Raw genomic sequence first — 45,169 nt, 5'->3', positions numbered from 1 at the left:
CAGGCTCCACAGCTACAACAACTACCTGTCGCCAATAGCCATGGAGCAGCAGGCGGCTTGATCACCGTAATCGGTGTCCGGAAAAACTTGACCAGAACAGCATGCTCGCGATGGGCACAAGATCGCCGCGTTCATCCAGTAGACCCGCGTTATCGTTGACGACCATCGCGAGCTTGCTCGCTCCTACAGGTGGCGTTTCTTCGTTGGGCAACAGGCAACGAATAATTTGCGGTCCGTCTCATCCCTGCAACTAAAGTGAACAAGGCCATTGAAAAAAAACTCTGCAAGCTTTAAATGAAAAGCTTAATGGCATATTGCTAGCAAGCGGTAAGCGAGTTTCGGCAATTTTTGGCTCAGGGAGCGCTGATGAGTATTCGTACGTTGACCGGCTCCCGCCGGCATTCGAGCAATTGCGAAGTTGCCGCACTTCAACCCCGAGGGAACCCGGATACTGTCGGCATGGCTGACACTGGCGACGACACCATCGAACACTTGCTGGACTCAGCGCGTAACTGGGCCCATAGCACCGCGTGGGCCTTTTACCGCGCCGGTGAGCAGATGCATCGGGTTGGCCAGGGCGACTCGAGGGTGCAGTGGCCTTCAAGTGTTGCGAATGACGAGTTCGAAGTGTTTTGCCGCACACGCAACCTGCACCGCTGGCCAACCGGCAGGGGCGAAAGTGAGTTGGGTTGGCTGCTGGCGCCTATCGAAGATGCAGGTCAACCGGCGCTCGCGGAATTTGCCCAGCGCCTGGGCATCCGGCTACAGACCGATACCCTGGCCCGTGCGCAGATCACCCAGCGTGTGTTGTATGAAATCACCTACCTGGCCAGTTCCACCCGCGACCGGTCAGTGTTTCTGGTGGGGGTTCACCGCCTGTTGGCCAGCCTGATCGACGCCGAGAACTTCTATCTCGCGCTGTATGACCGACACACCGGCAAGATCGACTACCCCTATTACGTCGACATCATTGATCCGCAAGCCCCGGAGGCCGAGAACCACGAATACCTCGACCCGACGCACCTGTCGATGACCGGCTATGTATTGACCTCTGGCCAGCCATTGTTGATCGACGCCGTTGGCATTCTCGCGGCTCAAGCCCAGGGGCGTTTCCACTGTTTGGGCGAGCGTCCCGAGTTCTGGATGGGCGCGCCGTTGAAAAACGCCTCGGATGACGTGTTCGGCATGCTGGCGATGCAGGTCTACGACGTTTCCCGTACCTACAGTGCCGAAGACCGCGCGCTGTTCCTGGTGGTCGCTCGCCACGTGGCCATGGCACTGGACCGGATTCTGCACCGCGAGGATCTGGAAGAAACGGTGATGCGTCGCACCCTGGAGCTATCGGCACTCAACGATACATTGCGCCAGGAAGTGGCAGACCGCGAGCGCGCCGAACATCTGCAAAGCGCGCTGTTCCAGATTGCCGAATTGTCGAGTCAGCCGGGTGACATGGCCGAGTTGTTCCGGACCTTGCATGGCATCGTCGGCGATCTGCTGTTCGCGCAGAACTTCTACATCGCGCTGTTCGACGATGGGACCGGTGAAGTGACGTTTCCCTATTACGTGGACGAACGGCAAACGACCTGTCCGGCGGCACGCCGAGGGCGGCGGGGCTTGACCGAGTACGTGATTCGTCAGCGCCGGCCTTGCCTGATAGACGCCGACGAGGCGGCGCGACTGTCTGCGCAGGGTGAAATCGAGGAGGCCCATGAGTCCGTGCGCTCCCACTCCTGGCTGGGCATTCCCTTGTTCGAAGAGGACGTGGTGCGTGGCGTGCTGGCGGTGCAGAGCTACACCTCGCAGGTGCGCTATACCCTGCGTCACCAGGAACTGCTGACCTTTGTGTCACGGCACATTGATACCGCGTTGTCGCGACGCACGGCCGCCGAAGCGATCCATGCCGCCAACCTCAAGCTGGAAGCCCGGGTGCAGAGCCGCACCCGTGAACTCGATCACGCCAATGCCAAGTTGCAGTACGAAAACGCCCACGATGCGTTGACCGGGCTTCCGAATCGCACCTACCTGCAACAGCGTCTGAATCTGGCCTGGGCGCGGTTCGGTAGCGAAGGCGGGCATCTGGCGGTGATGTTCATCGATCTGGACCGCTTCAAGATGGTCAACGACAGCTTCGGCCACCACTTTGGTGATCTGCTGTTGGTGCAGGCGGCCCACCGTCTGCGTGGTTGCCTGCGCGACACCGACATGCTGGCGCGCCTGGGGGGCGACGAGTTTTCGGTACTGGCTCCGGACGCATCGCTGGAGGTGATGGTCGAAATTGCCGAGCGGATACTGGTCGCGTTCGACCTGCCGTTTTTCATCAATGGCTATGAAGTTTTCTCCTCTTGCAGTATCGGGATTGTCAGTGCCGACAGTCAGTTCCATCACGAGCCCGCCGACTTGCTGCGCGATGCCGATGCGGCGATGTACCGGGTCAAGAGTGCCGGGCGCGACAGCTTCGCGGTGTTCAATCAGGAATTGCGCCGTGAAGTCTCGGACCAGGTCGAGCGTGAGGGAGCCTTGCGCAATGCGCTCAAGCGTACTGACGAACTGCTGCCGTATTTCCAGCCGATCGTCAGCGTCGAAACCGGCGAGCTGTTGGCCCTTGAAGCACTGATCCGCTGGCATCAGCCCGGCGGCCGGGTGATCGCGCCGGGCGAGTTCCTGCCGGATGTCGAAGGCTTGCGCCTGATCGGTCGACTGGACCTGTACATGCTTGCCAGCATTGCCGCCATCCTCGCACAACCCGAGCATGCCAACTGGCCATCGGTGCACGTCAATTGTTCCAGCTACAGCATGACGCGTCCCGACTTCGCCAGTGAGGTGCTGGAGCTGTTGGCGCAGCACCGGGTTTCGCCGTCGCGAATCTGCCTGGAACTCACCGAAGGGGCACTGGTCGCCGAGCCGGCGATTGCCCGACAGACCATGCAGCAACTGGCGGACAACGGCATGTCGGTGGTGCTTGATGACTTCGGTGCAGGGTTTTCATCCCTGAGCTATGTGCATCAATACCGGTTCAGCGGCTTGAAGATCGACAAGTCGTTCATTTTCGAACTCACCAGCAGCCCTCGCAGTCGCGCGATCGTCCGGGCGATTGTGCGAATGGCCGAATCGCTGGACCTGAGTGTGGTGGCTGAAGGCGTCGAGGATGAAGCGACGCTGGAGCTGCTGCGCGAGATGGGGGCAGGGCAGGCCCAGGGTTATCATTTTGCCGGGCCGATGGGGTTGGAGGCGCTGTTGGCCAGTTCATTGCTCGGTCGCTAGGGGGGTAATGCTGTTCACTTAAGAGGATAGACGGGGCCTGACGGTCGTTTGCTCGGAGTACATATCCGCTTCTTCGGTAACGGCTACTTATGGTTGCGCACTTACGGCGAGTTACTTGGAAAAACGGAACGCCGCCCGGCCCCAAGTAACAAGGGGCAAGAAGATCAAAAGCCAAAGCAAAGCGATGCAGCCTACCGGCCGGCCGTATGCATGGACCTGTAGGAGCGAGCATGCTCGCGAAAAACGCCAGGGCAACGCGGGCATTCAGGCAGCCAGCGTTATCGTTGACGTCCATCGCGAGCATGCTGCAAGCGGGCACCCGCCCCTACAGAAGAGCAAAGGCTGCCCGGCGTACACCCACGCGCTTCACCACTCATCTAGCTCGCCTGCCATCTGGAGCATCCAATGCTGCCGATCATCACGCCTCTGGTGGCGCTGTTTGTTCTTGGCCTGACGCTTGAGGTACCGGCCCAGGCCACCGACTGCCCAGCTGGCGAAAAACAGGTGTGCCTGGACGACTGCATCTGCCTGCCGGACGGGATGCCTGGTGACATCTACCGGTTCGCTGCGTCGACCCTGGCGTTGTGGCTGAGCCAGGCACGGGCCGAAGCAGCCAGCGCCGACATTCAGCCGATTCCAGTGCGCATCCGCGAGCAACTGCTGCGCTGGTACGACCCCGGCGTCCTCGATGCCGCACGCTACAAAATTAGCGACAACGGTCAATTCAGCGCCGCCACTGCCATGCTGCAAAACCCCGATGTCGGTGCCGTGACGTTGATCGACATCATCCTCTTCCGGGACGCTCAAGTCGCAGAGCAGGACATCGCGCTCTGGGCCCACGAGCTCAAACATGTGCAGCAGTATCAGGAGTGGGGAGTGGAGGGATTTGCCCAGCGCTATACACAGGACTTCAATGCCGTGGAATCGCCGGCGTATGCCATACAGGCCGAGGTCAGGCGGTCGTTGCGCAAAGGCGCGGACTGAAGGACAACGTACCAGACCTTTTTTTCGTTAAAAAAAAACCGCTTGCAGCACGTTGGATGCTGCAAGCGGCTAGAGGCTGAATGAATTACACAGATCAACCGTTGGTACGGTCGGACACCTTCGCCTTGCTTTGCGCTACCGCGGCTTCAGCCTTCTGTTTCTGCGCAACGTGGAAGGCTTCCATCGAGACTTTGCGGGCCGACTCCATGCGATTGAAATTTTTGTCACCACCACCTGTGGCCATGGCCAGGGAAGAAGCGGTCAAAGCGGCGATGACGAAGAGGGCTTTCATGGATTTCATTTGGATATCCTCAAGTTAAAAGTGAAATTTGATAAATAGTCAGCAACGCAATTCATTGATCAACACTGAACGTGCCTGGCTTTACCAGCCAGCCAGGGCAGCGTTTTTGCTGTCCCAGGCGCTTTGCTCCATACGGTTTTGGGCGTCTTTGTTCTTTGCCCAGGCGGTGAGCAGCACCATCGTTGCAAAGCCACCGACGATGAGAACCGGATAGGCTGCCAGCAACTCGACCAGCGAGTATTTCCAGGCCAGCGGACGACCGACACCGAGCATGGCGGCATAGAACCACGACACGGCAGAGAAGGCGCCGGAGAACAAAGCCAGCATGCGCAGGCTGAAGGAGAGGTTGAGAAGCGAACCGGCTTTTTTCAGGGCCGGCAATACCGCGCTGTGCAACAGGAAACCGTTAATGGTCAACAGCACAACGATGCCGATTTTGGCTTGTATTTTTGGATTGAGGAAATACTCCATTCCCTTGCCGGCATAATCGATCCCGACAATAGCAATGCCCGTAATCCAGAGTGCAACAAGTGCAAGCGATACGGTTTTTTGCAGGCTTTCCATGTGCGCGTCATCATGGTGACCCGACACATCCCCTTTCAGGAGTTGCTTGACCATTGCAATGTCACTGGTCAACACCAGTCCGATTGCCACACAGCAGGCGATAAGATGAAAATAAACAACGCCCAAACGCATATATTCCACGGTGGACGAAGAGAGCATACTAAGTTCCATGGTGACCTCTTGATTTCAATAGTGAATCAATATTGTTTTCAGCATGGCTTGATTGGAGTTTGCCGTCGCTGATCGAATTTAAGATCCAGAAGTTACTATTGATTAATCTCGCGGCATTACGCTGCCTGGTTAATAGTAATTTTCACGAATGAACTTTCATTCATTCGAATGTATAAACTTTCAGATGACAAAAAACATCAATCGCACTTGGCGTATATATGAGTTTTAATTTTTGTGTTCAGGCGCAGGCGAGGCCTGGAACCCTGTCGGTGAGCGGATCAGGCAACGCTGGTTGGGTCGGCGGGGGTGCCGCCCCATTCGAGGAAACGAATCTTGTGAACTTCGCCCTCGCTGTCTTCGTAGACCAGGGTCACAGGTACTACACCTGTCTTGTCGGAAGTATCGGTGCGTTGCAGCACCCGTTTCACATCGATGTCCATCCCGTAATGGTAATCGACGGCTGATACATGCGCGCCAGGATCTTGCAGGCTGTTCTGGTCGAAGACACTGGGTGCGAGACTGGAAATCACTGCACTGACAATTGTGGCCATGCTCATAGCTTTCTACCTCTTTTTAAGTTCACGTGGTGGAGACCTAATGTGACACGTGTTGGAAGTGAAGTTCACTTTACCGCGACGAACGCGCCCTTTTGAAAAGCCTGTAGTGGCTGCAAACTCTCTGCAATTCCCCGCGCTTGACGGCTCACGACCGTTCGTCCTTTAACCCCCGTATTTGTTGGTCGAAGTCCGTTTTTGAGGGTGGTCATGACATGTCATGACGGATTTTTATTCAGGTGAGTCAGTGCTGAAAATTCAGTCTGACGGACCCGAGCGAACGCCAATTCAAGCGCACGAGTACGCGACATGCTCCCGGCAAATCGATGTAAGTGGAGGGCAGTCGTCAGTCGAGCAGTGACACCAGCCGTGGTTCGATTGACCGGGCATGCACTTCAAGCAACGCCAGCGTGACAGGCAACTTGAAGCGTCGACGTCCGGCGCTTCCCGGATTCAGGTACAGGCGTTCACCGCGCCAGTCGATGCACGGCTTGTGCGAGTGCCCGGTAATCACCAGCTTGATATCGTCATCGAGATTGAACGGCACATCGGCGATGTCATGCACCAGCAGAACCGCCCAGCCGTTGAGGTCCAGGCGCAAGCAGTCGGGCAGCTCGCGCGCCCAGGGCTCGAGGTCATTGTTGCCACGCACCGCATCCACTGCGGCGATAGCGGACAGTTGGTCGAGGACCTGCGCGCTGCCGATGTCGCCCGCGTGAATGATCCGATCACAGCCTTGCAAAGCGGCGATGGCTTGCGGGCGCAGCAGTCCGTGGGTGTCGGAGATGACGCCGACTTTCAGTGTGGGCGTCTTAACTTTGTGGCACCACCCGCGCTTCGTTTCCGGCCCCCTCGACATAAACGTTCATGCCTTTTTTCAGCGTCGGGTTGATTGGTTGGGTCACCTGAACCAGTACGCCGCTGTGGGTTCGAACGATGATTTGTTGTGCATCCACGGGCTGATCGTACTTTTTCTTTTCAACGTAATTGCCGCCTGCCGCGCCAGCGAGGGCACCGGCGATCATTGCCACATCCCGGCCGGTACCCTGGCCGACCAGGCTTCCCAGGCCCAGGCCGCCAATGCCGCCCAATATGGCGCCGACACCGCTGTCGTGATTGGTCTGCATCTGGGTCTGGGTAATCTGCTCGATTTTCCCCGAACGAATCTCCATCTCGCCAGCGCCTCCGCTTCCGGCGCCGACCGGGGCACAGGCGCCCAATACCAGACCAACCAGCGTAATCGTCAGCCAGGAAACAATAGTTTTCATCGTCAAACTCCATTTTAAGAGGAAGTGGTTCATGCCAAAGCATTCATTGACGTTAGACGAAAAAGCGGCCGGTGCTATCAAATCGGTGCCAAGGGAAAAAAACGGCACCCGTTTTGATATTGCTTGTGCTCAGTGTGCGGGGTACGTGGCCTTGCGTTCACACGAAGACTTTTCAGTCAACGCAAAAAATCTATCCGTGAGCGCAACATTTAATGCTTTGCGTCTGGAAAGCGCAGGATCTAGCCTCCTGATGCTCAATGCTTCTGTCATTCAGAGACCGACATTCACTGCTCATGGGAGCAGGAAAACCCAGTTTTCCGGTGCCTTGAACATTCAATAAGGCATTCGTAATCAGCGCAGCTCACTCATCAGTTACAGGTGACTTCGATATGACTCGCCATACATACAAAGCAATGCAGGTCATTCGGCCAGGTGTACTTGAAATGGTCGAGCGTGAAATCCCGGACCCGGGTGCCGACGAAGTATTGATCGAAGTGCAGGCCTGTGGCATCTGCGGCGCCGACGCTGGGGTGATTGCCGGATTGGAGTCTGGGGTGAAGTTCCCACGCGTGCCCGGTCATGAAGTCGTAGGGCGACTGGTGAAGCTGGGGACGAATGTTTCCAAAGCGTGGCGCGTGGGGCAGCGGGTCGGAGTCGGTCGATTGGGAGGACACTGTCTGCAATGTGACCAATGCCGACGCGGGCATTTCAATCTATGCAGCGATCAGCCCGTGACCGGCAGTTCTCGGGACGGCGGTTACGCGCAAATGATGCTTGCTCGGGCAACCGGGCTCGTGTCGATTCCTGATGCGCTGGGAGCCGTGGAGGCTGCCCCGCTGTTGTGCGCGGGCATTGCGACCTTCAATGCCTTGCGCAAATCCGGCGCCTTGGCCGGCGATCTGGTGGCGATCCAGGGCATTGGCGGGCTGGGACATCTGGCGCTGCAATACGCCCGCAGAATGGGCTTCAGGGTAGTGGCAGTCGGACGGGGCGCGGATATCGCAGACGAAGTACAGCGACTGGGGGCTCACCACTACATCGACACCCAGGTCGAAGACCCGGTTGCCCGGCTCCGGGACATGGGTGGCGCCGACGTCATCCTTACCACCATCACCGATAGCGATGCAGTCTCTGCACTCATGCCCGCGCTCGCACCTCAAGGACGCTTGCTGGTGGTGGGTGTCGGCCGGCAGCCCCTGAGCATCATGCCTGGCGCACTGGTGGGCGGTGAGCGCAGTGTCCAGGGCGCAATGACCGGTAGCCCCTTCGAGTCGGAAAAAACCCTGGATTTCAGCTTGATGACGGACGTCCGTGCGCAGATCGAAACCCAGCCGTTGGAAAGCGCCTGGGAGGCTTACCAGCGCGTCAGGTCCGGTGCGGTGAAATTTCGAATGGTGCTGATTGTGGGTAACGAGTAACCGCCCGGCCTACGTCGTCTGGCGCTCTCGGGCGATGTCGAGAAAGCCGGCTATGTAATCGATCTGCGCTTCTGCCTTGCGCACGCCCAGGTGAATGCTCTTGTGCAGGCCGTGAGGGCCGATGCGCAGGGCTTTCAAGGGCAGGCCCAGACCTTCCTCATGCAGCAGCCATTCCGGCAACACACTGATCCCGCGTCCGGCCGCTGTCAGTTGCAGCATCAGTTCGGTGGTTTCCGCCGTGATGCGGTGATGCGGCCGGCAATTGGCGGGCACCAGGAATCGGCTGTAGATGTCCAGCCGCTCCAGGGTGACGGGTACGGTGACCAGTGTTTCCTGGATCAGGTCATGGGGATCGGCCCAGGGCTTGTTCGCCAGCGCATGGTCTTCATGCAGCACCAACACCAGTTCGTAATCGAACACCGGGGTGAACAGCAGTTCGGGCTGATCGATCGGGTCCGGGGTGATCAGCAGGTCTATCTCGAAACCCGTAAGCGCAGCTACGCCATCGAAACGAAAGGCGGTGCACACCTCGAAGTCGACGTCGGGCCAGGCCCGTAGATAGGGACCGGTGACGCCCATCAGCCACTTCTGGCAGGGATGGCACTCCATGCCGGCGCGCAATGCTCCACGGCGCCCATCAGCGAAATCCGAGAGCACCCGCTGGGCATGCTCCACCTGCGGCAGCAGTCGCTCGGCAAGGTTTAGCAGGTAGCTGCCGGCCTGGGTAAAACGCAGGCTGCGACCGTCCTTCATCCAGACCTTGATGCCATGGCGTTCCTCGAATTTGGCGATCGCGTGGGAGAGGGCGGACTGGCTGACATTCAGTCGCTCAGCGGCAGCCGTCACGCTGCCGGTGCGTGAAACCTCACGCAGGATGGAAAGGTGCTGGAAGTCGATCATTCATGTACCCAGTTCATGGATTGATGAAGTAATACCATTTCTGTTCATGATCCGATGTTGTTACTAATACTGCAAGGCAAGCAAGCCCTCATCTTTCGTGAACAGACTGGATACCAAGAACGATGAATACCCAGGTACTCACATCGCAGCTCAGCAACGAAGCCACCTGCCTTTTCGATGAAGTCATCGACCGCAGGCACACCAACTCCATGAAGTGGGACTACGGCCACAACTTCCTGACACCCCAGGAATGCGCCGCCGATCCACTGCCGATGTGGGTGGCGGACATGGATTTCCGTTCGCCGCAGGCTGTCGTTGACGCGCTGAGCGAGGCCGTGCAGTTCGGCGTATTCGGCTACGCTGGCGGTCCGCGCAAGTCCTATGTGGATGCGGTGATCGGTTGGCAGGGACGTCGCTTCGGCTGGGACGTGTCCCGTGACTGGCTGATGCAGGCCTCCGGCATCATCACCACCATGAAGACGGCCATCCAGGCGTTCACCAGGCCGGGCGACTCGGTACTGATACAGCCGCCGGTGTACGTACACTTTCATGATGACGCGCAGATCAACGGCCGGCGTCTGGCCCTGGCGCCACTGGAGTTCGATGGCGAGCGTTATCGCTTCGACGAACGCAGGTTCGAAGCCGCGATCCAGCCGCACACTCGTTTGTTCATCCTGAGCCATCCACATAACCCGACGGGCAACGTCTGGTCGGAGGCGGAACTGCGCGCCATGGGCGAGATCTGTGCCCGCCACAACGTGCTGGTGCTCTCGGATGAAATTCATCAGGACATCATTCTCAATCCGCGCAAGAAGCACATTCCATTCGCGTCCCTGGGCGAGCAGTTCGCCCAGAACAGCATCACCTGCACGGCACCGAGCAAGACTTTCAACATGCCCGGCCTGCAGACCGCGAACATCTTCATCCCCAACAAGCGGATTCGCGAGGAGCTGGTCCGGCAGTACGATCGCAACCTCTATCGCTACGTCAATGCCCTCGGCATGGTGGCGGCCGAGGCGGCCTATACCCACGGCGAGCCATGGCTGGAGCAGATGCTCGGCTATGTACGTGGCAACCAGGCGCACTTTGCCGAAGCCATCCACGCGGCGACGCCACAGATCAAAGTGGTGCCAACGGACTCGCTATACCTGGCCTGGATGGACTGCCGCGGCCTGGGCATGGACGCCGAAGCGCTCGACCGGTTCATGCTCACCCAGGCACGGGTCTGGCTCGACAAGGGTCAGAAGTTCGGCCTGGAAGGCCGAGGCTTCATGCGGGCCAACCTGGGTTGCAGTCGAGTGACGGTCGACGAAGCGATCCAGCGCATCACCCGGGCCGTGCAGCAACGCTGAGCAGCGCTACCCCGATTTATCCATGACAACAGGCGCTCGCGCGATGAACGCGAGCCCTTTGCTGCACCTGTGCCTTGAACTGCCGCCTTGAACAACATCACAACAACAAAGGTGAACATGATGACAAAGTCCCCCCTCGTTCCGCTGGTCTGCCTTGCAGCTGCGTTGGTGTCTGGTTTCGCCAGCGCCGGTACGCTGAAAGATGTGCAAGCTCGTGGAAAGCTCAACTGCGGCGTGTCGACCGGCAATACCGGATTGTCCGCCCCGGACGCCAAGGGAGCCTGGCAAGGTCTGGACGTTGCCATGTGCCGCGCTGTCGCGGCCGCGGTATTGGGTAACGCCAATGCGGTCAACTTTGTGCCCACCACTGGCCAGACGCGTTTTACCGCCCTGGCCTCGGGCGAAGTAGACCTGTTGATTCGCAACAGCTCCTGGACTTTCACCCGCGACGTAGACCTGAAACTGACCTTCGCCGGCATCAACTACTACGATGGCCAGGGATTCCTGGTGCGCAAGTCACTGGGGGCAAAATCGGTCAAGGACCTCGATGGCGCCTCGATCTGCGTCCAGACCGGATCCACTCATGAACTGAACCTGGCGGAGTACTCGCGTAACCACGGCATGAAGTACGAACCGGTACCGATCGACTCCACCGCTGAAGGTGAACAGAAGTATCTGGCTGGTGCTTGTGACGTGTTCACTAACGATGTCTCCGGGCTCGCGGCCTCCAAGGCCAGCTTCGCGAATTCGGATGAGCACATGGTCCTCGGTGAACTCATCTCCAAGGAACCGCTGGGACCCATGGTTCGCCAGGGTGATGACCAGTGGGCGGATGTGGTGCGCTGGACGCTCAATGCCCTGGTCGCTGCCGAAGAACTGGGCGTGACGTCCGGCAATCTTGCGCAGATGGCCAGTGGTTCGGGCAACCCCGAGATCAACCGGTTGCTGGGCAAGGAAGGCAACTTCGGCCAGCAACTGGGGCTGGATGACAAGTGGGCCAGCCGCGCTATCGCCGCCGGTGGCAACTATGGCGAGATCTTCGACAACTCCCTGGGCAAGCACACGCCCATCGGTCTTGAGCGAGGCCTGAACGCCCAATGGAACCAGGGCGGCCTGTTGTACGCCGAGCCTTTCCGCTGAGTCAGCGCGCCGCCCGGCGCGTCGTTCGACCCTTGCCGCAAAAGGGCAGGCTGATGGCATCCAAGGGGCTACAGCCTGCCCACCCCTATGGGAGAGATTCACGATGTCCACCCTCACGATGACCCGCAAGCAGGACGACCAGACGTCCTTCTCGCTAGGCATGCTGCTGCATGACAAGCGTTACCGTTCTTACACCATTCAGATCATTGCCCTGATGTGCCTGATGCTCACAGCCGCCTGGCTGTTGGACAACACGGTGCGTAACCTGGCGGCACTGGGCAAAGACTTTTCCTTCAGCTTCCTGTGGAGTGCCGCCGGCTACGACATCAACCAGCAACCGATTGCCTACGACAGTCAGATGACCCACGGCCGAGCGGCGCTGGTCGGTCTGCTCAATACCCTGATCCTGGCCGTGCTGGCCTGCGTGACGGCAACGGTGATCGGGGTCCTGGCCGGCGTGCTGCGCCTGTCGGACAACTGGATCGTATCGCGCCTGATGGGCTGGTACATCGAACTGTTCCGCAATGTGCCTGCGCTGCTGTGCATCCTGATCATCGGTGCGGTCATGGCGCAAGCGATGCCGACGCCGAACAGCTATCGGAGCGCCGGGATCAGCGAAACTACGATTGCCGTCACCAACCGCGGCATCTACGTTCCCGAGCCGCTGTTTTCCCATGACCTGGGCGTGCTCAATCTGGGTGTCGTGCAGCCTGGCATCAACACCCTGGTAATCATCGGACTGTTGATCCTCTGCCTGTTGCTCGATCGCCAGCTGCGTCGCCATGCCGATAGCGTACAAAGCCGGACCGGCAAGCGCCCTGTGCTCTGGTGGAAGCGACTGGCACTGCTGGTATTGCCGATGGTGGTTCTGTTGTACGCCCTCGGCTTTCACCTGGGGTTTCCGCAGCTACGCGGTTTCAACTTCCAGGGCGGCCTGCAACTGGGCAACGCACTGATTGCGATGTGGATCGGACTGAGCGTTTACACCGGCGCCTTCATCGCGGAAATCGTCCGCAGTGGCATCCAGTCGATCAGCCGCGGGCAGACCGAGGCGGCGCATGCCCTGGGCCTGCGCCCGGGGCGCACCATGCGCCTGGTCATCCTGCCCCAGGCATTGCGGGTAATCGTGCCACCACTGACCTCGCAATACCTGGACATCACCAAGCACACCTCCCTTGGTCTGGCGGTCGGCTACATGGACCTGCGCTCGACACTGGGCGGGATCACCATCAACCAGACCGGCAGGGAGCTGGAGGGCATCCTGCTGATGATGATCATCTACCTGACCATCAGCCTGGTGATCTCCGGCCTGATGAATCTGTACAACAACCGCGTGAAATTGCAGGGGCGCTGACATGACACAACAATCCATCGCCTGGACTCGCAAGCAATTGCTGGCCCCGGCCGAGCCGCCTGCCGGGCAGGGGGGCATCGTTCATTGGGTGCGTTCGCGGTTGTTCAACGGCTGGTGGAGCAGCCTGCTGACGATCGTTGCGCTACTGGCGATCGCAGCACTGGTACAGGCTGTGTTCCCATGGCTGGCGAACTCGATTTGGCACGCGGATTCCCTGGGTGAATGTCGGCGCATGCTGGCCGGTGAACCGGGTGCCTGTTGGGGTGTGATTCGTGAACGCTGGCCACAATTGGTGTTTGGCTTCTATCCAGCAGCGTCTTACTGGCGCCCGCTGGCTGCCTTCGTGCTGTTATTCGTCGCGTTGGGGCCGATCCTGTTCAAACGCATGCCGGCAAAAATGCTCTGGTTCAGCGTTGCTTATCCAGGCCTGGCGTTCTGGCTGATCTGGGGTGGTTCGTTGTGGGAACCGGGCATGGTCTATGCCGGGTTGGCAATGGCTGCATGGGTGTTCTCCCAGGGTCGGCGCTTCGGACTCGGTGTTGCCTTGATCGGTGCGGCAGCGGTCTCGACACTCTGGTGGGCGCGGGCCGTGGGGCCAGTGGCAGCACACCTTCAGGACGTACTGCCGCTGGTGCTGGCACCCGTGGCTTCCCGTGATCTCGGCGGGTTTCTGCTGTCCTTCGTGGTCGGGGCGAGCGGTATCGCCATGTCTCTGCCCCTGGGCATCCTGCTCGCCCTGGGCCGGCGTTCGTCGATGCCGCTGATCCGGCTGATGAGTGTGACCTTCATCGAGTTCGTCCGTGGCGTGCCATTGATTACCCTGTTGTTCACCGCCTCGCTGCTGCTCAACTACTTCCTGCCTCCCGGTACTTCGTTCGACCTGATTCTGCGCGTGATCATCATGGTGACGATCTTCTCTACCGCGTACATGGCCGAGGTGATCAGGGGCGGGCTGGCGGCGTTGCCCAACGGACAGACCGAGGCGGCGCAAGCGCTGGGCCTGGACTACTGGAAGGCGCAACGTCTGGTGATCATGCCGCAGGCCCTGAAAATCTCGATCCCGATGATCGTCAGCACCTTCATCGGCCTGTTCAAGGACACCACGCTGGTGGTGTTCATCGGTCTGCTTGACCCCATCGCGCTGTCCACCGCCATTCGTGCGAGCACCGAATGGCAGGGCATCTATTGGGAGCTGTTCCTGTTCATCGGCGGCGTGTTCTTCCTCTTCTGCTTTGGTATGTCGCGTTACTCGATCCACCTGGAGCGCAGGCTCAAAACCGATCACCGCTAAGGAGTCATAACAATGAAAAGCGAGCATTCAAACGTCTCCCAGGCATCCGCCCAGGAAGTCGCGATCCAGATATCCGGCGTCAACAAGTGGTACGGCAGTTACCATGCACTGCGCGACATCAATCTGACTGTTACCCGAGGAGAGCGGATCGTCATCTGCGGTCCTTCGGGTTCGGGGAAATCGACGATGATCCGTTGCATCAACCGGTTGGAGGAGTTCCAGCAAGGCCGCATCGTCGTCGACGGTACCGAACTGACCAGCGATCTGCGCAAGATCGATGAAGTCCGTCAGGAAGTCGGCATGGTCTTCCAGCACTTCAATCTGTTCCCGCACCTGACCATCCTCGAGAACTGCACCCTGGCGCCGATCTGGGTGCGTCAGGTACCACGCCGGCAGGCCGAGGAAATGGCCATGCATTACCTGACCAAGGTCAGGATCCCCGAGCATGCGCACAAGTTTCCCGGCCAGCTTTCCGGCGGCCAGCAGCAACGCGTGGCCATCGCCCGGGCACTGTGCATGAACCCGCGGGTCATGCTGTTCGACGAGCCGACCTCGGCACTGGACCCGGAAATGATCAAGGAAGTCCTCGATACCATGATCCAGCTGGCCGAGGAGGGCATGACCATGCTCTGCGTCACCCATGAAATGGGCTTTGCCCAGGCGGTGGCGAACCGGGTGATCTTCATGGACCAGGGGCAGATCGTCGAACAGAACGAACCCTCTGCGTTCTTCAGCAATCCGCAGTCCGAGCGCACGAAGGCGTTCCTGAGTCAGATTCTGCGTCACTGAGAGTCCTGAAACTCTTGCGGTAACCTTTGAGGAGATGGGCCAGACCCACTCCTCTTTTTTATGACGGATAAGGAGTCGTTGTGGGCGCATTTCTATTCATCATCAACGATGGCTGCTACGGATCTGAGCGAGCCTTCAATGCGTTGCGGCTGGCCGGTTCGTTGTCGGCGCAGAAACAGGCGCAGGTCCGGGTTTTTCTTCAATCGGATGCAGTGGGTTGTGCGAGGGCCGGGCAGAAGGTACCCACCGGGCATTACAACCTCGAACTGGTACTGACAAAGATTCTGCGCAAGGGCGAAGTGGCACTGTGCGGTGACGGTATGGATGCGCGTGGCATGAAGGACGTAGAGCTGGTTGACGGGGTACGGCGTGCCGCGCCGGGGGAGCTGGCCGACTGGACGATGCAGGCCGACAAGGTATTGATTTTCTGAGTTCGTCCCGGGCGACCGGGACGAGCGTTGGTCATCGATTGTCAGGCCCGAGGCTCACAGGCCAAGTCGCGTTGCCGGCTCTGCAGCCAAAACAGGGCGCCCATGGCAATCAGGACCGGCGGCAAAATCATTCCAGACACAGTCGACCAGCCAAAGATGTCGAGCAGGCCGCCGGACAGGAAGGAGCCAACCACCATGGTGCCGAACACCACGAAGTCATTGATGGCCTGGATCCGCGGACCGTCTTCGCGGGCATGACAAGTCAGTACCAGAGCAGAAGCACCGAGGAAACCGAAGTTCCAGCCGATGCCGAGCAAGACCAGCGCCAACCAGAAGTGGCCGACGCTCATGCCGGCCATACCCGCCAATGCGGCTGCACCGATCAGGACCAGTCCGCACTGGATGATGAAGGGGGCGCCGAACCGATTGATCAGGCGCCCTGTGAAGAAGCTCGGTGCATACATGGCGATCACGTGCATTTCGATACCGAAATTCGAGTTCACCCTGGTGATGCCGCACAGGTCCATGGCCAGCGGCGCAGACGTCATCATGAAATTCATCATCATGTAGCTGACCACACCGCACAGCATCGCCACGATGAAGCGCGGCTGACGAATCACCGTGCCGACCGGGCGCGATTGCAGTGACACGGATGTCGCTGCTGGCTGGGTGAAACGCACACCCAGCAGAACCCACGCCGAAAGCAGCGCAAACCCTGCGGCGGCGATATAGGTGATGGCAAAGGTGTGGGGCGAAACGTCCATGGTCGCGTTCACCAGTTGTGGCCCCAATACACCGGCTGCCACCCCCCCGGCCAGTACCATGGACAGCGCCCTGGCGCGGTTTCCCTCGTCGACGCATTCGGCGGCGGCAAAGCGGAAGGTCAGCACGACAGCGGCGTAGGCACCTCCAAACAGCATGGCGATGCAGAACAGGACGAATGAAGCCGTCCACAGCGCATAGGCGGCGAGCAACCCGACGATCACACCGCAGGCATTGCCGACGAGGAAGGCAACCCGGCGCCCGAAGCGTCGGCCGACGTAGCCGATCGGCAGAGTCGCCAGTGCCATGCCGATGACGAACACCGAGATGGGCAAGGTCGCCAGGGAAGGGCGGGGAGCAAGCATGTTACCGATGATGGCCCCAGTGGCGTAGACCACAGTCGAGTTGGCACCGGCCAGAGCCTGGGCGGTTGCCAGGCGCGCCACGTTCGAATCGATTCTGAAAGTTTTCATTTGGGTTCCGCAGGTTTTGAAGCGCGCACTGCCTCCATTGTTTGCCCCTCGAAAGGTGGCTGCAACGCAGGATTGCTTTGCAGTCGGCGAAGAAAAACTTTTTCCTGTTCAGTTGCCCGGGTCGCTCGCTGCATCACCGCGCATATAGGCCTGCGGGGTACTGCCCAGCTCCTGGCGGAATGCATAAATGAACGCCGAGGTCGAACCGTAGCCCAGTTCCAGCGCCGTGCGAGTGACATCCAGCCCACTTCCCAGGAGTTCTATTGCGCGGAACAATCGCAGGCGTCTGCGCCAGGTGCGCAGGCTAAAGCCGGTTTCGTTCAGGAAACGACGGGCCAGCGTTCGCTCCGACATGCCCAGGGTTTTCGCCCAGCTCTCCATCTCGGTCGTGTCCGCCGGGTCGGCGTACAGCGTCTCGCACAACCTCATCAGGCCCTGGCTTCGCGGCCAGGGCAATGCGGTGGAGATGGGTGTAGCACGACGCAGCTGGTCAAGAATCAACTGGGTGATGCGCCCTGCGTAACCGGCTTCCTCCTGCTCATCTTCGATACGTGTCGCTTCGATGATGAGTGCCTTGAGCAAGGGTGAGACACCAAACAGTGTCGGTTGGTCCGCTGGCAAACCCGAGGGGATCCGGTCGCTGATCCATAAACTGCGAAACTCGGCGCCATACATCGAACCGACCTTGTGACTCAGCCCGGTGGGGAGCCAGGCCGCTTGTTCTGGCGAAATGACGAAAGAACCCGCGTCGGTGTTGACTGTCAGGACGCCAGAAATCGCATAGACCATCTGGTGCCATTCATGGGCATGTTCGGGAAAGCTGTGCCGAGCCGGAATGGATTGCGCACGGACTTTCAGCGGTTGTGGCGAAGCAATGCCGTGAGGCGCTTCGATGATGTCCCAGTTCATCTGACGATCCGAGCAAAGAGTGGTTGTGAAGTGCATGATGACAAAACCTGCGGCGCTGCAACCGGAGCCGAATTCATGCGTATTACCGCTTTATTCATGTTGTTCAGGCAGATGTCTTGTGTTCTACATCATGTGACTGATAGTCGAGAGTTAGCCAAGGCTGATTGAGTTCTAATGTGAGCACGAGGTGACCCACCCGACCGCGCACAGGGCATCTTTATAAAGCGGTCACCTCGGACCATTTCTGCATAGAACAATATAGGAGTTGCCCGCAACATGGCCTGTCTTGACCGTTACAGCCTGCCCCTGTCGACCTCTTCCGAAGTTGCCGCCGAACGTTACCGGGCGGGCGTGGATCTGCTGCTCTCGCTCTGGCCGGGTGTTGCGCAAACCCTCGATGAAGCGATAGCCGCTGACCCGGATTTTGCTCTGCCACTTGCTGCGCGTGCCCGTTTCCACGCAGTACGTGCCGAGGTGGCGCAAGCCAAGGCCAAGATCGCCAAAGCCATGGAACTCGTGCAGATCAATGGCACCGAACGCGAGCGCAGCCACGTGCAAGTGTTGTCCCTGGCGATCAATGGGCAGCCGGCCAAGGCGCTGGCCGGCGCGCTGGAGCATACCGACCGTTGGCCGCTGGATATCGTGATCCTGTCGATGCCGCTGGGGGCGTTCGGTCTGTTCGCGTTTTCCGGTATGGCCGACCACGACCAGGCGCGTGTCGAACTGTGCGAACGGCACGCCCGTCACTTCCCCGAGGATGACTGGTGGTTCCTGAATTATCGTGGCTGGGCCCACGGCGAGAACGGCAACGTGGCGCTCGGCCGGGCAATGACTCAACGCTCGCTGGAGCTGCGACGCAAAAACGTCAACGCTGTCCATGCCGTGGCGCACGTGCTTTACGAGGCCGGTGCCAACGACGAGGCGGCTGAAATCATCAAGGACTGGTTGCCGGGCTACGACCGCAGCGGAACCTTGCACGGCCATATCGCCTGGCACGGTGCGCTGGTGGCACTCGAGCGTGGTGATCTGGAAACAGCACTGAGCACCTACGCCCGGCAGGTCGCACCATCGGTTTCCACAGGCGTACCGATCAACGTGATCAGCGACAGTGCGTCCTTCCTGTGGCGCATGCAGGCTTACGGTCATGAGGTACCTGCAGGTTTGTGGGACGAGGCTGCGCGTTACGCTGGCGACTACTTCCAGCAGCCGGGATTCCCCTTCGCTGACGTCCACATGGCCATGTTGGCTGCCGCTACCGGGGACCAGCTCGCGCTGGAGCAGCGAGCGAACGCGCTGAGCACCCTGGTCAGCGATGGCACTCTGCGCGCGGGGTCTGTCGTTCCTGCGGTTTGCCACGCATTGCAAGCCTTTGCCAACGGCAACTATGCCGATTGTGCGCGGATTCTCGAACCTGTCGCACACGAAGTGGTCCGCATCGGCGGCAGCGGTGCCCAGCGCGAAATCGTCCAGGACACTTTGCTGGTCTCGCTGATGCGGGCAGGCGAAGCAGAGAAGGCCAGGGCGCTGCTCGACCGCAGGCTGCACCGTCGTCCTTCACCGCGTGACAGCCGCTGGCTGACCGGCCTCGTCGCAGGCTGATATTCAGTCAATTTCTTCGGTGCCTTTCGAGACTGGCTGACCTGGCGACAGGTCGGCCGGCTCGCCTGCATCTTCGTGCAATGCCTGGAAGGGGATACCTGACATGCGTCTTGCCCTGACTGCCCGTCCGGCAGGTTTACGCGGTTTGCTACTGCGTCTGACAAGCCCGGTAGCGATCATTGCCATCGCCCAATTATTCGGCACCTCGCTGTGGTTCAGCGCCAATGGTGCCGCCGATTCGTTAATGTCGGCCTGGCATGCATCTGCCGCCGATATTGGCTGGCTGACCAATGCCGTGCAGTTGGGCTTCATCCTCGGAACCTTGAGCCTGTCGCTTAGCGGAGCAGCCGACCGCTTTCGCGCCAGTACGCTGTTTGTCTATAGCGCAATCGCTGGCGGCCTGTTCAATCTGGGCTTCGCCTGGCTGGCTGACGGGCTGCTCAGCGGTGCCGTACTGCGCTTTTGCGTCGGCGTCACGCTCGCCGGGATCTATCCCATGGGCATGAAACTGATCGTTGGCTGGGCGCCGGAACGCACGGGGCTGGCGCTGGCGCAACTGGTTGCGATGCTCACCCTGGGCACCGCCTTGCCCCATGCCCTCAGGCTCATGGGTGCCGATTTGCCCTGGCAGGTCATCATCACTGCGTCTTCGGTTCTTGCGCTGGCGGGTGCAATGTTGATCGGCATACTCGGTGATGGGCCGCACGCACGCAGTGGGGCGGCCGGTGCCCCGACCAAACGGGCCGGAGCAATCCTTGACGCCTTCAGGATCCACCGTTTCCGTGCTGCTGCACTCGGCTATTTCGGCCACATGTGGGAGCTCTATGCGTTCTGGACCGTTGTCCCGTTGATCGTAAGCCGCACATCACTGGCCTCGGCGTACCCCGCTGCAGGTGTCGCCGGGCTGTCGTTCGGCGTGATGGCCGTCGGCGCCCTGGGCTCGCTGCTTGGCGGCCTGCTTTCCCAGCGTATGGGTAGTGCGCGGGTAGCGCTTGGTTCGCTGGGCTTGTCCGGTCTTTGCGGATTGCTCTTCGTGCTGGTCGCAGGTGCATTGCCGGCATGGGCGCTGCTTCTTTTACTGGCTGTCTGGGGTGCGTCGGTTGTTGCCGATTCCCCGCAGTTTTCCGCTCTGGCGGCCAAGGCTTGTCCACGTGATGCGGTCGGCAGCGCGCTGGCTATTCAGAACAGTATCGGTTTCGCGATCACGGTGGTGTCGATTGCCGGAACCACCTGGCTGTTCGAACGCATCGGTATCGATGCGCTATGGCTGCTCGTCCCCGGGCCGGTTCTCGGTCTGGCCGGATATCTCCTTTCATACCGGAGCGCCGATACCTGACATTCGCGTCTGGTTATCAGACGCGCAAGCGATCGACCGATCGCTGCAACAGCACATTTCGAATAAGAACAAAACCTGAGGTCTTTACGATGCACGAAGTGGGTGTCTGGGGGCTGTTGTCTCCGGCGGTAACGATATGCCTGGCGATTTTTACCCGTCAGGTGATTTTGTCATTGGTGGTGGGCTGTGTAGCGGGATTCATGGTCCTTTCGAACTTCCACGTTGGTCACGGATTGCAGAGTGCCGTGCAAGGTGTCGTCGATGTGTTCAAATCCGACGGGGTCGTGCGGACTCTCATCTTCACCGTAATGATCAGTGGCGTAATTCACCTCGCGAGGCTTACAGGCGGCATGGAGGGGCTGGTCAACCTGATCTCCGGACGCCTGCGGATCGTCAAGGGGCCGATCAGTATCCAGTTGCTCGCCGGTACCCTGGCGGCACTGGTGTTCATCGATAGCTACCTGGCGATGCTCACTTCGGGCGCGGCCACTTCTGAACTCGTACGCCGCCATGGCGTAGCCCGGGAGCAGGTAGCCTACGTGCTCAAGAATGTCGGCATCAGCGCGTGGTCATCGGTGATATTCAATGGGTGGGGTGCAATGATGCTGGGCATTATCGCCGTACAGGTGGAAAACGGCAGTATCCAGGGCAACCCGTTCAATATCCTTGCTCACTCCATCGCCTACAACCTGTTCGCCTGGGCCAGTATTGCCATGGTGCTGGTGAGTATCTTTACCCGTTTCACCTTTCCAGCCATGGGCCGTGCCAAACAGCGCGCGGCAACCGGTACGGAACTCCGGGAAGGCGTCGTGCCGCTTGCGGCCCAGGGCAAACAGGAACAGATCTCGGGCGCCAGTGTTTCCAACTTGCTGGTGCCGCTCCTGTCGATTTTCCTGTTTGTGCCGATCGGGTTGTACATCACCGGTAACGGCGTGATGGGCAACGGATCAGCCTCGACCGCCATTCTCTGGGCCGTACTCTTCGGGCAGTGCGTCGGCTTTGTGCATTACGTGCTGATCAAGCGGGTCATGAACATCGAGACGTATTTCAACCGTCTGGTCGAAGGCTACCAGGCCATGCTGCCGCTGGTGGTTGTGCTGACCCTGGCATTCCTGATTGGTGACCTGTCGAGCCAGCTGCAGATCGGGCAATTCCTGGCACAGCATTTCAGCGTACTGATGCCAGTCAGTCTGGTGGCCGCGTTCGTATTTCTGGTTGCTGCGGTGATTTCGTTGTCCACCGGTACTTCCTGGGGAACCTTCTCCATCATGATTCCCATCGGAATCCAACTGGCCGTATCGTCCGGTGCCGATCCCTACCTGGTCATCGGCGCCGCTATCTCGGGCGCCATATTCGGTGATACCACCTCGCCGATCAGCGACACCGGTATCGTCACGGCGACTGCAACTGGAAACAACCTCATGGATCACATCAAGACCCAACTTCCCTATTGCTTGACGGCCGCAGCTATTGCGCTCGTGGGGTTTGTGATCCTTGGCCTGACCAAGCATCTATAGACGGAACTGGGCATAAGGTGGATTTGACGTGATCAAGCGACTCGGATTCAGCCACAAGATCCTGTTGGCGGCATCATTGCTGGTAGTGTCAGCCTTCGGGCTGTTCGCCCTGTACAACGATTATCAGCAGAGCAATGCGATCAGCAGGGACCTGCAACGCAATTTGCGCGGCATCGGGCAAGTCACGGCGGATAACATCCGCAACTGGTTGGGTGGCAGACGACTGTTGCTGGAGAGTCTGGCCGAGGTGTTGGCCCATGCCGATGAAAAGGGCCGCGAGCAGTGGCTACGACAGCAGACTTTGAAAGAGTCTCTGGCCTTCGTGTATTTCGGCACAGACCAGGGCAGCTTCCATGTGTTTCCTGAAACGCCGATGCCGAAGGATTACGACCCGCGTTCCCGCCCCTGGTTTCAGCAGGCACGATCGGCAACTGGCAGCCAACTGACCGAACCCTACCTGGACGCAAACACCCACCAACTGACCATGACCGTCGCCACGCCGGTTGCCGGTGTGGGCGTGGTGGGTGCTGATCTCGAACTGCAGGGTCTGGTAAAGCTGATCGATGCCCTCAACTTCGATGGGATGGGGTATGCGTTTCTGGTCAGTGGCGATGGCAAGATTCTGGTTCATCCGGATCGCCAATTCATGATGCAGCCGGCAGAGAAACTCTTCTCCGCCGGGATGCCAGCACTTGAGGACGGAAAACTCAGCCAGGTGCAGAGCCAGGAAGGTGAGCGGATGGTCACGTTCATGCCAGTACAGGGTTTGCCGGGCGTGAACTGGTACCTCGGCATTTCCCTGGACAAGAACAAGGTGTTCGCCGTTCAGGAAGACTTCAGATGGTCAGCACTGACGGCAACCACGGTCACCGTGAGCGGCTTGCTGATCTTGATGGGGATGCTGATTCGTCTGTTATTGCGCCCATTGCATGCGATGACACACGCAATGGAAGACATCGCTCAGGGCCAAGGCGATCTGACCCGACGTCTGCCAGTGAAAAACAATGATGAACTAGGACTGCTGGCCAGGGCGTTCAACCGGTTCGTCGAGCGTATTCACGACTCCATCCGTGAAGTGAACCGGGCGATGGGGCAGGTCGACCAAGTCGCCAGTCAGGTGATTGCATCGACCACGATCACCCTCGACAACACACAGGTCCAGGCAAGCCGCACGGGCAGTGTAGCCGCTGCGATCAATCAACTGGGCGCTGCCGCTCTGGAGATCGCGGGTAATGCCGCGATGGCCTCGCAACGTGCCAGCACCACACTGGTACAGGCACATGAGGGGCGCAACGTGGTTGAACGCAACATCGATGCGATGACGCAACTCTCTTCACTGATACACACCTCCAGCTCACACATCAGCCAGCTCAACGGCAAGACCGAGGATATCGGCCAGATACTCGAGGTCATCAGCAGCATCTCCCAACAGACCAACCTGCTTGCCCTCAATGCCGCTATCGAGGCTGCAAGGGCGGGGGAGGCGGGTCGGGGCTTTGCGGTTGTCGCCGATGAAGTGCGCAACCTGGCCCACCGGACCCAGCAATCGGCACTTGAGGTTCAGCAGCTGATCGAAGAGCTTCAGGCAGAATCCGCGGTGGTGGTGGATACCATGCAGGAGAGTCAGCGACAGAGTGGCCAGAGCGTCGAAATCGCTTGCAGGGCCGGCGAGCGTCTGACCGGGGTGACTGATGGTATAGAACAGATGGATGGGATGAGCCAGTCAGTCGCGGCGGCGACCGAGGAGCAGAGTGCTGTCGTGGAGACAATCAACCAGGACATCAGCGAAATCGACCTGCTCAACCAGTCGGGTGCCGAGCAGATGCGCGCCACTGTGCAAGCCTGTTCTGAATTGCAGCGGCAGGTGTCCGATCTCTCGCAGTTGCTCGGCAAGTTTCAAGTCTGATTAAGTTCAACGTGGAAGCAAAGCAGCAGCCTTGGAGCGGGGCAGTTGGCGCTGTGATGCCTACGCAGGCATGCTCAACATTTGCATCCCTCGACTGACGGCATCGATCGCCCCTGCGACATACCCGGGAAACTGCAACGACCATTCACTGCCAATGCCGACCAGACAACCACGCCACGGACCGTTGTCTGCCGTGGCCGCAGGGGCCACGGCATGCTGACTCGCGCCCGTCAGGTCCGCATCAATGGTGGTGAAGGGTTCGGCTGCCCAGTCCTTGAGGAACTCGGCTTTCGCGGTGCCAGCCTGCGGGCCAAACATCCTGACTAACTGAGCACGGCAAAGTGCTCGCAGTTCGCTGTCGGGCAACGTTTTGCGAAGCGTCGCTGGAACACCGATGAAGCCGAACAGCGCGGCGCTGCCTTGTGGAATCGAAGCGTCATGGATTTCCATCAATGGACCGACGCTACTGCGTCCTTCGCCAGACAGCCCTTGCTCGCGCCAGAAAGGCGTATCGAAGATGGCGAAGTACTTGGCATGGGGCGCCATCCAGGTGGCGGTCGCTTGCCAGCTCCGCGAGAGCTGCGACGGCAAGGCCGGCGAAAAATCGAGGGTGGCCTGTGCCAGGCGTGGAGGCATGGCCAGGAACACCTGCTCGACGCTCCATGTCGTGAGCTGGCCTGCTGCATCCGTGCTATCGACTTCTACGTTGTGCGCTGTGCGACGCACATTGCGCACGACTTGCCCAGTAAGGACTCGCTTGGAATCCAGGTGGTCAGACAGGGCGTCGATGAGTGCGCCCATGCCGCCCATCAGTCGCATCGAGGGCGGCGAATTACCATAGCCGCGCGCACGAACCGCAGGGGTGTCACGTGAGCGTTCGATCACCGTTTCGCCGGTCTCGTGCTGCGCGAATCGACACAGTCCCAATTCCTCGATGAGCTGGTCCAGTTGCCGTTGGTAGCCAGGCCAGAACCACGAGGGGCCGAGGTCGAAGCGGTTCGCGGTGCCCGGCTGCCCGGAGCGCAATTCGGGGAAGGGAGGAACGGATAGGATGCGTCCGCCTGGAACATCCCGGGCTTCGAGAATGACGTAGTCCGTGATGCCCTTTTTTTGCAACGCATAGGCAGCAAACAGGCCACTCAAGCCAGCCCCGATGATCGCGATTCGCGTTTTTTGCATGTCATGCCTCCTCGGGCTTATCAGGCAGGTGTCCGGTCTTGAGATAAACCATGGCGCCCTGGCTGCCGGCGGTGATGTCGGGATAGCGACCTTGGGGCAGGCGCATCCAGGTGCCGGGCTCGAATGTCTGATCCGTGGTTTTGAGCTGTCCGCAAATCAACAACCATTCAGCGCTGGTCACCTCGGTGGCGAACAGTGGCTCACCCGGTTGCAGACGTTGCAGGGTCACGTGCTCGGTGCCGCTGTAAAACAGTGGGCAAATGTCGCGTCGGCCGCACGGCTGCCAGTTTGACGGGTCTCGAGTATCGATATGTACCCGCTCTTTTTCGTCGGGTTTCATTTGCCACAGCTTGACGAAAATCAGCGCGCCTTCCCGGCTGGCGGGCTGGTGAACCGACCCTGGCGGGTTACGTAGATACGATCCGGCAGGGTAGTGCCGATCACCTTCCGAGAACGTCCCGGACAGCACGAAGATTTCTTCGCCCCCAGGGTGGGGATGCTCCGGAAAGTCGGATTCAGGGGCATAGCGCACAAGGCTGGTCGCTCGGGCTTTCTCGCCGCCGAGCCGATCCAGCATGACGCGTTCGACGCCACTTTGCGGTGAAGGCACCCATTGGTAGTCGTCAGGTGTAACGATGGCGCGCCGGGAAAAGTCTGCATTGACCAACATGTGCGTCACTCCAGAAGTAGGTGAGGGGGGCCGTTGTCGCCCCCCTCTGATACTCAAGCGTCGGGAAGTTGAGCGTGTGCATCGAGAACACGGGCCGAGTAGACGAGCGCAGCGCCTGCGTTCAGGGCGATGGCCACACCCAGCGCTTCGGTGATCTCCTCCCTGCTGGCACCGCATTCAACGGCCTTTTTCGTGTGCACGGTAATGCAACCGTCACAGCGCGTGGTCACCGCGACAGCCAGAGCGATCAACTCGTGAATCTTTGGCTCCAGGTGTGCGGTTTTTGTGGCGGCGCCATCGATGGTGTTCAGGCCGCGGACGATGTCCGGGCTTTGCCTGGCGACATCACCGATGCGTTCCAGCAAGTCTGTGCGATAGGCGTTCCAGTCTTTCATCATGGGTATTTACCTCTCTCAGTTGCGGCCGGCCATCACGCCACCGTCTACGTCCCAGATCGCGCCGGTGACCCAGCTGGCCTTGTCGGACAGCAGGAAGGCAATGACTTCGGCGACCTCCTCAGGGGTGCCGACACGGCCGATCGGGTGGAAGCTGTTGAAGCCTTGCAAGGCACCATGCACTTCGGCTTTCGGGATGAAACCTTCGTAGATCGGCGTCACTACGACCGCTGGCGAAACGGCGTTCACGCGAATCTGCTGTGGCGCCAGTTCCATGGCCAGGTGCTGGGTCAGCGAGTGCAAGCCGGCCTTGGCCATGGAGTAGGCCGAGGAGGGCGTTGCAGCGATAGCCTGCCTGGCCCACATTGAACCGATGTTGACGATGGAGCCAGGGCGGTTTTTTGCAACCATGTTCGCCGCGACCTTCTGAGTGATGAAGAAGAACGCCTTGTTCAGCTTCATGTACTGGTCGTAATCGGCCCCCTGGTGTTCCAGAAACGGTTTGGGGAAGAAGACGCCGGCGGCGTTGACCAACAGGTCGATGTCCGCGTGCTGTTCATCGAGGGTATTGATCAGTTTGGCCAGGCCGTCTTCGCTGGTCAGATCAGCGATCAGCGCGGTCACCGGCCCCAGGCCGGAGAGTTCTTTGCGCGCCTCTTCAGTCTTTTCAGGTCGGCTGCCGACAATGATGGCGCTGCCGCCTTCGGCGAGCACCATGCGTGCAGCCTCCAGGCCCATGCCACTGGTGCCACCGACGACCAGCAGCTTTTTTCCTTTGAATTGATTGCTCATATCGGACCTCTTTGCAGCTTATGATTGGCAGGCAATGGTTGATACGCTAAGCGCTTGCCGGTGGGGGGCCGTTCAAACGCCGTTCAGCGCATGTATCCGGTAGTGTCAGAGCTAGTGGAAAATCCGGGCTGTTCCGAGTCGCAAGACAAACTTTTTCATTCGGGCCAGGCACTGATTCCTGGATCTCCACAGGACGCTGTTTCTACCTTGGAGCCGATTATTCGCTGCGTGCGAACGCAGCGACAAACGATATAAAATGTCAGTCATAGAAAGAAAAAGTTTATCGTCATGAAGACCCCTATTCATCTCAATGCCTTACGCGCCTTTGAAGCCAGTGCTCGCCATCAAAGCTTTTCCGCGGCCGCTTCCGAGCTCAATGTCACGCCCGCCGCCGTGGGCCAACTGGTGCGTTCTCTGGAGGACTGGCTGGGCACGCCGCTCTTTCACCGCGCCGCCACTGGCCGATCGAGGCTGGTCGCAACCGAAGCGGCTGAACTTGCATTGCCTGATATTCGGGCCGGCTTTGACAGGCTCACGCTGGGAATGGAGAGGCTGAAGGAAGGCTCGAGCGGCGGTGTGCTGACGGTAACGGTGAGCCCTGCGTTCGCTGCCAAGTGGCTGTTGCCCCGTATCGAGAGCTTTCATGCCGCCTGGCCCGACATGGATGTACGCCTGGACACCAACCTGCGGGCGGTTGATTTCGTTGCTCAAAGGATCGACATCGGCGTGCGCTACGGGACTGGAAGCTGGCCGGGGCTGGTGGCGGAAAAGTTGATGGACGAGGAGGTCTACCCGGTCTGCTCACCCAGTCTGTTGCTCGACGCTTCGCGGCTGCGCACACCAAACGATCTTGCCAGGGAAACCCTCATCCATGACCTGTCGATGGATAGCCATACCGATTTCCCGACATGGGCGGCATGGGTCCGGAACACGAGCATCACTGGTGTTCTGACTACGCGCGGCATGAAGATCAATAACTCCGCGGCCGTGCTGCAAGCGGCGATCGATGGACAGGGCGTCGCTTTGGCCCGTAGTGTCATGGCCCGTGATGATGTGGCGGCCGGTCGACTGGTCAGGTTGTTCCCGCAGATAACGTTCGAATCGGCCCTTGCTTACTACGTCGTTTACCGACCTGGCTGTGCGAGCCTGCCAAGGCTGAAGGCATTTCGCGATTGGTTGTTCGAGGTCGCCGGGCGTTAGCAGAACCCTAACGGGGCTTTCGGACCTGTCGCAGTCCCTCACTGGCTACGCGACAGGCCCATTCACTCAAGCCACCGCCTGAGCCCCGGTGATTTCCACCAGTGATCCGCACATGAAGGCTGCCTCGTCCGAGGCCAGGAACGCCACCAGCGCTGCCACTTCCTGGGGTTTGCCGATACGTCCGAACGGTACCATTCGATCCAGATCGGCGATGGTTCTGCCCGAGCGGCGCACGCCGGCTTCGAGCATCGGTGTATGAATCTCGCCCGGGCACACGGCGTTGACCCGGATGTTCTGTGGTGCGTAGTCCCTGGCCAGGTTCTGGGTGAACGCTGCGACGGCGGCCTTGGTGACGTTGTAGGCGATATGCCCGGGCGCCGGGTACAGGCCCCACTGCGACGCGGTATTGACGATCGCGCCGGCGCCCGCTTCGATCATGATCGGCAGCACCGCCCGGCACAGGTGAAACATCGAGTCCAGATTGACCGCAAAACTGCTGTGCCAATCGTCCTCGCTCAACGCCAGCAGATTGCCGCGGCGGTTGATCCCGGCGTTGTTGACCAGGATGTCTATCCGTCCCAGTTCATCCACGACCTTTGCGACCAACCCGTGGCATGCCGAGCCGCTGGCGATGTCTGCGGCGATCGCCAGCGCCTTGCCGCCATCGCCCTGAATGGTTTCGGCGACGGCCTGTGCCGCCTCGAGATTGACGTCGCTGATCACCACCGTCGCGCCTTCGCTCGCGAACCGTGCGGCGATGGCCGAGCCGATACCGCCGGCGCCACCGGTCACGATCGCCACTTTGTTTTCAAATCTGTTCATCGTCGACTCCTGGGGGTTGGGGACACGGATGCAACCTTTCGGGTTCCAGTTCGTGCTTTGTTGTTTGCAGGCAGGCGTAACAGAATTACTGCACGCTACTATGTGTGCAGCAGTGCATACAACCTAGCCGGGAAAAATCGGAGTGTCAACGGGCTCCGTCAGGCCTGTTTGCATTTCATGGGAGGAGCATTCAAATGAGGGGAGGGCGCGCATCTGCTGGCAGAACGCGGCGCTCTTGAGTCCATCGCGAGCGTGCTCGCTCCTACAGGGTAATGGGCTCGACTGTAGGAGCGAGCAAGCTCGCGATGGTCGTTAACGATAACGCGGGTCAGCGAGCCCTGTTTCAGAGGCGGGTGTCGGTACGAACATGCCGGTTTTGACATTGCTCATGGATACCAGGGTTTTGAAGCGTTTCACATTGTTGTTCTCGAAGAACAACTGGCGGGTGAGCTGAGTGTATTGCTCCATGTTCTTTACCAGCATGATCAGTACAAAGTCACACTCGCCTGCGACGTAGTAGCACTGCTGGACCTGAGGGCAATCGAGGAAGGCTTTCTTCATTTCATCGAGCAAATCCAGTCGCTCATTTTCGACTTCCACCTCGGTGATCACCGTCAGCGTGTAGCCCAGGAGCTCTGCATTGACCTTGGCAACGGTCCCCTGAATGACGCCCTCGGCGGACATCTTCTTCAGGCGCCTGTTCACCGCGGCCGAGGAGAGATTGACCCTCTCCCCCAAGTCGAGCTGTGAGGTGCTCGCATCCCGTTGGACGGCGCTCAGTAACGCCATGTCGAAGTGATCCAGGTTCATGGGAAGTCCTGTAAGAAAATGAAGAAAGGCCGGATGAATACGCAATGAAATTTCATATTCCAGCTGAAAATCAAGTTTTTCATACGGGTCGAGCGAATAAAATTCCTCCATCAACTAAATATGTGCGCTGAGCCTGGCTGCTCGCCGTGGAGGAAGGTCTGATGAACGCGGGTAAGGAATTGCAACTCAACGGCTTGCTGTTAATTGAGCAGATCCAGGCACTCGGACAGCTTGGGGCCGACGCTGAAAACGGCGGGAGAACCCGAATCGCCCTGACAGACGCAGAAAAGGCTGGCCGCGACCAGGTGGTCGATTGGATGCGTGACCTCGACCTGGACGTTCAGGTTGACCGCATCGGTAATATTTTCGGCACTCTGCGCTCGCCAAATGACCCTGGCGATCAGCGCCCGCTCATGATGGGGTCGCACATCGACACCGTCACCAACGCCGGTGCCCTTGATGGTTGCTATGGGGTTCTGGCGGGCCTGGCGGTGATTCGGGCGTTCCGTGATGCGGGCGTCTTGCCGCAACGTTCGATCACGGTGGCGGCGTTTACCAACGAAGAGGGGGTCAGGTATCAGCCCGACATGATGGGCTCGCTCGTCCACGCCGGCGGCATGCCGCTGGAAGAAGCGCTGGACTCCATCGGTACCGACGGTACGCGCTTGGGCGACGAACTCGAGCGCATCGGTTACGCAGGCCCGCTTGAGCCAGGCGCAATCGCTCCCCACGAGTACATCGAGCTTCATATTGAACAGGGGCCGATCCTCGAGGCCGAGGGCAAGTCGATTGGTGTCGTCGAGAATCTGCAGGGGATTTCCTGGCAGCAGGTCGAGATCAAAGGCAATGCCAACCATGCAGGTACCACGCCGACGCGTCTGCGCCACGACGCGGGTTTTGTCGCCAGCGCCATCGTTACAGCGCTGCGGGCGATTGCCGTCGAAACGGGCTCGACACTCGCGACGGTCGGCTGCATGAAATTAGAGCCGAACGTGATCAACGTCATCCCGCGCAAAGCCACCCTGACGGTCGACCTGCGCGATCCCGATGAAGCGAAACTGGTCAACGCAGAAAATCGACTCAGCCAATACCTTGGCGAGATTGCCGAGCGAGAAGGGGTGAGCATTACCACTGAGCGCCTGGTGCGTTTCCAGCCGGTGAATTTTGACGCCAGCCTGGCCGATGAGATCGAGGCTTCTGCACAGCGATTGGGTTTGAGCAGCCGGCGCATGACGTCGGGTGCGGGTCACGATGCGCAGATGATTGCCCGCATCGCGCCGGCTGCAATGATCTTTGTACCCAGCCGTGGCGGCATCAGTCATAACCCCCGTGAACATACCGACGACGATCAACTGATCCAGGGCGCTCGGGTATTGCTCGACGTCGTGAGTCGCCGCCTCGGCGCTTCCTGATTTCCATTGTTTATCCCGATCCGCCGAGGTCCATTCCCGGCGGCAAGGGCTTGCTGTTGTCTGCAGAAAGGAGTGTCCAATGTTTATCGTTAACCCCAAGGCGAGTCGCCAGCCGTATCCGCCATCCCTGCAATCGGTCATGAGCATCGCCCAGGCCAATGAGAGCCGCCAATGGCTGTCCCGGTGGTCGGGACTGAATGCCGGAGCCACCCCGCTGTACTCTTTGCCTGACCTGGCCGAGGAACTGGGAGTCGCGCGGATCCTGGTCAAAGACGAGTCTGTGCGTTCGCAGTTGGGCAGCTTCAAAGCCCTTGGCGCTCCCATCGCACTGGTTCGCCTGATCCTGCGTACCTTCCCCGAGCAACAATTCCACCCCCATGGATTGCTGGAGGGCAAGTACGCCGATGCCCTGGCGGACTTCACCGTCATCAGCGCAACCGACGGCAACCACGGCAAAGGCCTGGCCGCCGCGGCTCAAAGCATTGGTTGCCAGTGCGTCATCGTTTTGCATGCCAATGTCAGCGTCGAGCGTGAACAAGCCATCGCGGCCTATGGTGCGAGGATCGTGCGGATCACTGGCAATTATGACGAGTCGGTCGAGCACGCGGCTTCGCTGGCCACGGCTAATGACTGGATTGTCGTCTCCGACACCTCTTACGAGGGTTATGAAGTCATTCCCCGTGATGTCATGCAGGGTTACGGCACGATTGCGGCGGAAATCATTGAGGCGACAACTGGCAATAGCGCCACACCTGCTTTTACTCATGTCTTCCTGCAGGGCGGCGTAGGCGGTCTTGCCGCTGGAATCGCAAGCTACCTGTGGGAGCAATACGGCGAACAGCGGCCCACGTTTGTCATGGTGGAGCCGCGTCAGGCTGACTGCCTGTACCAGAGCGCACTGCTCGGAAAACCGGCAAAGGCCACAGGCTCGGTGGACTCGGTCATGGCCGGCCTGGCCTGCGGTGAAACCTCTCCTTTGGCCTGGCGCTTCCTCGAATCCAGCGTCGATTTCTTCATGACCATCGAGGACGACGAGGCCGTCGCTGCCATGCGCCGCCTAGCCGCGGGCAGTGCCCGGGATATTCCCTTGGTGGCGGGTGAGTCCAGTGTCGCAGGGCTGGCGGGGCTCGCCCGTCTGGTCAAGGAAACAGGCGTGGCCGCTGAAATGGGGATCGACGCCAACGCCCGTGTCCTGTTCATCAGCACCGAAGGCGCCACCGCGCCAGGTGTCTACGCAGAGCTCCTGGGCGAGTCCGATGCATCGGTCCTGGGTCGTCAGAAGGCCTGGCTGCCTGGCGTCTGAACCGGCATGCCATAACTCCCAAGGGCTGCGCGATACAGCCTTTGGGCTGCTCCACAGAAAAAAAACAATCGGAGATTCCATGAATAAAATAAAACGAGACATCAGCCCCTGGTCGCTGATGTTGACCGGTCTCGGCTCCATTATCGGTTCAGGCTGGCTCTTCGGCGCCTGGCATGCTTCGGCGATTGCCGGGCCGGCTGCGATTTTTGCCTGGGTCATAGGCGCGGTGGTCGTACTGGCGATTGCCCTGACCTACGCGGAAATGGGCGCCATGTTCCCGGAGTCCGGTGGCATGGTGCGTTACGCCCGGTATTCACACGGATCGCTGGTCGGCTTCCTCGCGGCCTGGGCCAACTGGATCTCCATCGTATCGGTCATTCCCATCGAAGCGATTGCTTCGGTCCAGTACATGGCTTCCTGGCCTTTTCCCTGGGCCAGGGCGCTGGCGTACCAGGGTGAGCTGACGACCACCGGCCTGGCAGGCAGTGCAGCGTTGGTGATGGTGTACTTCGCGCTCAACTACTGGGGCGTGAAGCTCTTCGTGAAAACCAATACGGCAATCACGGTGTTCAAACTGGTGGTGCCCGCCCTGACGGCAGTGGCGCTGATGTCGACCAGTTTCAACACGGAAAACTTCGGTGATGGCTCACTTTCCAGCTTTGCGCCTTACGGCTGGTCAGCGGTCTTCACGGCCGTGGCCGCCAGCGGGATCGTGTTCAGCTACAACGGCTTCCAGAGCCCGGTGAGCCTGGCGGGTGAGGCGCGCAATCCCGGTCGCAGTATCCCGATCGCTTTGATAGGGTCGGTGGTGATCGCGCTGATCATTTACGTATTGCTGCAAATCGCCTTTATCGGCGCTGTGAGCCCGCAAAGTATCGCCGCCGGTTGGCATAACCTTCACTTCGATTCGCCTCTGGCACAGCTTGCCCTGGCACTGAACCTGAACTGGCTGGCCATGCTGCTTTACCTGGATGCGTTTGTAAGCCCGTCGGGTACAGGGTCGATCTATACCGCGACCACGGCACGCATGATCTACGCCATGGAGAAGAACAACACGCTTCCCAGGATCTTCGGCAACCTCCACCCACTGTATGGCGTGCCTCGCCAGGCCATGTGGCTGAACCTGGCAGTGAGCTTTGTCTTCCTTTTCTTCTTCCGTGGCTGGGGGACGCTGGCGGCCGTGATCTCGGTTGCCGTGATCATTTCGTTCCTGACCGGCCCCATCAGCCTGATGTCCTTGCGCATCCATGCGGCCGACGTCCGTCGCCCTCTACGACTCAAGGGCATGGCCATCGTCGCACCCTTCGCCTTCATCTGTGCGTCGCTGGTGTTGTACTGGGCTCGTTGGCCATTGACCGGCCAGGTCATTGTCCTGGTGATCGGTGCGCTGCCCATCTATTTCTACTATCAGGCGAAAAGCGGCTGGTCGAGGTTCGCGCAGGAGTTTCGCGCAGCGCTCTGGCTGATCGGCTACCTGCCAGCGATGGCGCTCATTTCGTGGGTCGGTAGCGAGACTTTTGGCGGCATCGGCATCCTGCCCGAGGGTGTGGACATGGCCGTGGTTGCAGTGGTCGCCTTCATCTTCTACCGAATGGGCGTGCGCAGTGGCTACCGAACACCCTACCTGGGCGAAAGCGTTGTATGGCAGAGCGCCGAACCTGCCGAGCCCGATTCCACACCCGTCGCCGTCCCTGGCCACCTCAAAGGAGCAATGAACCGTGATCGATAAACCCGGTTTCGAACAACGTCTGACGCAATGGCGCCATGCCTTTCACCGCCACCCGGAAACCGGATTCGAGGAATTCGATACCTCGGATGAAGTCGCCAGGATTCTCGAAAGTCTTGGCCTGGAGGTCCATCGAGGGATTGGTGGCACCGGTCTGGTGGCGAGCCTGACGGTCGGCGATGGCCAAGGCGTGATCGGGCTGCGTGCCGACATGGATGCGCTGGACATCACCGAACAGGCCCATGGACGGCATCATGCTTCCTGCAGGCCCGGCAAAATGCATGCGTGCGGCCATGACGGGCACATGGCCATGGTCCTGGGGGCGGCGCACTTGCTTTGCGAGCAACGCAACTTCAACGGTACCGTGCGATTCATTTTCCAGCCTGCGGAGGAGCATGGTCGCGGCGCGAAGGCGATGATGTCTGACGGTCTGTTCGAGCGTTTCCCGGTCGATGCCATTTATGGCGCGCACAACATGCCGGGTATGCCCGCCGGTCACATTGCCACGGCGGCAGGCCCCATCATGGCCAGCGAAGATAACTTCGTCATCCGTATCCGGGGTAAGGGCACGCATGCCGCTCGACCGCACATGGGGATTGACCCCATGGTGATCGGTGCCGAAATCGTTCTGGCCTTGCAGACCATTGTTTCGCGAAACGTAGACCCTGGTTTGCCGGCGGTGATTTCATGCACCGAGTTCATGACCGACGGCATCCGCAATGCGATTGCGAGCAATGTCACGATCAAGGGGGACACCCGGAGTTACAGCCCTGATGTTCAGTGCTTGCTCGAGACGCGTATGCGGGATATCAGTGAAGGCATCTGTCGCATGCATGGCGCGGTTTGCGAGTTCGAGTACACCCACGAGTTTGCACCCACGGTGAATTGGGCCGCCAACACCCGGATCGCCATTGCCGCGGCACGAAATGTCGTGGGTGAACAAGCCGTCGACCCTGAAGTGTCGCCGATGATGATCTCGGAGGATTTCGGCGCTTTCATTCAGAAGGTGCCGGGCAATTTCGTGTTCATCGGCAATGGATCGCAAGGGCAGGAGGGGGCGACCCCGCTGCACAACGCCGGATATGACTTCAACGACGCGATCCTGCCCATCGGGGCGCGCTATTTTTCGGAGGTCGTCCGCCTGAGTTTACCTGCGTAGTTCGACCCTCGAACGATGGGGCCTGCGTCCACGAATGCGCAGGCCCCGTTGTTGTGTCCGGTCGGTATGGCGAAATGAACGACAGCCCATGTCGGGCTTCAAGCCACCGACATCCTGGCAGTGAGGTTCTGCTGCATGTAGTCGAGGAATCGGCGCTGGAACAGCATGGTGTGTTCATGGGCCGCCGCTTCGGCAGCATCGGCATTGCGCGCGGCGATGGCCTCGATCATTTCATCGTGGTCGCGCCCCAGCCGATGGGTGCTGGCCGTGCTGACGATGTGGTCGAAGTGCAGGTGCAACAGACGCTGACCTTCACCCAACAGGCGTTCGTAGTAATTGATGAAGTAAGGGTTGCGCCCGGCATGGGCGATGGCCATGTGGAACGCCTTGTTCAATTCGGACATGGCCTGAAAGTCCCCACTGGTCACCGCCTGGAGGTAAGCAGCGTCTGCCTTGCGGATGGCCTCGAGGTCTTCCGGGCGGTGCTGGGTCGCTGCAAGACGGGTGACGGCACGCTGAATCAGATCCAGGGCGGAGATGTAGTTCGGGAATTCCTCGATCTCGAACGGAGTGACCAGTGTGGTGCGATTGGGAAGAATCACCACCAGGCCTTCAGTGATCAGGCGGGCCAGGGCATCGCGCACTGGCGAGCGGGACAGGCCGAACTGTGCGGCAAGCGAAACTTCATCGAGTTGCTCGCCGGGCTTGAGTTTGAGGGTCAGTATCTGTTTACGCAGCTCTTCGTAAATGTAGCGACCGCTGTGGCGACGAGCGCCGCTTTCTTTCTCGTTATCTTTTGCCATCATCAGGTCTCGGTTGGTCTGGTCCGTATCATACAGCTCAGCCCCTCTTTTATTGCAGTCGTGGCCGACTGTGTAACCGGCAGCATGGGGCGGGGATCGCTATTACGTCAAACTTTGCTGCAACCGAGTGCGCCGCGCCCGGAATCGCTCCGGGCACGGTGCAAGGGAGGTCACTGGCGCAAACCCGCACCCCAGGTATCGCTGAGCATGAACCCGGCCGCCAGCGGATCGTCCGGGTCGATGCCTATCTGCTGCAACCCGTACAGCCAGGCCCGGCCCGTGACCCGAGGCAACACCGCCGGCCGGCCAGCGACTTCGGCGTGGCCGAGCAGGTCGACCTGGAACTGCCCGCCAATGGTCGAACGTGACACCAGACGATCACCCGGCTGCACCAGGCCTCGGACCGCGAGGGTCGCGAGGTTGGCCGAGCTGCCAGTCCCGCATGGCGAACGGTCGACCCGGCCGGGAGGCAGGGTAGTACAGGTCTGGTAGGTGCGATCATCCAGGCGATTGCGGAACATCACGTAGGCCACTTCGTTGACCGACGGCAGCAACGGGTGCTGGATATTCAACTGGCTGTTGATCACGTCCTTGAGTGCAACACCGGCATCGGCCAACGCGCGGGCATTTTCCGGGGCAATCGACAGACCGGTCTGCTCCACGTCGATCAGTGCGTAATACACGCCACCAAAAGCCACATCGACCTTGAGCGTGCCAAACGCCTCGGTCTCTATCGCCAGATCCAGGTGTTCGACGAATGCCGGCACCATGTCCAGTGACACGCTCAGGCAGCGTCCGTCCGCGCACTGGGCGCGGGTGGTGACCAGGCCGGCCGGGGTGTCGAGCACCACGGTGGTTTCGGGCTCCTGCATCGGTACCATGCCCAGTTCAAGCAGGGCGGTGACGACGCAGATGCAGTTGCTGCCGGACATCGGGTGCGCCTTGTCCGCCTGCAGCACGATGAAGCCGGCGTGCGCTTCGGGACGCGTGGGCGGCAACAGCAGGTTGACCGACATCTGCAGGCAGCCGCGGGGTTCCAGGGTCACCAGGCGGCGCAGGCTGTCGTCGACCTCGTTGATGTAGTTCATCTTGTCCAACATGGTCGCGCCGGGGATGCCCAGCACACCGCCGGTGATCACCTTGCCGATCTCGCCCTCGCAGTGCACCTCAGCCAATTGCAGGGTCTGTTTCCAACGCATGGGTGTTACCTCACTTGATGTACCAGCCCCAGGGCTGCTCGCTGTTGTAGCGGGTGATCTGCTTGGTTTCCAGGTAGTTGTTCAGGCCCCATTCACCCAGTTCGCGACCGATCCCGCTCTGCTTGTAACCGCCCCATGGGGCTTCGGTAAAGGTCGGCTGCGAGCAGTTGATCCAGACGATACCCGCGCGGAATTTACGCGCAACGCGGTCGCAGCGCTCAAGGTCGGCCGACATGACCGCCGCACCCAGGCCGAAGCGTGAGTTGTTGGCCGATTTTACGGCTTCTTCTTCAGTATCGAACGGACGGATGCAGACCACAGGGCCGAAGATTTCTTCATTCCAGATCCAGCTGTCTTCCGGTACGTCGGCAAACACCGTCGGTTGCAGATAGAAGCCTTTGTCCAGGTGTGCCGGGCGCTCGCCACCCGAGACCAGGCGGGCACCTTCCTCCAGGCCACGGGAGATGGCACGCAGGGTGCCGTCGTACTGGTTGCGGTTGACCAGCGGGCCGAGCAGTACGCCTTCTTCCATGCCATTGCCGATCTTGATCTTGCGCGCTTCCTCGGCCAGACGAGCCAGCAGGGGTTCATACGCCGAACGTTCTACCAAAACTCTCGAAGTGGCCGAGCAAACTTCGCCCTTGTTCCAGAAAATCCCGAACATGATCCACTCGATGGCGGCTTCGAGATCGCTGTCGGCGAAGATCACGAAGGGCGATTTGCCGCCCAGTTCCAGGGTGACATTTTTGATGTCCTGTGCGGCGGCCTGCATGATGCGGCTGCCCACCGGCACGCTGCCAGTGAAGGCCAGTTTGTCCACGCCCGGGTGTGCCGTCAGAGCCGCGCCAACGACGGAGCCAGGTCCGGTGACGATGTTCAGCACGCCGGCCGGCAGGCCGGCCTCATCGGCAATGCGCGCCAGCTCCAGGGCGGTCAGGGAGGTTTGCTCGGCAGGCTTGAGGATGATGCAGCAGCCGGCGGCCAGCGCCGGGGCGATCTTCCACGAAGCCATCAGCATCGGGAAGTTCCAGGGCACGATGGCCCCTGCGACACCGATCGGCTCCTTGCGCGCCAGGGAACTGAAGCGGTCATCGGCCAGCGCAACGGCTTTCTCGCGCTTCTCATCCAGTTCTTCGGCCAGGTTGGCGTAGAAATCGAAGCAGCCTGCGGTGTCGCCAATGTCCCACATCGCTTCCGGGAACGGCTTGCCGTTATCGCGCACTTCAAGGGTTGCCAGCTCTTCCTGGCGGGCGCGGATGCCATCGGCGATCTTGCGCAGGTACGCGCCACGCTCGGCACCGCTCAGGCGTGGCCAAGGACCCTCGTCAAAGGCGGCGCGGGCAGCTTTTACGGCGGCGTCGATGTCTTCGGCCGTTCCGGACGCTACCGTGGCGATCAGGCTTTCGTCACTCGGGTCGAAGGACTCGAAAGTACCGCCGTTGACGGGGGTGACCCACTGGCCGTTGATATAGAACTGGTCGTAGCGGTTCATGCGTTTCCTCCAAGGACGGCGAAGCGTCGGGCACTGAATGGGGACAGGTTCTGGGTCGGGGTACGCTGGGCGGCGAGTTCGCTGACCAGACGGCCGGTGGTGGCGCCCAGGGTGAGACCGAGCTGGCCGTGACCGAAGGCCAGGAGGGTGTTCTTCAGCCGGGGCGAACGGTCGATCACCGGTTTGGTGTCGGGCAGGAAGGGGCGGTAACCGACGCCGAATTCCATGCCCTGGGTATTGAGTTGCGGCAGCACGCGGCGGGCTTTTTCCATGATGATTTCGGCGCGCTTGAAGTTCGGTTCGGCATTGGGACCGGCGAACTCGATGGTGCCGCCGATCTGCAGGCCGCGGGTCATTGGGGCGAAGCAGAAGCCACCGTCGGCATAAATGACCGAATGACGGATTTCAACGCCGGGTTGTGGCAGTACGGCCTGGTAACCCGCGATACCGGCCAGCGGGATGTTCACGCCGAGCGCATCGAAGAAGGGGCGCGAGCCAGTGCCGGCGGCAACCACCAGCAGGTCCGCCGACACGCGCGCGCCGTCGGCCAGGGTCACGCCGGTTGCCTTGTCGTGGCTTTCGTCGATCTTCAACACACGCTGGCGCACTCGCTTGCCGCCCTGGGCGATGAAGCTTTCGGTCAGGGCGGCGATAAAACCTTCGGTGTCGTTCACCGCGCGCCAGTCAGGGAACATCAGGCCATGCTGGAACTTGCCGGCCAGGGCCGGCTCGAGGTCGGCGATTGCAGCGCCATCCAACTCTTCGGAGCGAAAGCCCAGTTGCTTGCGCAACTCCAGATGTGGCCGCTCATGGGCCAGGCCGGCAGGGGAGTCGAATACCTCCAGGATTGGCCGGTCGCCGAGCAGGGTCTTGTCCGGGCAGGCGTCGAGCAGCGGGGCATAATCTTCGTAGACGTGCTGGGTCAGGCGCGCCATGTCCTGGGCGATCTCATTGATCTTCGACGGTCGCGCACAGGCCAGGAAGCGCATGAACCACGGCAGGATCCCCGGCAGTGCGCTGGGGCGCAGGGCCAAGGGGCCTTTTTGATCGAGCAGCCAGCCAGGGATCTTCATCAGGATGCCGGGCTTGGACAGCGGGATGACCTCGCTCACCGCCATCTGACCGCAGCTCCACTTGGCGGTACTGTCGCCTGGGGCAGCGGGGTCGATGAGCGTGACCCGGTGGCCGTCGCGCTGCAGGTACAGCGCGCAGCACACGCCGACGATGCCGCCGCCGATGACCACAGCCTGTTGCGATGACGTTTGCGGGTTGTTCATGGTTGCGATGCTCAATAAATAGGTAGACGGGATGAGGCGCGAATGTGGGAGGGCAGACTCATGGAGCCGCGCCCCCCACTACAAGGTACTCCGAAGAGCTACCGTGTCAGGCCTGCGATGCTTCGAATACCTTGCGGAATTCGGCTTTCTCGTCATCGGTCAGTGGCAGCAGTGGTGCGCGCGCATTGCCGACCTTGAAGCCCGCCAGCTCGGCGCCGTACTTGACCTTCTGCACGAACTTGCCGCTTTCCAGGTTGGCCATGGCCGGGAAAAGGCTGCGCATCACTTCCTGGGCACCATGGATATCACCACTGGTGAAGGCGCGATGGAAGGCCACGACCTTCTCCGGGAAGATGTTGGCCGGGCCGCAGATCCAGCTGTTGGCACCCCACAGGTAGAAGTCCAGCGCCTGGTCGTCCGAGCCACAGGACAGCTGGATGCCTTTGTACTTCTCACCGATCTCGATGGCGCGCAGCAGGTTGCCGCTGCTTTCCTTGATACCGATGACGCGCGGGTGGTCGTTGAGCGCGGCGATCACGTCCATGCCCACTTCGACGTTGGTGCGGATCGGGTAGTTGTAGAGCACCACGTTGATCTCGGGGAAGGTCTCGAGAATGGTGTTGTAGTGGGCCAGCAACTCTTCCTGGGAAGGCAGGGCATAGTAGGGCGGGGCGATCAGCAGGTTGGTGTAGCCGGCGTCGACGGTCTGCTTGATCTGCTCCAGCACTTCACGGGTGCACGAACCGTTGGCACCGGCGATCAGGGTACCGCGCTCGCCAACCACTTCCTTGACGGTCGCCAGGATCTGGCGGCGTTCGTCGTTGGCCAGTGCGTAGTATTCGCCGGTCGAGCCCAGCGGCACGAAACCGCTGACGCCGGCGGCCAGTTGATGCTCGAGGATCGAGGCCAGGGTGTCGTGATCGACCTTGCCAGCGGCGTCGAACGGGGTGACCAGTGCGGGAAGAATGCCTTTCAATTGCATGATGTAGTCTCCGAGGGGTGGTGTGGATTCAGTACGCGTAGCGGCGCAGCAGGCGCCCTTCAACCACGCCGACCAGACGGGTCAGTGGGAAGGCCACGAGGAAGTAGATGACCGCGACCGCCGAGAGGAACTCGACCGGGCGTGCGGTGCTGTTGGAAATGTTTTGGCCGACGAACATCAGGTCGGCGACCCCGACCGAGGAGATCAGTGCGCTCTCCTTGAACAGGCTGACCACGTTCGACAGCAGTGGCGGCACAGCCCGCAGCAGGGCCTGCGGGAACACTACATAGAGCACCTTGACCCGTGGGGTCAGGCCCAGTGCCGTGCAGGCGTCGTGCTGCTCACTGGCGATGGACTTGAGTGCGCCGCGGAAGGTTTCGCTGGTGATTGCCGCCATGTACAGGGTCAGGGCAATCAGTACCGAGACGTACGGCGGGATGTCCAGGCCAAACACCACCGGGAAGCAGAAGAACACCCAGAACAGCTGGATCAGCAGCGGCGTGCCGCGGAAGAACTCCACGTACAGCGTCAGGGGCAGGCGCAGCAGCGGGGTCCTGACCTGGCGCAGCAGGCTGACCACGAAGCCGAACAGGCTGCCGAGCACGGCGCAGATTCCGGTGAACGCCAGGGTCAGGGCCAGGCCTTTGAGCAGCACCGGCCAGTAGTTCAGAACAACCGAGAAATCGAGTGGCATGGCTATCTCCTCAGCGTTGGCCGGCCAGGTCCTGACGGCGTTCGAACCACTGCACCAGCTGCGCGATCGGCAGCGACAGGGCGAAGTAGATCAGGGCGATCAGGGTGTAGGTTTCCAGCGGGCGGTAGGCTTCGGTGGCCAGGCTCTTGCCCACGTACATCAGGTCGGCGACCGCCACGATGGCGACCAGCGCGCTCTGTTGCAGGGTGCCGATGCCGTTGGTGATCAGCACCGGCAGAGCGCTGCGCAACGACTGCGGCAACACCACGTACAGGGTCCGCTGCCAGGGTTTGAGGCCCAGTGCAACACAGGCATCCAGGTGCTCGCGCGGTACCGCCTGGACGCCGGCGCGGTACGCTTCGGCGTTGAACGCGGTGAGGTTCAGGCCCAGCGCCAGGAAGCCCATGGCGATCGGATCGATGAACACGTTGAACAGCATCGGCACGCAGTAGAAGAACCAGACGATCTGCAGCAACGCCGGGGTGCAGCGGAAGAACTCTATGAACAACTGCGCCGGCCAGCGGATGAAGAACCAGCGGCTCAGGGTCATCAGGCACAGTACGAAGCCGCAGGTCAGGCCGATCAGGTTGGACACCAGAGCCAGCTCCAGCGTGACCTTGAGCCCGTCGAACAACGCCGGCAGGGTGCCGCTCAGAAAGTGAAAATCAAATTGGTAGTTCATTGCCTTGCCCTCAATCCAGGTGCAGAACCTTTTCCAGGAAATCGCGGGTCCGCGGTTCGCGCGGGCAAGTGAACAGTTGCTCCGGATGACCCTGCTCGACGACCTTGCCGTTGGCACAGAACACCACGCGGGTGGCGATGTGGCGGGCGAAGTGCATGTCGTGGGTGACAATGACCATGGCCATTTTCTGTTCCGCCAGCTGCAGCATCACGTTCTGCACTTCGATGACCATTTCCGGGTCGAGGGCCGAGGTGACTTCATCGAACAGCATCAGACGCGGTTCGAGCATCAGGGCCCGGGCGATCGCCACGCGCTGTTTCTGTCCGCCGGAGAGCTGGCTGGGGTAGGCGTGCAGCTTGCTTTCCAGGCCCAGGCGGGCGAGATAGGCGCGGGCCTTTTCGGTGGCCTCGTCCTTGCTCAGGCCATGCACCTTGACCGGTGCGAGGATCAGGTTGCCCAGTACCGACAGGTGCGGGAACAGGGTGTAGTGCTGGAACACCATGCCGATCTGTTTGTGCAGGGTTTCGTCCTGGGGTTTGCCTTGCTTGCGGCTGCCATCGATGTAGGGCTTGCCTTGAAACGCGATGGTGCCGCCCTGGATACCTTCCAGTCCCATCAGCACGCGCAGAAGCGAGCTTTTGCCGCTGCCGGACGGGCCGATGATGACCAGGCGGTCGTCGGCGCGCATGTCCAGGTTCATCTTGTCCATCACCACCAGTTGCTCGCCATAGGCCTTGCGCACGTCGCGCAGCTGGATGAAATCGCCGCCGTTGGCGGAATCCGGGATGAGCGAAGCCTGTGGCTGGGCAGCCACCAAATGAGGGGTGTTCATTACAGTCGTCTCCGCGAGGGCGTCCAGTGCAGGTGCCCTCGGCATATCAGCAGGGGTTACTGAGCGCTTTTGCCCGCGTTGATCTCGGTGGACGCCTTGTCCACCAGTTTGTCGATCTCACCGGACTCGCGGCGCTGGGTCAGGTAGACGTTGAGCACCGCCAGGTCGGCAGCGGAGATGTCGCGCGGTACGGCAAAAGAGACGCCTTGCTTGGCCAGGGCAGGCTTTGGCAGCACTTCCCGGGTCCAGTCGTTGGCGAGGGCGAACAGGTGGTTGGTGTCGTTGGCATCGGCGAGCACGTCGGCACGGCGCGACATCAGGGCCATGCGAGTCTCGTCGGAGCCTGGCAGGCGCATCAGCGTGGCGTTCTTGACGACAGTGGAAACCGCCTTGTCGGCGGCAGTACCGGAAATCACCGCGATGGTCACGCCCGGCTTGTCGTAATCGGCGAGGCTGTTACCGGCGCCGTTGAACTTGGGGTTTTCCTTATTGACCAGCAAGGAGATCTGGTAGTCGGTGGCCGGCACCGAGAAGGCCACCGCCAGGGCACGCTCCGGCGTCTGGTTGAGGGCCATGGCCATGTCCCACTTGCCGCTCTGCAGGCCGGCAACCTGGTTGTCCCAGCTGGTGTCGACGAACTGCGCCTTGACCTTGAGTACCTTCTCGGCGAAGTCGCGGCACAGGTCGACGAAGTAACCGCTGTACTGCCCGGAAGCGGCGTCGCGCATGACATAAGGCGCTGCAACGGCAGCGCCACAGCGCAGCACGCCGGCCTTCTGGATGGTTTGCCAGTTTTGCACGTCAGCCTGGGCGGGAGTCTGGGTCAGCAAGGCTACCGCTGCGGTGAGGCAGGCGATCCGAGTACATGCACTGCGAGAAAGGGAACGAGCCATCTTGAATCTCTCCGGTAATTTATTTTTGTAGGCAGAAGAGCAGAAAAAACGATCAATGAACCGTTATGGATGCTGCGTTGTGTGCAGCAATGTATTCAGACTATTCCCCGCTCCCGACTTCTGTCAACACACCGACGGAATTACTTTTTCATGAGCAGACGGACGCTCATCCACCTAAGTGGGTGAGTTGCTTTTCAGGTGAGGAGGGTGGCGATCCGAAGCAGGCGCGGCGGATGTGACCGGCTTCGCATCTACAGCGGCATGAATGGCTGTTGACAGCAACTGGCAGATTTTCTATGTTGAATACAACATTGCATGCAACAACACATGCAGTGCGGTGTTTTACCTTTCTGCCAAATAAAAACATATCAGCGAGGTCAAAATGGCTCTTCCTGTCTCGTCCTATAAAGCTCTTGTCATGGGTGCCAGTCTCTGTGGCGCCTTGCTGACCCAATCCGCTGCCCAGGCCGCTGAAACCTCAGTCTGGCAAGACGTGCAAAAAGCCGGCGTGCTGCGCTGTGGCGCTGCCGTTGCAGCGCCTTATGTGATGCGTGATGCCAAATCCGG

Annotated in this window: 43 protein-coding genes and 1 pseudogene (1 of these 44 running past the window's edge); 21 read left to right on the top strand and 23 right to left on the bottom strand. The window is 60.3% G+C overall.

The features are described 5' to 3' along the window. The first annotated feature begins 366 nt into the window (after positions 1 to 366). Positions 367 to 3,261, top strand: coding sequence for an EAL domain-containing protein (locus CAG47_RS20435; RefSeq protein ID WP_085726727.1), 2,895 nt, complete (start codon positions 367 to 369; stop codon positions 3,259 to 3,261). 405 nt (positions 3,262 to 3,666) lie between these two features. Then, the gene (locus tag CAG47_RS20430; RefSeq protein ID WP_085726725.1) at positions 3,667 to 4,245 is read left to right on the top strand and encodes a DUF4157 domain-containing protein; all 579 of its coding nucleotides are present in this window, start codon (positions 3,667 to 3,669) and stop codon (positions 4,243 to 4,245) included. A 94-nt stretch (positions 4,246 to 4,339) separates the two neighbouring features. On the opposite strand, the gene CAG47_RS20425 is transcribed toward CAG47_RS20430, so the two are convergent. From CAG47_RS20425 to CAG47_RS20405, 5 genes are all read right to left on the bottom strand, one after another. Continuing rightward, positions 4,340 to 4,546 carry a co-regulatory protein PtrA N-terminal domain-containing protein gene (locus tag CAG47_RS20425; RefSeq protein ID WP_085726723.1) on the bottom strand — a complete coding sequence of 69 codons (207 nt, stop codon included), beginning with the start codon at positions 4,544 to 4,546 and terminating at the stop codon, positions 4,340 to 4,342. Positions 4,547 to 4,627: 81 nt separating this feature from the next. Further along, on the bottom strand, positions 4,628 to 5,281 hold the full coding sequence (locus tag CAG47_RS20420; protein WP_085726721.1) for a hypothetical protein: 654 nt from the start codon (positions 5,279 to 5,281) through the stop codon (positions 4,628 to 4,630). Between the two features lie 278 nt (positions 5,282 to 5,559). Continuing rightward, entirely contained in the window at positions 5,560 to 5,838 is a 279-nt protein-coding gene (locus CAG47_RS20415) for a DUF2790 domain-containing protein (RefSeq protein ID WP_085726719.1), read from the bottom strand. 343 nt (positions 5,839 to 6,181) lie between these two features. Then, on the bottom strand, positions 6,182 to 6,637 hold the full coding sequence (locus CAG47_RS20410) for a metallophosphoesterase family protein (protein ID WP_085726741.1): 456 nt from the start codon (positions 6,635 to 6,637) through the stop codon (positions 6,182 to 6,184). 10 nt (positions 6,638 to 6,647) lie between these two features. Further along, positions 6,648 to 7,103: a glycine zipper 2TM domain-containing protein gene (locus CAG47_RS20405; RefSeq protein WP_085726717.1), complete on the bottom strand. Its 456-nt coding sequence runs from the start codon at positions 7,101 to 7,103 to the stop codon at positions 6,648 to 6,650. 31 nt (positions 7,104 to 7,134) lie between these two features. Here CAG47_RS20405 and CAG47_RS28265 point away from each other — a divergent pair, with 31 nt between their 5' ends. Then, complete coding sequence (locus tag CAG47_RS28265) at positions 7,135 to 7,443, top strand: hypothetical protein (RefSeq protein WP_143515894.1); 309 nt, start codon at positions 7,135 to 7,137, stop codon at positions 7,441 to 7,443. Positions 7,444 to 7,492: 49 nt separating this feature from the next. Next, positions 7,493 to 8,521 (top strand): alcohol dehydrogenase, encoded by a 1,029-nt coding sequence (locus CAG47_RS20400; protein WP_218190686.1) that lies wholly within the window; start codon positions 7,493 to 7,495, stop codon positions 8,519 to 8,521. A gap of 9 nt (positions 8,522 to 8,530) precedes the next feature. Here the strand turns inward: CAG47_RS20400 and CAG47_RS20395 are convergent, their stop codons facing one another. Beyond that, entirely contained in the window at positions 8,531 to 9,421 is an 891-nt protein-coding gene (locus tag CAG47_RS20395) for a LysR family transcriptional regulator (RefSeq protein ID WP_085726715.1), read from the bottom strand. A gap of 122 nt (positions 9,422 to 9,543) precedes the next feature. On the opposite strand from CAG47_RS20395, the gene CAG47_RS20390 reads away from it, so the two are divergent. The 6 genes from CAG47_RS20390 (at position 9,544) to CAG47_RS20365 (ending at position 15,778) form a co-directional block, all read left to right on the top strand. Next, positions 9,544 to 10,773 (top strand): MalY/PatB family protein, encoded by a 1,230-nt coding sequence (locus CAG47_RS20390; RefSeq protein ID WP_085726713.1) that lies wholly within the window; start codon positions 9,544 to 9,546, stop codon positions 10,771 to 10,773. A 120-nt stretch (positions 10,774 to 10,893) separates the two neighbouring features. Then, positions 10,894 to 11,913, top strand: a complete 1,020-nt coding sequence (locus tag CAG47_RS20385) for an amino acid ABC transporter substrate-binding protein (protein WP_085726711.1) — start codon at positions 10,894 to 10,896, stop codon at positions 11,911 to 11,913. A gap of 103 nt (positions 11,914 to 12,016) precedes the next feature. Next, positions 12,017 to 13,267, top strand: coding sequence for an amino acid ABC transporter permease (locus CAG47_RS20380; protein ID WP_085726709.1), 1,251 nt, complete (start codon positions 12,017 to 12,019; stop codon positions 13,265 to 13,267). Position 13,268: 1 nt separating this feature from the next. Next, positions 13,269 to 14,558 carry an amino acid ABC transporter permease gene (locus CAG47_RS20375; RefSeq protein WP_085726706.1) on the top strand — a complete coding sequence of 430 codons (1,290 nt, stop codon included), beginning with the start codon at positions 13,269 to 13,271 and terminating at the stop codon, positions 14,556 to 14,558. A gap of 12 nt (positions 14,559 to 14,570) precedes the next feature. Then, on the top strand, positions 14,571 to 15,347 hold the full coding sequence (locus CAG47_RS20370; protein WP_085726704.1) for an amino acid ABC transporter ATP-binding protein: 777 nt from the start codon (positions 14,571 to 14,573) through the stop codon (positions 15,345 to 15,347). 80 nt (positions 15,348 to 15,427) lie between these two features. Next, on the top strand, positions 15,428 to 15,778 hold the full coding sequence (locus tag CAG47_RS20365) for a DsrE/DsrF/TusD sulfur relay family protein (RefSeq protein WP_085726702.1): 351 nt from the start codon (positions 15,428 to 15,430) through the stop codon (positions 15,776 to 15,778). 41 nt (positions 15,779 to 15,819) lie between these two features. Here the strand turns inward: CAG47_RS20365 and CAG47_RS20360 are convergent, their stop codons facing one another. Together CAG47_RS20360 and CAG47_RS20355 are read right to left on the bottom strand one after the other, a co-directional pair. Further along, entirely contained in the window at positions 15,820 to 17,013 is a 1,194-nt protein-coding gene (locus tag CAG47_RS20360; protein WP_085726700.1) for an MFS transporter, read from the bottom strand. A 108-nt stretch (positions 17,014 to 17,121) separates the two neighbouring features. Next, on the bottom strand, positions 17,122 to 17,958 hold the full coding sequence (locus CAG47_RS20355) for a helix-turn-helix domain-containing protein (RefSeq protein ID WP_218190684.1): 837 nt from the start codon (positions 17,956 to 17,958) through the stop codon (positions 17,122 to 17,124). 240 nt (positions 17,959 to 18,198) lie between these two features. Here CAG47_RS20355 and CAG47_RS20350 point away from each other — a divergent pair, with 240 nt between their 5' ends. The 5 genes and pseudogenes from CAG47_RS20350 to CAG47_RS29420 all read left to right on the top strand — a co-directional run bounded on the left by CAG47_RS20350 (position 18,199) and on the right by CAG47_RS29420 (position 24,280). Further along, positions 18,199 to 19,521 (top strand): tetratricopeptide repeat protein, encoded by a 1,323-nt coding sequence (locus tag CAG47_RS20350; RefSeq protein ID WP_085726696.1) that lies wholly within the window; start codon positions 18,199 to 18,201, stop codon positions 19,519 to 19,521. A gap of 103 nt (positions 19,522 to 19,624) precedes the next feature. Then, on the top strand, positions 19,625 to 20,857 hold the full coding sequence (locus CAG47_RS20345; RefSeq protein ID WP_085726694.1) for an MFS transporter: 1,233 nt from the start codon (positions 19,625 to 19,627) through the stop codon (positions 20,855 to 20,857). An 89-nt stretch (positions 20,858 to 20,946) separates the two neighbouring features. Next, complete coding sequence (locus CAG47_RS20340) at positions 20,947 to 22,374, top strand: Na+/H+ antiporter NhaC family protein (protein ID WP_085726692.1); 1,428 nt, start codon at positions 20,947 to 20,949, stop codon at positions 22,372 to 22,374. A 28-nt stretch (positions 22,375 to 22,402) separates the two neighbouring features. After that, a pseudogene (locus CAG47_RS29425) lies at positions 22,403 to 23,425 on the top strand (cache domain-containing protein); the annotation flags it as partial. A gap of 36 nt (positions 23,426 to 23,461) precedes the next feature. Continuing rightward, positions 23,462 to 24,280 carry a methyl-accepting chemotaxis protein gene (locus CAG47_RS29420; protein ID WP_371917228.1) on the top strand — a complete coding sequence of 273 codons (819 nt, stop codon included), beginning with the start codon at positions 23,462 to 23,464 and terminating at the stop codon, positions 24,278 to 24,280. Positions 24,281 to 24,340: 60 nt separating this feature from the next. Here CAG47_RS29420 and CAG47_RS20330 read toward each other — a convergent pair whose 3' ends face one another. Genes CAG47_RS20330 through CAG47_RS20315 form a run of 4 tightly spaced genes read right to left on the bottom strand, consistent with a single transcriptional unit; the run spans position 24,341 to position 27,316 of the window. After that, entirely contained in the window at positions 24,341 to 25,459 is a 1,119-nt protein-coding gene (locus CAG47_RS20330; protein ID WP_085726688.1) for an FAD-dependent oxidoreductase, read from the bottom strand. 1 nt (position 25,460) lies between these two features. Next, the gene (locus CAG47_RS20325; RefSeq protein ID WP_085726685.1) at positions 25,461 to 26,129 is read right to left on the bottom strand and encodes a cupin domain-containing protein; all 669 of its coding nucleotides are present in this window, start codon (positions 26,127 to 26,129) and stop codon (positions 25,461 to 25,463) included. A 53-nt stretch (positions 26,130 to 26,182) separates the two neighbouring features. Beyond that, complete coding sequence (locus CAG47_RS20320) at positions 26,183 to 26,524, bottom strand: carboxymuconolactone decarboxylase family protein (RefSeq protein WP_218190688.1); 342 nt, start codon at positions 26,522 to 26,524, stop codon at positions 26,183 to 26,185. A gap of 18 nt (positions 26,525 to 26,542) precedes the next feature. Then, positions 26,543 to 27,316 carry an SDR family NAD(P)-dependent oxidoreductase gene (locus CAG47_RS20315; RefSeq protein ID WP_085726681.1) on the bottom strand — a complete coding sequence of 258 codons (774 nt, stop codon included), beginning with the start codon at positions 27,314 to 27,316 and terminating at the stop codon, positions 26,543 to 26,545. A 288-nt stretch (positions 27,317 to 27,604) separates the two neighbouring features. Between CAG47_RS20315 and gcvA the strand changes: the two genes are divergently transcribed. Next, a complete protein-coding gene (gene gcvA, locus CAG47_RS20310; protein WP_085726679.1) occupies positions 27,605 to 28,516 on the top strand; it encodes a transcriptional regulator GcvA in 912 nt (303 codons plus the stop codon). 66 nt (positions 28,517 to 28,582) lie between these two features. Here the strand turns inward: gcvA and CAG47_RS20305 are convergent, their stop codons facing one another. Together CAG47_RS20305 and CAG47_RS20300 are read right to left on the bottom strand one after the other, a co-directional pair. Continuing rightward, complete coding sequence (locus tag CAG47_RS20305; protein WP_085726677.1) at positions 28,583 to 29,338, bottom strand: SDR family NAD(P)-dependent oxidoreductase; 756 nt, start codon at positions 29,336 to 29,338, stop codon at positions 28,583 to 28,585. Between the two features lie 312 nt (positions 29,339 to 29,650). Beyond that, positions 29,651 to 30,148, bottom strand: a complete 498-nt coding sequence (locus tag CAG47_RS20300; protein WP_085726737.1) for an Lrp/AsnC family transcriptional regulator — start codon at positions 30,146 to 30,148, stop codon at positions 29,651 to 29,653. Between the two features lie 161 nt (positions 30,149 to 30,309). Here CAG47_RS20300 and CAG47_RS20295 point away from each other — a divergent pair, with 161 nt between their 5' ends. The 4 genes from CAG47_RS20295 (at position 30,310) to CAG47_RS20280 (ending at position 35,748) form a co-directional block, all read left to right on the top strand. Further along, positions 30,310 to 31,560 (top strand): Zn-dependent hydrolase, encoded by a 1,251-nt coding sequence (locus tag CAG47_RS20295; protein ID WP_085726675.1) that lies wholly within the window; start codon positions 30,310 to 30,312, stop codon positions 31,558 to 31,560. 79 nt (positions 31,561 to 31,639) lie between these two features. After that, positions 31,640 to 32,863, top strand: a complete 1,224-nt coding sequence (locus CAG47_RS20290) for a diaminopropionate ammonia-lyase (RefSeq protein ID WP_085726672.1) — start codon at positions 31,640 to 31,642, stop codon at positions 32,861 to 32,863. 79 nt (positions 32,864 to 32,942) lie between these two features. Beyond that, a complete protein-coding gene (locus CAG47_RS20285; protein ID WP_085726670.1) occupies positions 32,943 to 34,592 on the top strand; it encodes an APC family permease in 1,650 nt (549 codons plus the stop codon). Further along, on the top strand, positions 34,582 to 35,748 hold the full coding sequence (locus tag CAG47_RS20280) for a M20 aminoacylase family protein (RefSeq protein ID WP_085726668.1): 1,167 nt from the start codon (positions 34,582 to 34,584) through the stop codon (positions 35,746 to 35,748). The genes CAG47_RS20285 and CAG47_RS20280 overlap by 11 nt, the downstream gene beginning before the upstream one ends. Before the next feature lie 98 nt (positions 35,749 to 35,846). Here CAG47_RS20280 and CAG47_RS20275 read toward each other — a convergent pair whose 3' ends face one another. The 9 genes from CAG47_RS20275 to CAG47_RS20235 all read right to left on the bottom strand — a co-directional run bounded on the left by CAG47_RS20275 (position 35,847) and on the right by CAG47_RS20235 (position 44,602). Next, positions 35,847 to 36,554, bottom strand: a complete 708-nt coding sequence (locus CAG47_RS20275; RefSeq protein WP_085726665.1) for a GntR family transcriptional regulator — start codon at positions 36,552 to 36,554, stop codon at positions 35,847 to 35,849. Positions 36,555 to 36,721: 167 nt separating this feature from the next. Beyond that, positions 36,722 to 37,750: a proline racemase family protein gene (locus CAG47_RS20270; protein WP_085726663.1), complete on the bottom strand. Its 1,029-nt coding sequence runs from the start codon at positions 37,748 to 37,750 to the stop codon at positions 36,722 to 36,724. Between the two features lie 10 nt (positions 37,751 to 37,760). Next, positions 37,761 to 39,242, bottom strand: coding sequence for an aldehyde dehydrogenase family protein (locus tag CAG47_RS20265; RefSeq protein ID WP_085726661.1), 1,482 nt, complete (start codon positions 39,240 to 39,242; stop codon positions 37,761 to 37,763). Further along, entirely contained in the window at positions 39,239 to 40,519 is a 1,281-nt protein-coding gene (locus CAG47_RS20260) for an FAD-binding oxidoreductase (protein WP_085726659.1), read from the bottom strand. The genes CAG47_RS20265 and CAG47_RS20260 overlap by 4 nt, the downstream gene beginning before the upstream one ends. A 106-nt stretch (positions 40,520 to 40,625) precedes the next feature. Continuing rightward, a complete protein-coding gene (locus tag CAG47_RS20255) occupies positions 40,626 to 41,501 on the bottom strand; it encodes a dihydrodipicolinate synthase family protein (RefSeq protein WP_085726657.1) in 876 nt (291 codons plus the stop codon). A 28-nt stretch (positions 41,502 to 41,529) separates the two neighbouring features. After that, positions 41,530 to 42,195 carry an amino acid ABC transporter permease gene (locus CAG47_RS20250; protein WP_085726655.1) on the bottom strand — a complete coding sequence of 222 codons (666 nt, stop codon included), beginning with the start codon at positions 42,193 to 42,195 and terminating at the stop codon, positions 41,530 to 41,532. A 10-nt stretch (positions 42,196 to 42,205) separates the two neighbouring features. Continuing rightward, the gene (locus CAG47_RS20245) at positions 42,206 to 42,877 is read right to left on the bottom strand and encodes an amino acid ABC transporter permease (RefSeq protein ID WP_085726653.1); all 672 of its coding nucleotides are present in this window, start codon (positions 42,875 to 42,877) and stop codon (positions 42,206 to 42,208) included. Between the two features lie 10 nt (positions 42,878 to 42,887). Further along, positions 42,888 to 43,709, bottom strand: a complete 822-nt coding sequence (locus CAG47_RS20240; RefSeq protein WP_085726651.1) for an amino acid ABC transporter ATP-binding protein — start codon at positions 43,707 to 43,709, stop codon at positions 42,888 to 42,890. Positions 43,710 to 43,765: 56 nt separating this feature from the next. Further along, positions 43,766 to 44,602: a transporter substrate-binding domain-containing protein gene (locus tag CAG47_RS20235; RefSeq protein ID WP_085726649.1), complete on the bottom strand. Its 837-nt coding sequence runs from the start codon at positions 44,600 to 44,602 to the stop codon at positions 43,766 to 43,768. A gap of 382 nt (positions 44,603 to 44,984) precedes the next feature. On the opposite strand from CAG47_RS20235, the gene CAG47_RS20230 reads away from it, so the two are divergent. Next, on the top strand, positions 44,985 to 45,169 hold the beginning of the coding sequence (locus CAG47_RS20230) for a transporter substrate-binding domain-containing protein (protein WP_085726647.1). Its footprint extends 646 nt past the window's final position; the window shows 185 of its 831 coding nt (coding positions 1-185); the start codon lies at positions 44,985 to 44,987; its stop codon lies off the right edge, out of view.

Origin of the sequence: Pseudomonas sp. R37(2017) (assembly GCF_002113375.1) — a bacterium.
Classification (GTDB): Bacteria; Pseudomonadota; Gammaproteobacteria; order Pseudomonadales; family Pseudomonadaceae; genus Aquipseudomonas.
The sequence above is the reverse complement of the archived record's forward strand: the minus strand, read 5'-3'. Positions and strand labels throughout refer to the sequence as shown.

Excerpts from the sequence above, each read along its gene's own strand:
- CAG47_RS20235 (WP_085726649.1), bottom strand. The coding sequence starts at position 44,602 with ATGGCTCGTTCCCTTTCTCGCAGTGCATGTACTCGGATCGCCTGCCTC.
- CAG47_RS20325 (WP_085726685.1), bottom strand. The coding sequence starts at position 26,129 with ATGTTGGTCAATGCAGACTTTTCCCGGCGCGCCATCGTTACACCTGAC.
- CAG47_RS20315 (WP_085726681.1), bottom strand. The coding sequence starts at position 27,316 with ATGAGCAATCAATTCAAAGGAAAAAAGCTGCTGGTCGTCGGTGGCACC.
- CAG47_RS20285 (WP_085726670.1), top strand. The coding sequence starts at position 32,943 with ATGAATAAAATAAAACGAGACATCAGCCCCTGGTCGCTGATGTTGACC.
- CAG47_RS20385 (WP_085726711.1), top strand. The coding sequence starts at position 10,894 with ATGACAAAGTCCCCCCTCGTTCCGCTGGTCTGCCTTGCAGCTGCGTTG.
- CAG47_RS20265 (WP_085726661.1), bottom strand. The coding sequence starts at position 39,242 with ATGAACCGCTACGACCAGTTCTATATCAACGGCCAGTGGGTCACCCCC.
- CAG47_RS20425 (WP_085726723.1), bottom strand. The coding sequence starts at position 4,546 with ATGAAATCCATGAAAGCCCTCTTCGTCATCGCCGCTTTGACCGCTTCT.
- CAG47_RS20430 (WP_085726725.1), top strand. The coding sequence starts at position 3,667 with ATGCTGCCGATCATCACGCCTCTGGTGGCGCTGTTTGTTCTTGGCCTG.
- CAG47_RS20345 (WP_085726694.1), top strand. The coding sequence starts at position 19,625 with ATGCGTCTTGCCCTGACTGCCCGTCCGGCAGGTTTACGCGGTTTGCTA.
- CAG47_RS20400 (WP_218190686.1), top strand. The coding sequence starts at position 7,493 with ATGACTCGCCATACATACAAAGCAATGCAGGTCATTCGGCCAGGTGTA.
- CAG47_RS20340 (WP_085726692.1), top strand. The coding sequence starts at position 20,947 with ATGCACGAAGTGGGTGTCTGGGGGCTGTTGTCTCCGGCGGTAACGATA.
- CAG47_RS20390 (WP_085726713.1), top strand. The coding sequence starts at position 9,544 with ATGAATACCCAGGTACTCACATCGCAGCTCAGCAACGAAGCCACCTGC.
- CAG47_RS20350 (WP_085726696.1), top strand. The coding sequence starts at position 18,199 with ATGGCCTGTCTTGACCGTTACAGCCTGCCCCTGTCGACCTCTTCCGAA.
- CAG47_RS29420 (WP_371917228.1), top strand. The coding sequence starts at position 23,462 with ATGGGGCAGGTCGACCAAGTCGCCAGTCAGGTGATTGCATCGACCACG.
- CAG47_RS20295 (WP_085726675.1), top strand. The coding sequence starts at position 30,310 with ATGAACGCGGGTAAGGAATTGCAACTCAACGGCTTGCTGTTAATTGAG.
- CAG47_RS20355 (WP_218190684.1), bottom strand. The coding sequence starts at position 17,958 with ATGCACTTCACAACCACTCTTTGCTCGGATCGTCAGATGAACTGGGAC.
- CAG47_RS20405 (WP_085726717.1), bottom strand. The coding sequence starts at position 7,103 with ATGAAAACTATTGTTTCCTGGCTGACGATTACGCTGGTTGGTCTGGTA.
- CAG47_RS20370 (WP_085726704.1), top strand. The coding sequence starts at position 14,571 with ATGAAAAGCGAGCATTCAAACGTCTCCCAGGCATCCGCCCAGGAAGTC.
- CAG47_RS20250 (WP_085726655.1), bottom strand. The coding sequence starts at position 42,195 with ATGCCACTCGATTTCTCGGTTGTTCTGAACTACTGGCCGGTGCTGCTC.
- CAG47_RS20260 (WP_085726659.1), bottom strand. The coding sequence starts at position 40,519 with ATGAACAACCCGCAAACGTCATCGCAACAGGCTGTGGTCATCGGCGGC.
- CAG47_RS20290 (WP_085726672.1), top strand. The coding sequence starts at position 31,640 with ATGTTTATCGTTAACCCCAAGGCGAGTCGCCAGCCGTATCCGCCATCC.
- CAG47_RS20320 (WP_218190688.1), bottom strand. The coding sequence starts at position 26,524 with ATGAAAGACTGGAACGCCTATCGCACAGACTTGCTGGAACGCATCGGT.
- CAG47_RS20395 (WP_085726715.1), bottom strand. The coding sequence starts at position 9,421 with ATGATCGACTTCCAGCACCTTTCCATCCTGCGTGAGGTTTCACGCACC.
- CAG47_RS20420 (WP_085726721.1), bottom strand. The coding sequence starts at position 5,281 with ATGGAACTTAGTATGCTCTCTTCGTCCACCGTGGAATATATGCGTTTG.
- CAG47_RS20360 (WP_085726700.1), bottom strand. The coding sequence starts at position 17,013 with ATGAAAACTTTCAGAATCGATTCGAACGTGGCGCGCCTGGCAACCGCC.
- CAG47_RS20330 (WP_085726688.1), bottom strand. The coding sequence starts at position 25,459 with ATGCAAAAAACGCGAATCGCGATCATCGGGGCTGGCTTGAGTGGCCTG.
- gcvA (WP_085726679.1), top strand. The coding sequence starts at position 27,605 with ATGAAGACCCCTATTCATCTCAATGCCTTACGCGCCTTTGAAGCCAGT.
- CAG47_RS20375 (WP_085726706.1), top strand. The coding sequence starts at position 13,269 with ATGACACAACAATCCATCGCCTGGACTCGCAAGCAATTGCTGGCCCCG.
- CAG47_RS20255 (WP_085726657.1), bottom strand. The coding sequence starts at position 41,501 with ATGCAATTGAAAGGCATTCTTCCCGCACTGGTCACCCCGTTCGACGCC.
- CAG47_RS20380 (WP_085726709.1), top strand. The coding sequence starts at position 12,017 with ATGTCCACCCTCACGATGACCCGCAAGCAGGACGACCAGACGTCCTTC.
- CAG47_RS20415 (WP_085726719.1), bottom strand. The coding sequence starts at position 5,838 with ATGAGCATGGCCACAATTGTCAGTGCAGTGATTTCCAGTCTCGCACCC.
- CAG47_RS28265 (WP_143515894.1), top strand. The coding sequence starts at position 7,135 with ATGCCAAAGCATTCATTGACGTTAGACGAAAAAGCGGCCGGTGCTATC.
- CAG47_RS20270 (WP_085726663.1), bottom strand. The coding sequence starts at position 37,750 with ATGCGTTGGAAACAGACCCTGCAATTGGCTGAGGTGCACTGCGAGGGC.
- CAG47_RS20240 (WP_085726651.1), bottom strand. The coding sequence starts at position 43,709 with ATGAACACCCCTCATTTGGTGGCTGCCCAGCCACAGGCTTCGCTCATC.
- CAG47_RS20305 (WP_085726677.1), bottom strand. The coding sequence starts at position 29,338 with ATGAACAGATTTGAAAACAAAGTGGCGATCGTGACCGGTGGCGCCGGC.
- CAG47_RS20245 (WP_085726653.1), bottom strand. The coding sequence starts at position 42,877 with ATGAACTACCAATTTGATTTTCACTTTCTGAGCGGCACCCTGCCGGCG.
- CAG47_RS20435 (WP_085726727.1), top strand. The coding sequence starts at position 367 with ATGAGTATTCGTACGTTGACCGGCTCCCGCCGGCATTCGAGCAATTGC.
- CAG47_RS20275 (WP_085726665.1), bottom strand. The coding sequence starts at position 36,554 with ATGATGGCAAAAGATAACGAGAAAGAAAGCGGCGCTCGTCGCCACAGC.
- CAG47_RS20300 (WP_085726737.1), bottom strand. The coding sequence starts at position 30,148 with ATGAACCTGGATCACTTCGACATGGCGTTACTGAGCGCCGTCCAACGG.